The organism is Cellulosimicrobium sp. NPDC030954, from assembly GCF_055571305.1.
The window spans coordinates 400,001-457,671 of sequence record NZ_JBVIFN010000003.1 but is presented as its reverse complement, the minus strand read 5'-3'; the positions used below and the strand labels follow the sequence as shown (position 1 = coordinate 457,671).

The 57,671-nt window shown below is 74.5% G+C and carries 41 protein-coding genes, 2 pseudogenes and 1 riboswitch (1 of these 44 cut by a window edge); of the genes and pseudogenes, 23 read left to right on the top strand and 20 right to left on the bottom strand.

Going from position 1 to position 57,671, the window contains the following annotated elements:
- Positions 1 to 65: 65 nt before the first annotated feature.
- Positions 66 to 1,211, bottom strand: a complete 1,146-nt coding sequence (locus ACZ402_RS09685; RefSeq protein ID WP_375823150.1) for an aquaporin — start codon at positions 1,209 to 1,211, stop codon at positions 66 to 68.
- Between the two features lie 373 nt (positions 1,212 to 1,584).
- On the opposite strand from ACZ402_RS09685, the gene ACZ402_RS09680 reads away from it, so the two are divergent.
- The 8 genes from ACZ402_RS09680 (at position 1,585) to ACZ402_RS09645 (ending at position 19,345) form a co-directional block, all read left to right on the top strand.
- A complete protein-coding gene (locus ACZ402_RS09680) occupies positions 1,585 to 2,802 on the top strand; it encodes an NADP-dependent isocitrate dehydrogenase (RefSeq protein ID WP_375823149.1) in 1,218 nt (405 codons plus the stop codon).
- 151 nt (positions 2,803 to 2,953) lie between these two features.
- On the top strand, positions 2,954 to 3,940 hold the full coding sequence (locus ACZ402_RS09675) for a malate dehydrogenase (protein ID WP_375823148.1): 987 nt from the start codon (positions 2,954 to 2,956) through the stop codon (positions 3,938 to 3,940).
- A gap of 149 nt (positions 3,941 to 4,089) precedes the next feature.
- Positions 4,090 to 7,731 (top strand): ATP-binding cassette domain-containing protein, encoded by a 3,642-nt coding sequence (locus tag ACZ402_RS09670; protein ID WP_375823147.1) that lies wholly within the window; start codon positions 4,090 to 4,092, stop codon positions 7,729 to 7,731.
- 286 nt (positions 7,732 to 8,017) lie between these two features.
- Positions 8,018 to 14,209: a pullulanase-type alpha-1,6-glucosidase gene (pulA, locus tag ACZ402_RS09665; RefSeq protein WP_375823146.1), complete on the top strand. Its 6,192-nt coding sequence runs from the start codon at positions 8,018 to 8,020 to the stop codon at positions 14,207 to 14,209.
- A gap of 136 nt (positions 14,210 to 14,345) precedes the next feature.
- Positions 14,346 to 14,837: a GNAT family N-acetyltransferase gene (locus tag ACZ402_RS09660; protein ID WP_375823145.1), complete on the top strand. Its 492-nt coding sequence runs from the start codon at positions 14,346 to 14,348 to the stop codon at positions 14,835 to 14,837.
- Between the two features lie 413 nt (positions 14,838 to 15,250).
- Positions 15,251 to 16,810 (top strand): multiple monosaccharide ABC transporter ATP-binding protein, encoded by a 1,560-nt coding sequence (gene mmsA / locus ACZ402_RS09655; RefSeq protein ID WP_375823144.1) that lies wholly within the window; start codon positions 15,251 to 15,253, stop codon positions 16,808 to 16,810.
- 50 nt (positions 16,811 to 16,860) lie between these two features.
- On the top strand, positions 16,861 to 18,150 hold the full coding sequence (gene mmsB, locus ACZ402_RS09650) for a multiple monosaccharide ABC transporter permease (RefSeq protein ID WP_375823143.1): 1,290 nt from the start codon (positions 16,861 to 16,863) through the stop codon (positions 18,148 to 18,150).
- An 82-nt stretch (positions 18,151 to 18,232) separates the two neighbouring features.
- Positions 18,233 to 19,345: a substrate-binding domain-containing protein gene (locus ACZ402_RS09645; RefSeq protein WP_375823142.1), complete on the top strand. Its 1,113-nt coding sequence runs from the start codon at positions 18,233 to 18,235 to the stop codon at positions 19,343 to 19,345.
- A 144-nt stretch (positions 19,346 to 19,489) separates the two neighbouring features.
- Here ACZ402_RS09645 and purU read toward each other — a convergent pair whose 3' ends face one another.
- Positions 19,490 to 20,410 (bottom strand): formyltetrahydrofolate deformylase, encoded by a 921-nt coding sequence (gene purU / locus ACZ402_RS09640; protein ID WP_375823141.1) that lies wholly within the window; start codon positions 20,408 to 20,410, stop codon positions 19,490 to 19,492.
- Between the two features lie 104 nt (positions 20,411 to 20,514).
- Here purU and ACZ402_RS09635 point away from each other — a divergent pair, with 104 nt between their 5' ends.
- From ACZ402_RS09635 to ACZ402_RS09610, 6 genes are all read left to right on the top strand, one after another.
- Positions 20,515 to 21,033 (top strand): GNAT family N-acetyltransferase, encoded by a 519-nt coding sequence (locus ACZ402_RS09635; RefSeq protein ID WP_205205356.1) that lies wholly within the window; start codon positions 20,515 to 20,517, stop codon positions 21,031 to 21,033.
- A 49-nt stretch (positions 21,034 to 21,082) separates the two neighbouring features.
- Positions 21,083 to 21,193: riboswitch (ZMP/ZTP riboswitch) on the top strand.
- Between the two features lie 81 nt (positions 21,194 to 21,274).
- Entirely contained in the window at positions 21,275 to 22,564 is a 1,290-nt protein-coding gene (glyA, locus tag ACZ402_RS09630; protein ID WP_375823140.1) for a serine hydroxymethyltransferase, read from the top strand.
- On the top strand, positions 22,561 to 23,442 hold the full coding sequence (locus ACZ402_RS09625; RefSeq protein ID WP_375823139.1) for a bifunctional methylenetetrahydrofolate dehydrogenase/methenyltetrahydrofolate cyclohydrolase: 882 nt from the start codon (positions 22,561 to 22,563) through the stop codon (positions 23,440 to 23,442). Before glyA ends, ACZ402_RS09625 begins: the two co-directional genes overlap by 4 nt.
- Before the next feature lie 83 nt (positions 23,443 to 23,525).
- Positions 23,526 to 24,368 carry an MFS transporter gene (locus tag ACZ402_RS09620; protein ID WP_375823138.1) on the top strand — a complete coding sequence of 281 codons (843 nt, stop codon included), beginning with the start codon at positions 23,526 to 23,528 and terminating at the stop codon, positions 24,366 to 24,368.
- A gap of 39 nt (positions 24,369 to 24,407) precedes the next feature.
- Positions 24,408 to 24,941 carry a hypothetical protein gene (locus tag ACZ402_RS09615; protein WP_375823137.1) on the top strand — a complete coding sequence of 178 codons (534 nt, stop codon included), beginning with the start codon at positions 24,408 to 24,410 and terminating at the stop codon, positions 24,939 to 24,941.
- 102 nt (positions 24,942 to 25,043) lie between these two features.
- Positions 25,044 to 25,847: an exodeoxyribonuclease III gene (locus tag ACZ402_RS09610; RefSeq protein WP_375823136.1), complete on the top strand. Its 804-nt coding sequence runs from the start codon at positions 25,044 to 25,046 to the stop codon at positions 25,845 to 25,847.
- Between the two features lie 94 nt (positions 25,848 to 25,941).
- Here the strand turns inward: ACZ402_RS09610 and galK are convergent.
- The 11 genes and pseudogenes from galK to ACZ402_RS09555 form a co-directional block, all read right to left on the bottom strand.
- Positions 25,942 to 27,114 (bottom strand): annotated as a pseudogene (gene galK / locus ACZ402_RS09605) (galactokinase); the annotation flags it as partial.
- Between the two features lie 144 nt (positions 27,115 to 27,258).
- Positions 27,259 to 28,461: pseudogene (gene galT / locus ACZ402_RS09600) on the bottom strand (galactose-1-phosphate uridylyltransferase); the annotation flags it as partial.
- Positions 28,462 to 28,516: 55 nt separating this feature from the next.
- Complete coding sequence (locus ACZ402_RS09595) at positions 28,517 to 29,290, bottom strand: DeoR/GlpR family DNA-binding transcription regulator (protein WP_375823135.1); 774 nt, start codon at positions 29,288 to 29,290, stop codon at positions 28,517 to 28,519.
- Positions 29,291 to 29,456: 166 nt separating this feature from the next.
- Positions 29,457 to 30,689: an ABC transporter permease gene (locus ACZ402_RS09590; protein WP_375823176.1), complete on the bottom strand. Its 1,233-nt coding sequence runs from the start codon at positions 30,687 to 30,689 to the stop codon at positions 29,457 to 29,459.
- 68 nt (positions 30,690 to 30,757) lie between these two features.
- Positions 30,758 to 31,408, bottom strand: coding sequence for an ABC transporter ATP-binding protein (locus ACZ402_RS09585; protein WP_375823175.1), 651 nt, complete (start codon positions 31,406 to 31,408; stop codon positions 30,758 to 30,760).
- Positions 31,409 to 31,560: 152 nt separating this feature from the next.
- Positions 31,561 to 33,138, bottom strand: a complete 1,578-nt coding sequence (locus tag ACZ402_RS09580) for an efflux RND transporter periplasmic adaptor subunit (RefSeq protein ID WP_375823134.1) — start codon at positions 33,136 to 33,138, stop codon at positions 31,561 to 31,563.
- Positions 33,135 to 34,106: a hypothetical protein gene (locus ACZ402_RS09575; RefSeq protein WP_375823133.1), complete on the bottom strand. Its 972-nt coding sequence runs from the start codon at positions 34,104 to 34,106 to the stop codon at positions 33,135 to 33,137. The genes ACZ402_RS09580 and ACZ402_RS09575 overlap by 4 nt, the downstream gene beginning before the upstream one ends.
- A gap of 76 nt (positions 34,107 to 34,182) precedes the next feature.
- Positions 34,183 to 35,394 carry an ABC transporter permease gene (locus tag ACZ402_RS09570; protein ID WP_375823132.1) on the bottom strand — a complete coding sequence of 404 codons (1,212 nt, stop codon included), beginning with the start codon at positions 35,392 to 35,394 and terminating at the stop codon, positions 34,183 to 34,185.
- Positions 35,391 to 36,278, bottom strand: a complete 888-nt coding sequence (locus ACZ402_RS09565; RefSeq protein WP_375823131.1) for an ABC transporter ATP-binding protein — start codon at positions 36,276 to 36,278, stop codon at positions 35,391 to 35,393. Before ACZ402_RS09565 ends, ACZ402_RS09570 begins: the two co-directional genes overlap by 4 nt.
- Positions 36,275 to 37,294 (bottom strand): permuted SH3 domain-containing protein, encoded by a 1,020-nt coding sequence (locus ACZ402_RS09560; RefSeq protein WP_375823130.1) that lies wholly within the window; start codon positions 37,292 to 37,294, stop codon positions 36,275 to 36,277. The genes ACZ402_RS09565 and ACZ402_RS09560 overlap by 4 nt, the downstream gene beginning before the upstream one ends.
- Before the next feature lie 445 nt (positions 37,295 to 37,739).
- On the bottom strand, positions 37,740 to 38,888 hold the full coding sequence (locus ACZ402_RS09555; protein WP_375823129.1) for an Mrp/NBP35 family ATP-binding protein: 1,149 nt from the start codon (positions 38,886 to 38,888) through the stop codon (positions 37,740 to 37,742).
- Between the two features lie 109 nt (positions 38,889 to 38,997).
- Here ACZ402_RS09555 and ACZ402_RS09550 point away from each other — a divergent pair, with 109 nt between their 5' ends.
- Positions 38,998 to 39,795: a maleylpyruvate isomerase N-terminal domain-containing protein gene (locus ACZ402_RS09550; protein WP_375823128.1), complete on the top strand. Its 798-nt coding sequence runs from the start codon at positions 38,998 to 39,000 to the stop codon at positions 39,793 to 39,795.
- A gap of 76 nt (positions 39,796 to 39,871) precedes the next feature.
- Here the strand turns inward: ACZ402_RS09550 and ACZ402_RS09545 are convergent, their stop codons facing one another.
- The gene (locus ACZ402_RS09545; protein ID WP_253050923.1) at positions 39,872 to 40,381 is read right to left on the bottom strand and encodes a DUF1003 domain-containing protein; all 510 of its coding nucleotides are present in this window, start codon (positions 40,379 to 40,381) and stop codon (positions 39,872 to 39,874) included.
- The gene (locus ACZ402_RS09540; protein WP_375823127.1) at positions 40,374 to 41,714 is read right to left on the bottom strand and encodes a magnesium transporter MgtE N-terminal domain-containing protein; all 1,341 of its coding nucleotides are present in this window, start codon (positions 41,712 to 41,714) and stop codon (positions 40,374 to 40,376) included. The genes ACZ402_RS09545 and ACZ402_RS09540 overlap by 8 nt, the downstream gene beginning before the upstream one ends.
- A gap of 133 nt (positions 41,715 to 41,847) precedes the next feature.
- Between ACZ402_RS09540 and ACZ402_RS09535 the strand changes: the two genes are divergently transcribed.
- On the top strand, positions 41,848 to 42,630 hold the full coding sequence (locus ACZ402_RS09535; protein ID WP_375823126.1) for a general stress protein: 783 nt from the start codon (positions 41,848 to 41,850) through the stop codon (positions 42,628 to 42,630).
- Between the two features lie 19 nt (positions 42,631 to 42,649).
- On the opposite strand, the gene ACZ402_RS09530 is transcribed toward ACZ402_RS09535, so the two are convergent.
- Together ACZ402_RS09530 and ACZ402_RS09525 are read right to left on the bottom strand one after the other, a co-directional pair.
- Positions 42,650 to 44,290, bottom strand: a complete 1,641-nt coding sequence (locus ACZ402_RS09530; protein ID WP_375823125.1) for an aminopeptidase P family protein — start codon at positions 44,288 to 44,290, stop codon at positions 42,650 to 42,652.
- Positions 44,287 to 45,189 (bottom strand): alpha/beta fold hydrolase, encoded by a 903-nt coding sequence (locus tag ACZ402_RS09525; protein WP_375823124.1) that lies wholly within the window; start codon positions 45,187 to 45,189, stop codon positions 44,287 to 44,289. Before ACZ402_RS09525 ends, ACZ402_RS09530 begins: the two co-directional genes overlap by 4 nt.
- 118 nt (positions 45,190 to 45,307) lie before the next feature.
- On the opposite strand from ACZ402_RS09525, the gene ACZ402_RS09520 reads away from it, so the two are divergent.
- From ACZ402_RS09520 to ACZ402_RS09505, 4 genes are all read left to right on the top strand, one after another.
- Positions 45,308 to 46,147, top strand: a complete 840-nt coding sequence (locus ACZ402_RS09520; RefSeq protein WP_375823123.1) for a PHP domain-containing protein — start codon at positions 45,308 to 45,310, stop codon at positions 46,145 to 46,147.
- A 7-nt stretch (positions 46,148 to 46,154) separates the two neighbouring features.
- Positions 46,155 to 46,787 carry a MarC family protein gene (locus ACZ402_RS09515; RefSeq protein WP_336722006.1) on the top strand — a complete coding sequence of 211 codons (633 nt, stop codon included), beginning with the start codon at positions 46,155 to 46,157 and terminating at the stop codon, positions 46,785 to 46,787.
- Between the two features lie 563 nt (positions 46,788 to 47,350).
- The gene (locus tag ACZ402_RS09510; protein WP_375823122.1) at positions 47,351 to 48,061 is read left to right on the top strand and encodes a FadR/GntR family transcriptional regulator; all 711 of its coding nucleotides are present in this window, start codon (positions 47,351 to 47,353) and stop codon (positions 48,059 to 48,061) included.
- Positions 48,058 to 49,242 (top strand): CynX/NimT family MFS transporter, encoded by a 1,185-nt coding sequence (locus ACZ402_RS09505; RefSeq protein WP_375823121.1) that lies wholly within the window; start codon positions 48,058 to 48,060, stop codon positions 49,240 to 49,242. Before ACZ402_RS09510 ends, ACZ402_RS09505 begins: the two co-directional genes overlap by 4 nt.
- 127 nt (positions 49,243 to 49,369) lie before the next feature.
- Here the strand turns inward: ACZ402_RS09505 and ACZ402_RS09500 are convergent, their stop codons facing one another.
- Positions 49,370 to 51,040 (bottom strand): DEAD/DEAH box helicase, encoded by a 1,671-nt coding sequence (locus ACZ402_RS09500; RefSeq protein ID WP_375823120.1) that lies wholly within the window; start codon positions 51,038 to 51,040, stop codon positions 49,370 to 49,372.
- Between the two features lie 241 nt (positions 51,041 to 51,281).
- On the opposite strand from ACZ402_RS09500, the gene ACZ402_RS09495 reads away from it, so the two are divergent.
- The gene (locus ACZ402_RS09495; protein ID WP_375823119.1) at positions 51,282 to 51,995 is read left to right on the top strand and encodes a ferritin-like fold-containing protein; all 714 of its coding nucleotides are present in this window, start codon (positions 51,282 to 51,284) and stop codon (positions 51,993 to 51,995) included.
- A gap of 60 nt (positions 51,996 to 52,055) precedes the next feature.
- Here ACZ402_RS09495 and ACZ402_RS09490 read toward each other — a convergent pair whose 3' ends face one another.
- Both ACZ402_RS09490 and ACZ402_RS09485 read right to left on the bottom strand, forming a co-directional pair.
- The gene (locus ACZ402_RS09490; RefSeq protein WP_205205335.1) at positions 52,056 to 52,280 is read right to left on the bottom strand and encodes a DUF3107 domain-containing protein; all 225 of its coding nucleotides are present in this window, start codon (positions 52,278 to 52,280) and stop codon (positions 52,056 to 52,058) included.
- Between the two features lie 94 nt (positions 52,281 to 52,374).
- Positions 52,375 to 53,166, bottom strand: a complete 792-nt coding sequence (locus ACZ402_RS09485) for a TetR/AcrR family transcriptional regulator (RefSeq protein WP_375823118.1) — start codon at positions 53,164 to 53,166, stop codon at positions 52,375 to 52,377.
- Between the two features lie 66 nt (positions 53,167 to 53,232).
- On the opposite strand from ACZ402_RS09485, the gene ACZ402_RS09480 reads away from it, so the two are divergent.
- Both ACZ402_RS09480 and ACZ402_RS09475 read left to right on the top strand, forming a co-directional pair.
- Positions 53,233 to 54,189, top strand: coding sequence for a DUF3152 domain-containing protein (locus ACZ402_RS09480; RefSeq protein WP_375823117.1), 957 nt, complete (start codon positions 53,233 to 53,235; stop codon positions 54,187 to 54,189).
- Positions 54,190 to 54,247: 58 nt separating this feature from the next.
- A protein-coding gene (locus tag ACZ402_RS09475) for a PD-(D/E)XK nuclease family protein (protein WP_375823116.1) crosses the window boundary here: on the top strand, positions 54,248 to 57,671 show its 5' portion. It continues 50 nt past the right edge of the window; the window shows 3,424 of its 3,474 coding nt (coding positions 1–3,424); the start codon lies at positions 54,248 to 54,250; the stop codon falls past the right edge of the window.

Below are 57,671 nucleotides of genomic sequence, written 5' to 3'. Positions count from 1 at the left end.
GCGTCGGCAGACGACGACGGGCCCGGACCGCGGTCGCGGTCCGGGCCCGTCGGGCGTGCGGGACGTCAGGCCTTGGGGGCCTCGCCCGTGCCGGGGGTGCCGTCCGCCGTCGGGGCCTCGGGCTCGTCCGCCTCGACGACCTCGACGACCTCCTCGACGGCGACGACGTCACCGTTCTCGTCCGTGACGACGACCTCCTCCTCGATCACGGCGGCCGCCGCGCCCACGCCGGCGGCGCCCGCAGCGGCAGCGCCCGCACCCGCGGTCGCGGGGTCGGCGGGCACGGCGCCCGCGGCGGGAGCGTCCGCCAGCGTGACGACCTGGTCCTCGCCGAGGAGGTCGTCCTGCTTCGGGGCGAACGCGAACGCGCGGTAGAACAGGCCCGCGATGGCACCGCCGAGGAGCGGCGCCACCCAGAAGACCCAGAGCTGGCTGAGCGCCCAGTCACCGCCGAAGACGGCCGAGACGGTGGACCGGGCGGGGTTGAGCGACGCGTTGGTGAACGGGGCCGCGACCAGGATCAGGACGCCGAGCGCGAAGCCGATCGCGATCGGGGCGACGGTGCTGCGGGTCCGCGAGTCGGTCACGCCGAGGATCACACCGACGAACACGGCGGTCCCGATCGCCTCGATGAGGAGGGCGCCGAGCAGCGGCAGCGTGACCTCGAGGCCGAGCTGCTGCGCGGCGCCGCCGAAGGTGCCGACGATGGGCGAGTGCGACTCGTAGCCGTTGGCGGTCGCGCGGAAGAGCGCGCCCGTGGTGGCCTCGTCGAGGAGCTGGTTCTGCTGGAGCACGTCGAGCGTGGCGCGCGGGATCGTCGCCAGGAGCACGACGCCGGAGAGCAGCGCGCCGACGAGCTGGGCGAGCCAGTAGGGCAGCACGTCGCGCCACGCAGTGCGTCCGCCGATCGCGGCACCGAGGGTCACCGCCGGGTTGAAGTGCCCGCCGGACACGTGGCCGACCGCCGCGACGGCGGCGACGAGCGAGAGACCGCCGGCCAGGGCGACGGCCAGGACGAGGTTGCCGTTGAAGAACCGCACCCACATCGCCACGCCGACGATCGCGAGCACGAGGAAGAACGTGCCGAAGACCTCGGCGCCGAGACGCGCGAGGAGGCTGGGCTGGACGACGGCGACGGCCTCCGTCGGCGCGGGGCGCGGGGCGTCGACGAGACCCTCCGGCGCGCCGGGAGCGGTGGTGTCCTGGGACATGATGATCCTGTCTGGTTCGGTGGGTACTTCGGGCAGTCCCGGCCCGACCGCCACGGTGCGGCACCGGGAGGCGGTCGGGACGACGGCACGATGCCTGACCGAGTGCCCGGCCATTCCGGCATCTGGGGGCATCTTGCCACCACCACCCGGGAGATGTGTGGAAATCAGCGGTGCTCCACCTGAGAACGGACGGCTCGTCTCACGATGCGGTCGGTCCGCCGGGAACCGCGAAAGTATCTTGACGTCGAGAAGTCGAGTACCCTGGACCGCGGTCAGCAACGCCCCTGTGTGCGACGGACCGGGCCCCACGGGCCGCACGGTCGCCGTCCGGCTCCCGGGGGCACCAGTCCCCGACAGTTGGAGCGATCTGCGCATGGGCAAGATCAAGGTCGTCAACCCGGTCGTCGAGCTCGACGGCGACGAGATGACGCGCATCATCTGGCAGTTCATCAAGGACCGCCTCATCCACCCGTACCTCGACGTGGACCTCAAGTACTACGACCTGTCGATCCAGAACCGCGACGCGACGGACGACCAGGTCACCGTCGACGCCGCGCACGCGATCAAGCAGTACAACGTGGGCGTCAAGTGCGCGACGATCACGCCCGACGAGGCGCGCGTCGAGGAGTTCGGCCTCAAGAAGATGTGGGTCTCGCCCAACGGCACGATCCGCAACATCCTCGGCGGCGTCGTCTTCCGCGAGCCGATCATCATCTCCAACATCCCGCGCCTCGTGCCGGGCTGGAACAAGCCGATCATCATCGGCCGTCACGCCCACGGCGACCAGTACAAGTCGACGAACTTCAAGGTCCCGGGCCCCGGCAAGATCACGATGACGTTCGAGCCGGCCGACGGCTCCGAGCCGCAGAAGTTCGAGGTCGTGACCATGCCCGAGGAGGGCGGCGTCGCGATGGGCATGTACAACTTCAACGAGTCGATCCGCGACTTCGCGCGCGCCTCGTTCGCGTACGGCCTCCAGCGCGAGTACCCCGTGTACCTCTCGACGAAGAACACGATCCTCAAGGCCTACGACGGCGCCTTCAAGGACATCTTCCAGGAGGTGTTCGACGCCGAGTTCGCCGAGGCGTTCGCCGCGAAGGGCCTCACGTACGAGCACCGCCTCATCGACGACATGGTCGCCTCGGCCATGAAGTGGGAGGGCGGCTACGTCTGGGCCTGCAAGAACTACGACGGCGACGTCCAGTCCGACACCGTCGCGCAGGGCTTCGGCTCGCTCGGCCTCATGACGTCGGTCCTCATGACCCCGGACGGCCAGACCGTCGAGGCCGAGGCCGCGCACGGCACCGTGACGCGCCACTACCGCCAGCACCAGCAGGGCAAGCCGACGTCGACCAACCCGATCGCGTCGATCTTCGCCTGGACCCGCGGCCTCATGCACCGCGGCAAGCTGGACGGCACGCCTGAGGTCACCGAGTTCGCGCAGACGCTCGAGGACGTCGTCATCAAGACCGTCGAGGCCGGCCAGATGACGAAGGACCTCGCGCTCCTCGTCGGCCCGGACCAGCAGTGGCTGACGACCGAGGAGTTCCTCGCCGCGCTCGACGAGAACCTCAAGGCGCGCCTGGGCTGATCCCGCCCGTCTCGCACGCCCGACGGCGGCGCCCCCTCGCGGAGGGGGTGCCGCCGTCGTCGTCCCCCGGGAACGCGGGAGCCGACGGCGGCACCTCGCGGGCGTGCCGCCCCGAGCGTCCGGGCGGGTCGCGTTGTGGGAGAGTGAGCGCATGACTTCCCCCGTGAACGTGACGGTGACCGGCGCGGCCGGTCAGATCGGCTACGCACTGCTCTTCCGTATCGCGTCGGGCCAGATGCTCGGCCCCGACACCCCGGTGCGTCTGCGCCTCCTGGAGATCCCGCAGGGCGTCAAGGCCGCCGAGGGCACCGCGATGGAGCTCGACGACTGCGCCTTCCCGCTGCTCGCCGGCATCGACATCTTCGACGACCCGACCCCGGCGTTCGACGGGACGAACGTCGCGCTGCTCGTGGGCGCGCGCCCGCGCGGCCCGGGCATGGAGCGCGGCGACCTGCTGGAGGCCAACGGCGGCATCTTCAAGCCGCAGGGCCAGGCGATCAACGCGGGCGCGGCCGACGACGTGCGGGTCCTGGTCGTCGGCAACCCGGCGAACACGAACGCGCTCATCGCGGCGTCGAACGCGCCGGACGTGCCGAAGGACCGCTTCACCGCGATGACGCGCCTGGACCACAACCGCGCGCTGACGCAGGTGGCCAAGAAGGCGGGCGTGCCGGTGTCGGAGGTGCGCAAGGTGACGATCTGGGGCAACCACTCGGCGACGCAGTACCCGGACATCTTCCAGGCGGACGTCGCGGGGACCCCGGGTGCGCGGCTCGCCGAGGACCGCGAGTGGCTCGAGAGCACGTTCATCCCGACGGTCGCGAAGCGCGGCGCGGCGATCATCGACGCGCGCGGCGCGTCGTCGGCGGCGTCGGCGGCGAACGCGGCGATCGACCACGTGCACGACTGGGTGCTCGGGACGCCGGAGGGCGACTGGACGAGCGCGGGCGTCGTGTCCGACGGGTCGTACGGGGTCCCGACGGGCCTCATCTCGTCGTTCCCGGTGGTGTCCCGCGGTGGGTCGTGGGAGATCGTCCAGGGCGTCGAGCTGTCCGAGTTCTCGCGGGGGCGCGTCGACGCGTCGGTCGCGGAGCTCCAGGAGGAGCGGCAGGCCGTGGAGCAGCTCGGGCTCGTCTGAGCTCGGGCTCCGGTCCCGCGGTCCGGGGACCGCGGGACCGCGGCGGACCGGGACGGGTCGGGGGCGGCGGTGCGGGGCGTTCGGGGGTGGCTGGCGGGTCGAAAAAACGCTGCGTCGGCGGGGGTGGGCCACCGTAGGGTCGACGGGCCATGATCGACGCCACCCTGCCGACCGAGCAGCCCCCGAACCCCCCGACCGTCCCCGACACCACCACGACGGCGGGTGCGTCGCGCGCCCCCGTCGACCCTGCTCGCCGCCTGGACTGGCGGCGCCTGCGCGGGCCGCTGGCCGTCGTCGCGCTCGTCGCGCTCACGCTCGGGGCGGTCGGTGCCGCGCTCGGGACCGTCATCGCGGGCTGGCTCGCGGACGACCCGACGACGGCGACGCTCCAGCTCCTCGCGCTGTGCGTCGTCGGTGCTGCGCTGCTCGACACCGCGGGCCAGGTCGTGTGGGCGGGTGTCGTCGACCGGGCAGAGGGCCGGCTGCGCGGCGACCTGCTCACGGCCGCGCTCCACCAGCCGCTCGCCACGCTCACGGAGCAGGCCGTCGGCGAGGTGCTCGACCGCGTCGACGACGACACGCACGCGGTCGGCACGCTGGTGCGCCGTCAGCTCTGGGGCGCTGGCCGCACCGTCGTCGGCGTGCTGCCGATGTGGGTCGTCGCGGGCCTGACCTGGTGGCCGGCCTGGTTTCTCTTCCCGGTGCTCGGCGCCGTCGCGGCGGTCATCGTGCGTCCCATGCTGGGCGAGATCGCGCGCCGCAAGGTGATCGAGGAGGCCGCGTGGACGGACCACGCCGCGGCGTTCGAGGAGTCGGTCGCGGCGCGGGACGACCTGCGCACGAGCCTCGGCCAGTCGTTCGCGGTGCGGCGCCTCGCCGAGCGCTCGGCCCAGGTGCACCGCAAGTTCCAGGCCGTGCTCGTGATCGAGTCGCGCATGCTGCGGCGTGCCGGGCTGGTCCTCGCGTCGCTGCTCGCGGGCGTGGCCGTCGCGGGTGCCGCGCTCGCCGCGGACGGCGACCTGGGCGTCGACCGCCTCGTCACCCTGTTCCTCGTGACGGCGATGTTCGTCGGGCAGGTGGACAACCTGGTCCACCACCTGCCGGACATCCAGGAGGGCATCGGGGCGCTCACCCGCATCCGGCAGATGCTCGCCGTCGAGCCCGAGCCTGCGGGCGGGAAGGCGCTGCCCGACGGGCCCGTGGGGATCGAGCTGCGCGACCTCCACTTCTCCTACGCCGAGGGCACGTTCGCGCTCGACGGCGTGAGCCTGCGGGTGCCCGCGGGCGAGACGGTCGCGCTCGTGGGGCGGACCGGCTCGGGCAAGTCGACCCTCGCGTCGCTGCTCTCGCGCGCGGTCGAGCCGCCGCGCGGCGCGGTGCTCGTGGGCGGTGTGGACGTCCGCGACCTGGACCTGCAGGCGCTGCGCGCCGCGGTGGGGGTCGTGACGCAGCGCACCGAGATCCTCGCGGGCACGCTCGCGGAGAACGTCGCGCTCTTCGCCGACGTGCCGCGCGCCGACGTCGAGGCCGCGGTGCGCGAGCTGCGCCTCGACGACTGGGTCGCGGGGCTCCCCGACGGCCTCGACACGCTGCTCGGCCCGGGCGGGACGTCGCTCTCGGCGGGGGAGGAGCAGCTCGTCGCGTTCGCGCGGCTGCTCGTCCGCGACGTGCAGGTCGTCGTGCTCGACGAGGCGACCGCGCGCATGGACCCCCTCACGGAGGCGCGCGTCGTCGCGGCCTCGGAGCGGCTGCTCGCCGGGCGCACGGGCGTGCTCGTCGCGCACCGCCTCACGACGATCGAGCGCGCGGGGCTGCTCGCCGTCCTCGACCACGGCCGGGTCGTGCAGCAGGGCGAGCGGGCGGCGCTCGCCCGCGTCGCGGGCCCGTACCGCGACCTCCTCGCGGCGAGCGTCGCCGAGGAGGCCGCGACGGGCGCCGACGGCACGCACCCCGGTGCGGGCGAGCCCCTGCTCGACGGCGACGGCGCGAGCGTCGCGCCCCCGGGGCCGGCTGTGCCGGGCGCACCCGACGACGCGGACGCGGACCGCACGGCGGAGTCCGTCGGAGGTCGTCGACGGCGGGGCGAACCGCCGGTCCTCGCGGACCCGGGCGACGGGCCCAGCCTCGCACGCGGGGTGCTGCACGCGCTGTTCGTGCGCCCCGCGTGGGGCGTCGTGGGTGCGCTGCTGTTCCTGGCGACGAGCCTCGTCTCGGCGCAGGGTGCCGTCACGGGCTTCCTCTGGGGCCGTGCGGTGCAGGACCTGGACGAGGGATTCCCGGCGCAGCTGCTCGTGCCGCTCGCCGTGCTCCTCGTGCTCGCGCCGCTGTGCCTCGCCTGGGCGCTGTACGTCTACCCTCGCTGGTGGATCGAGGTGCTGCTGCGCGTGCGCATGGCCGTCATGGCCGGTCAGACGCGCCAGCACCGGCTCACGGCGACGCCCCCGGGCGAGGTGGTCGCGCGCGCCATGGACGCCGACCGCTTCGTCCGGTACGCGGACCGGTGGGTCGACTTCGTCAACGGTCTCGTCATCGCGGGGGTCACGGCTCTGCTCAGCGGGTCGTGGCTCGCGGGCGCGGTGCTGCTCGCCGTGATGGTCGTGTCGGCGGCGGCGTCCGCGCTCGGGCGCCCGATCGCCGGCCGGTCGGCCACGCGGTCGTCCGCGGCGCGCGCCCGGTTCGGTCGTGCCCTCGTCTCCGCGCTCGACTCGGCGCGCACGGTCAAGCTCGCCGCGCGGACGCCGCAGGTGCACGCGCACCTGCGCGACGTCGACGGGGGACGCGTGCGGGCCGCGATCTTCGAGCACCGGGTGCAGGCCGCGCTCGACGGCGTCCCGCTCGTCATGATCCAGCTCGGCGTCGTGGCGGCGTGGGCCGGGCTGCTCGCGGGCACGTGGGACCTCGCGACGGCGCTCCTGGTCGCCAACGCGGTGACCGGCTTCGGCTGGTTCGGCGTGGTCGCGGGGGCGGTCGTGACGGAGGCGCCCGGCACGCGCTCGTGGCAGCGCGCCACGAGCCGGTTCGCCGCGGGCACGGACCTCATGGACCTGCCACCCGGCGTCGACCTCCTCACGGGCGAGGCCCCCGTGCCCGACCCGGGCCCGCGTCAGCCGCTGGAGCGGCTCGAGCTGGCCGACGTCACCGCGCTGCACGACGACGGCACGATCGGCGTCCAGGGTGTCGACCTCGCGGTGCGTCGCGGTGAGCTGGTCCTCCTGCTCGGGCAGGTCGGGGCGGGCAAGTCGAGCCTGCTCTCGGCGCTGTCGGGCCTCATGGAGCACACGGGGCACATCCGGTGGAACGGGACCGACGTCGTCGACGCCCAGACGTTCCTGCGGCCGGGGCAGGTCGCCCACGTGGCGCAGGTCCCGCGCGTGCTCTCGGGGTCGTTCGCCGACAACGTGCGCCTCGGGCACGAGCGCGACGTGCACGGCCCGGTCGCGGCCGCGCGCCTGGAGCGCGACGTCGTCGAGGCCGGGGGGCACGAGGCGCTGGTCGGGCACCGCGGCGTCCGGCTCTCGGGCGGTCAGGTGCAGCGGCTCGCCCTCGCGCGGGCGCTCGCGACCGACGCCGAGCTCCTGCTCGCGGACGACGTCTCGAGCGCGCTCGACGCGGCGACCGAGATCGAGCTGTGGACCTCGCTCCGGGAGCGCGGGACCACGGTGATCGGCGCGACGTCGAAGCGTGCGGCGCTCGCGCGCGCGGACCGCGTCGTCGTGCTCGACGAGGGCCGCGTCGCGGAGGTCGGGCCGTGGCGCGACCTGGCACCGCGCTGGGGTCACCTGGCGGGCTGACCTCCCCTCCCGCTCCCCGCCGAACCCGGGGTCGCTCCTCACCGGACGTGTTCCGTGAGGAGCGACCCCGGGTTCGGCGTCTCCGGGGGCCGTGCGGCGGAGGTGCGCCGAGCCCCGGTTACCGAACCTTGCTGCAAGTTTCTGCAAGCAGTACAGTTCGGCTCAGCCGTACGCTGAGGAAGCCGCGGTCGACGTCGTCCGCTGCTGGTCCCGTCGCCCGTGGTCTTGTCGGCCCTGCCCGCTCACGCGTGCGGTCCCGCACCAGCCACCGGACGAGGGAGTCCTCATGACCTCCACGCCGCGACGTCGCCGCGTTCCGCGCATCCCGTCGCCCCACCCATCCGACCCGTCGCCCCGCCGCTCGCGCGGGGCCCGTACGACGGCGTCGGTCACCGCCGTCGCGCTCGCCACCTCCGGCCTGGCGGGCGTCACGCTCGCCGCGTTCGCGGTACCCGCCGCGGGGGCCGACGAGCGCACGCTCGCCCTCGTGGGCGACCTCCAGTCCGAGCTCGGCTGCCCCGCCGACTGGGACCCCGCGTGCGCGGCGACCGAGCTCGCGCCCACCGACGCCGCCGGCGTCTGGTCCGCCGACTTCGAGGTGCCCGCCGGCACGTACCAGTACAAGGTCGCGTACGACGACGCCTGGGACGAGGCGTACGGGCGCGACGGCGGACAGGACGACGCGCCCCTCGTGCTCGGCGGCGACGCGACCGTGCGCGTCACGTTCGACGAGTCGACCCACCGCATCGCGCTCACGCCGCTCGGGCTCGCGGGCGGCTACGACGAGGCGCAGGACGCCGACCTCGTGGTGCCTCCCGTGCGACAGCCAGGGTCGGACGAGCGGTTCTACTTCGTCATGACCGACCGGTTCGCGAACGGCGACCCGTCGAACGACACCGCGGGGCTCGGCGACGACCCGCTCGTGTCCGGGTTCGACCCGACGAACAAGGGCTTCTACCAGGGCGGCGACATCGCGGGCCTGCGGCAGAACCTCGACTACGTCGAGGGCCTCGGCACGACGGCGATCTGGCTCACGCCGTCGTTCAAGAACCAGCCGGTCCAGGGGATGGGCGCCGACGCGTCGGCGGGCTACCACGGCTACTGGATCACCGACTTCACGCAGATCGACCCGCACCTCGGCACCAACGCCGAGCTCGAGGCGCTCATCGACGAGGCGCACGACCGCGGCATCAAGGTCTACTTCGACATCATCACGAACCACACGGCCGACGTGATCGACTACGAGGAGAAGCAGTACTCGTACGTCGACCAGGCCACGTCGCCGTACCGCGACGCCGAGGGCACCGTGTTCGACCCGGCGGACCACGCGGGCACCGGCGACTTCCCGGCGCTAGACGCCGCGACGTCGTTCCCGTACACGCCGGTCGTCCCGGCAGGCAAGGAGGACCTCAAGGTCCCGGCCTGGCTCAACGACCCGACGCTCTACCACAACCGCGGCAACTCGACGTGGACCGGGGAGTCCGTGACGTACGGGGACTTCGACGGCCTCGACGACCTCATGACGGAGCACCCGACGGTGGTCGACGGGTTCGTCGACGTCTACCAGGACTGGATCGACCTCGGGATCGACGGCTTCCGCATCGACACCGTCAAGCACGTGAACTTCGAGTTCTGGGAGACGTGGACCACCGAGGTCCTCGACTACGCGCACGCGCAGGGCAAGGACGACTTCTTCATGTTCGGCGAGGTGTACGACGCCGACGCGGCGAAGCTCTCGCCCTACGTGCGCAAGACCGACATGAGCTCGACGCTCGACTTCACGTTCCAGTCGGCCGCGACGAGCTTCGCGAGCGGCAACAGCGCCAAGGGCCTCGCCTCGCTCTTCGCGAGCGACGACATGTACACGACGCCCACGACGAACGCGCAGGCGCTGCCGACGTTCCTCGGCAACCACGACATGGGGCGCGTCGGGTACATGCTCGCGAGCACCGACGACCCGCTCGCGCGCGACGAGCTCGCGCACGACCTCATGTACCTGACCCGCGGGCAGCCGGTCGTGTACTACGGCGACGAGCAGGGCTTCGCGGGGACGGGCGGCGACAAGGACGCCCGCCAGACCCTGTTCGCGACGCAGGTCGACGAGTATGCCGACCAGCCTCTCGTCACCGGCGAGCAGGCGGGCAGCGTCGACCGCTTCGGCACCGACGCGCCGCTCTACGCGCACATCGCCGAGCTCGCCGCGCTGCGCGAGGCGCACCCGGCGCTGGCCGACGGCGCCCAGGTCGAGCGCTACGTCGAGAACGGCGCGGGCGTATACGCCTTCAGCCGGGTGGACCGCGCGGAGAAGGTCGAGCACCTCGTCGCGCTGAACAACGCGGCGGAGGACCGGACGGCGACGTTCACGACCCTCACGCCCGGCGCCTCGTACGAGGTGCTCTACGGTGAGTCGGCCCAGCCCGTCACCGCCGACGTCGACGGCGTCGTCACCCTGACCGTCCCGGCGACGGGCACCGTCGTGCTGCGGGCCGACCGCGAGGTCGGCGCGGACTCGTCGGGCGAGATCGCGGTCACCGTGCCGCGCGCCGGGGGAGCGGTCACCGGGGTCGCGCCCGTGACGGCCACGGTCGACGCCGATGCGTGGGCCGAGACGTCATTCGCGTGGCGCGAGGTCGGGAGCGCCGAGTGGCAGCCCCTCGGCACCGCCGAGGACACGGCGCCGCGCGTCTTCCACGACGTCGCGGGCCTGGCCGAGGGCACCCTGGTCGAGTACCGCGCCGTGACGACCGACGCCGACGGCGACCGCGCCGCCGCGTCGACGTTCGCGAGCGTCGGGGTCGACGTGAGCGGGGTCGTGGGCGAGGAGCCCGAGCCCGAGATCGACCTCGTGACCGTGCCCGGGAGCCACAACGCGGCCATGGGCTGCGCGGGCGACTGGGCCCCGGCGTGCGAGGCGGCCAAGCTCACGAAGCGCGCCGACGGCGTCTACGCGGGCACGTTCGACGTCCCGGCCGGGACGTACGAGTACAAGGTCGCGCTCAACGGGTCGTGGACCGTGAACTACGGCGTCGGTGGTGTACAGGACGGCGGCAACGCGACGTACACGACGACGGGCGGCCCCGTGACGTTCTACTGGGACCCGGTGAGCAAGGACTTCTCGAGCACCGCGCAGGGGCCGATCGTCACGCTCGCGGGCTCCTTCCAGGACCAGGTGGGCTGCGCCGGCTCGTGGGCGCCCGACTGCCTCGCGTCCTGGCTCAAGGACCCGGACGGCGACGGCACCTACACCTGGTCGACCGACCGCCTCGCGGCCGGCGCGTACGAGGGCAAGGTCGCGCACGGCCTGAGCTGGGCCGAGAACTACGGGGTGGGCGGTGCGCCCGACGGGGCGAACTACCAGTTCTCCGTGGGCGACGGCGAGAACGTCACGTTCTCCTACGACCTCGCGACCCACGTCCTGACGATCGACGTCGCGAACCCGCCGCTCCCCGGCACCGGCCAGCAGGCCGCGCACTGGGTGCGCGAGGGCGTCGTCGCGTGGCCGGGCGACCTCGGCACGGGCGACGAGTGGACCCTGTGGGCCGCTCCCGAGGGCGGGCTCTCGGTCACCCCGGGCGCCGCCGACGGTGAGGTGCAGGCCCCGGAGGGCACGGCGTCGTACACGCTCCAGGTCGACCCGTCGGGCCTGCCCGACGACGTCGCGGCGGAGTTCCCGGCGCTCGCCGGGCACACCGCGCTGCGCGTGCTCGACGACGGCGAGCCGCTGGACCGCTCGGCGGTCGAGGAGGCTCTCACGGGCCAGCTCCTCGTGACCCGCTCCGACGGCGGCGCGCTCACGGCCGCGACCGGCGTCCAGGTGCCGGGCGTCGTCGACGACCTGTTCGCGCAGGACGCGGCCGAGCGCGAGCTCGGCGTCTCGTGGCACGCCAACGGCAAGTGGGCGTCGTTCGCGCTGTGGGCGCCGACGGCGAAGTCCGTCTCGGTGCTCGCGTGGCCCGCGGGGGCGTCGCTCGACGACGACCCGCGCCGGTTCGAGGCCGCGCGCCAGCCCGACGGCACGTGGACGCTCGACGGCAAGGCGGCCGACAAGAAGCTCGGCGGCGCGGCCGTCGGCTGGAAGGGCGCGCGCTACCTCTACGAGGTGCAGGTCTACGTCCCGAGCACGGGGAAGGTCGAGACGAACGTCGTCACCGACCCGTACTCGGTGGGCCTGACGCTCGACTCCACGCACTCGGTCGCCGTCGACCTCGACGACCCCGCGTTCCGCCCGAGCGTCTGGGAGGGCACGCCCGCCCCGGTCGTCGAGCGGGCGGTGGACCAGACGATCTACGAGCTCCACGTCCGGGACTTCTCGATCTCCGACGAGACGGTCCCGGCCGAGCGGCGCGGCACCTACCTCGCGTTCGCGGAGAAGGACTCGGCCGGGATGACGCACCTGCGGGAGCTCGCGGACGCGGGCCTCACCACGGTGCACCTGCTCCCGACGTTCGACATCGCCTCGATCCCCGAGGACCGTGCCGCCCAGGCCACGACCGGCGACCTCACCGGGTTCGCGCCCGACTCGCCCGAGCAGCAGGCCGCCGTCGCGGCGGTGCAGGGCCAGGACGGCTTCAACTGGGGCTACGACCCGTGGCACTTCACCGCGCCGGAGGGGTCGTACGCGGTGGACGCGGACGGCGGCGCGCGCGTGGCCGAGTTCCGCACCATGGTCGGGTCGCTGCACGACGCCGGGCTGCAGGTCGTGCTCGACCAGGTGTTCAACCACACCGCCGCGAGCGGGCAGGACGCGAAGTCCGTCCTCGACAAGGTCGTGCCGGGCTACTACCACCGGCAGAACCCGACCACCGGCTCCGTCGAGACGAGCACGTGCTGCCAGAACGTCGCGACCGAGCACGCGATGGCGGGCAAGCTCATGGTCGACTCCGTCGTCACGTGGGCGAAGGACTACCGCGTCGACGGGTTCCGCTTCGACCTCATGGGCCACCACTCGAAGCAGAACATGCTCGACGTCCGGGCCGCGCTCGACGAGCTCACGCTCGCCGAGGACGGCGTCGACGGGAAGTCCGTCTACCTGTACGGCGAGGGCTGGGACTTCGGCGAGGTCGCGGGCAACGCGCTGTTCGAGCAGGCCACGCAGGGCCAGCTCGGCGGCACGGGCATCGGGACCTTCTCCGACCGGCTGCGCGACGCCGTGCACGGCGGCTCGCCCGTCGACGGCGCGTCGACGTTCACGCAGGGCTTCGGCACGGGCCTCGCGACCGACCCGAACGGGCAGCCCGCCCGGGCGGGGGAGCCGGGGACCGTCAACGACGGGTCCGCGGACGAGCTCACCGACCTCGGTCACCAGACCGACCTCGTGCGCCTCGGCCTCGCGGGCAACCTGCGCGACTACACGCTCGTCACGTCGACGGGCGAGGAGAAGCGCGGCGACGAGATCGACTACCGCGGGGTGCCGGCCGGCTACGCCGACTCGCCCGAGGAGGTCGTGACCTACGTCGACGCGCACGACAACGAGACGCTGTTCGACCTGCTCACGCTCAAGCTCCCGGCGGACACGCCGATGGACGAGCGCGTGCGCATGAACACGGTCTCGCTCGCGACCGCCGCGCTCTCCCAGACGCCGTCGTTCTGGCACGCGGGCACGGACCTGCTGCGGTCCAAGTCGCTCGACCGCAACAGCTACGACTCGGGCGACTGGTTCAACGCGATCGACTGGACCGGGCAGGACAACGGCTTCGGCAAGGGCCTGCCGATGGCGGCCGACAACGAGGACAAGTGGCCTCTCATGGCCCCGCTCCTCGCGGACCCGGCGCTCACGCCGTCGCCCGACGACATCGCCACCGCGTCGGCGCAGGCGCAGGACCTCCTGCGGCTGCGGCACTCGACCGAGCTCTTCCGGCTCGGCGACGCGGACCTCATCCGGGAGAAGGTCACCTTCCCGGGCGCCGGGGCGGACCAGGTCCCGGGCGTCGTCGCGATGTCGGTCGACGACACCGTCGGTGCCGACGTCGACCCCGCGCTCGACGGGCTGCTCGCGGTGTTCAACGCGTCGCCCGACGAGGTCGAGGTCCCGCTCGCGGCGCTCGCGGGCCGCGAGTACGTGCTCTCGCCGGTCCAGGCCACCGGGAGCGATGCCGTCGTGCAGGGCACCACCTGGGACGCGGCCACGGGGACCGTGACCGTCCCGGGGCGCACCGTCGCGGTGCTCGTCCAGCCGCAGGCGCGCGGCGAGCTGCCCGTCTCGGTCGAGGTCCAGCCGCGCTGCCTCGCGGGCAAGGCGTACGTCGCGGTCCGCGCGACCAACGACGGCGCCGTGCCGGTGGACCTGACGCTCTCCACGCCGTTCGGCGAGAAGGGGTTCTCGAAGGTCGCGGCCGGGAAGAACGCCTACCAGTCGTTCGCGACGCGGGCGAAGACCGCCGCGGCGGGGGAGGCCGTCGTCACGGCCACCGCGGTGGTCGACGGCGAGGAGGTCACCTCGACCTTCACCGTCGCCCACGAGGAGCTCACCTGCTCCTGACCCGACCGCCGAGGTAGAGCCCTGGTTCGCCGAGGTAGAGCCCTGGTCATCACCAGGGCTCTACCTCGGCAGACCCGGCTCTACCTCGGCTGACCATGGCTCTACCTCGGCAGGCGAGGTGCTACGGTCGCTGGCCGTGACCACCTCGTCCCCGCCCGCCGTCGGGCCGACGCCGGGCCTCGCGTTCCGCACGGCCGTCGCCGCGGACCTGCCGCGCGTGGTCGCGCTCATCGCGGACGACGCCATCGCCCGGGCCCGGACGGGGGAGGTCGGCCCCGCGCACGAGGCGGCGTTCGCCGCGATCGACGCCGACCCGAACAACGAGCTGGTCGTGGTCGAGCTCGACGGCGAGGTCGTCGGCACGATGCAGCTCACCGTGGTCCCGGGGATCTCGCGACGCGGAGCGTCGCGGCTCCTCGTCGAGGCGGTCCGGGTCGACCGGCGGCTGCGGGGGCAGGGAGTCGGTCGCACCATGATGGCGTGGGCGCACGCGTGGGGCGTCGCGCGCGGCTGCGCGCTCGCCCAGCTCACGTCCGACAAGCAGCGGACCGACGCGCACCGGTTCTACCGCGCGCTCGGGTACGAGCAGTCGCACGAGGGCTTCAAGCTCTCCCTCCCGCCGCGGTAGGCCCGCGGCCGTCTCGCTCCACCCGACCGCCACCACCACCGCGCTCGCCACCACGGCCGCGACCGCCACCGCGACAGCGGTCGCCACTGCGACTGCGATCGCCTCTGCCACCGCGACCGCCGGCTGCCGTCCCGCGGGGAAACCCTCCCTGTCGCATAGAGCGCTCTCACGTCTTCAGTTCCTGACCGCGTGGGAGCGTTCTCCCTCTGTTTACGCTCACATCAACGGCCGTTCTGCCGGTCGCCGTGGGACCAAGGTCGCTGTTTGGTCACAGTTCTCCGGATCCTTGCGTTCAGGAGTTGACGCCAAGAACGTGACCGGCATAACGTCAGGCCCGCTCGGACGGCGCTGAGGGTGTCCGGGTCCGCGGGGCACAGGTGCCCGGCGAGCTGTCCTCGGCAGGAGGAGGTCCGATGACGGACGAGCGCGTGATCCTCGAGATGCGAGGCATCACCAAGGAGTTCCCGGGCGTGCGCGCCCTCGACGACGTGAACCTGCGGGTGCGGGCCGGAGAGATCCACGCGATCTGCGGCGAGAACGGCGCCGGCAAGTCGACGCTCATGAAGGTGCTGTCGGGCGTGTACCCGCACGGGACGTACTCGGGCGACATCTACTACGACGGTATGGAGGTCCAGTTCAAGGACATCCGGTCGAGCGAGCACGCGGGGATCGTCATCATCCACCAGGAGCTCGCGCTGATCCCCGAGCTCTCGATCACCGAGAACATCTTCCTCGGGAACGAGGTCAAGGGTGCGTTCGGCATCGACTGGGGCGCGGCCCGTCGGCGCGCCGAGGAGCTCATGGCGCGCGTCGGCCTCCAGGAGTCGCCCGACGCCCAGATCAAGAGCATCGGCGTCGGCAAGCAGCAGCTCGTCGAGATCGCCCGCGCGCTCGCCAAGGACGTGCGCCTGCTCATCCTCGACGAGCCCACGTCGGCGCTCAACGAGGAGGACTCCGAGCACCTGCTCGACCTGCTCCGCGGCCTGCGGTCCAAGGGCCTGACGAGCATCATGATCTCCCACAAGCTCAACGAGATCGAGGAGATCGCCGACTCGATCACGATCATCCGCGACGGCCGCTCGATCGAGACCCTCGACGTCCAGGGCGACGAGGTCGACGAGGACCGGATCATCCGCGGGATGGTCGGCCGCTCGCTCGAGTCGCGCTTCCCTGAGCACACGCCCTCCATCGGCGAGACGTTCTTCGAGGTCGAGGGCTGGACCGTCGAGCACCCCGAGGTGCCGGGCCGCTACGTGTGCAAGGGCTCGACGTTCCACGTCCGCCGCGGCGAGATCGTCGGCTTCGCCGGGATCATGGGCGCCGGCCGCACCGAGCTCGCGCGGTCCCTCTTCGGGCGGTCGTACGGGCGCTACAAGTCCGGCGTCGTGCGCATCGACGGCCGCGAGGTGTCCCTGCCCACGGTGCTCTCGGCGATCGAGAACCGGATCGCCTACGTCCCCGAGGACCGCAAGGCGCTGGGGCTGAACCTGCTCGACACGATCCTCGGCACCATCCAGGCGGCCAACCTGCCGCGCATCGCGAAGGCGGGCGTCATCGACCGGGACGCGGCGTTCGTCGCGGCCGAGTCGTACCGCAAGGCGTTCTCCATCAAGGCGCCGAGCGTGCACGAGGGCGTCTCCAAGCTGTCGGGCGGCAACCAGCAGAAGGTCCTGCTCGCCAAGTGGATGTATACCGAGCCGGAGCTCCTCATCCTCGACGAGCCGACGCGCGGCATCGACGTGGGCGCCAAGTACGAGATCTACGGCCTCGTCCAGAAGCTCGCCGACGCGGGCCGCGGCGTGGTGGTCATCTCGTCCGAGCTGCCCGAGCTCCTCGGTCTGTGCGACCGCATCTACACCGTCTTCGAGGGGCGGATCACGGGCGAGGTCCCCGGGTCGGAGGCGACCCAGGAGGGGCTCATGCGCCTCATGACCGGCACGCCCGGCGACGCACCCTCCGACGCCGCCGCCTGAGCGCGCCCCCACCCAGCCACCGCATCGCAACCGAGAAGGAACCACCGACGATGTCGTCCATCAAGCAGCTGCTGAGCGGGGGAGCGCGCCAGTTCGGCATGCTCTTCGCGCTCCTCGCCCTGATCATCTTCTTCCAGGTCGCCACGGGCGGGCGGGTCCTCACGCCGAGCAACGCGCAGAACCTGCTCAACGGCAACTCCTACATCCTCATCCTCGCCATCGGCATGGTCCTCGTGATCATCGCGGGCCACATCGACCTGTCCGTCGGGTCGGTGGCCGCGGTGACCGGCATCATCGTGGCCCTCGCGATCCGCGACTGGGGCATCCCCTGGTGGCTCGGCATCCTGCTCGGACTGAGCGTCGGGGCGGTCATCGGCGCGTGGCAGGGCTTCTGGGTCGCCTACGTCGGCATCCCCGGGTTCATCACGACCCTCGCCGGCATGATGCTCTTCCGCGGCCTCAACCAGTTCATCGGTGACTCGAACACCGTCCCCGTCCCGCAGGAGCTCCAGACGCTCGGCGGCGGCTACCTGCCCGAGTGGGGTCCGAACACGGGCCTCAACAACTCGACGCTGCTGCTCGGGATCGTCGCGATCGCGTTCGTCGTGTGGTCCGAGCTCCGCCGCCGCGCGAGCGCCCGCAAGCTCGGCGCCGAGCCGGTCCCGACCTCGGTCGCCGTGACGCGCGTCGTCCTCTTCAGCGCCGTCATCGCCTACCTCACGTACCTCTACGGGTCGGGCCGTGTCGGCACGTCGTTCCCGGTGCCCGCGCTCGTCCTGGTGCTCCTCGTCGTCGTCTACCAGTTCGTGGCGTCGCGGACCATCACCGGTCGCCACGTCTACGCGGTGGGCGGCAACCGCGCCGCGGCGGCGCTGTCCGGCGTGAACATCAAGCGCACCAACTTCTTCGTCATGATGAACATGTCGATCCTCGCGTCGCTGGCCGGGATGATCTTCATCGGCCGCTCGACGGCGTCGGGCCCCTTCGACGGCAACATGTGGGAGCTCGACGCGATCGCGGCCGTCTTCATCGGCGGCGCCGCCGTCTCCGGCGGTGTCGGCACGGTCGTCGGGTCCGTGATCGGTGGTCTGGTCATGGCCGTCCTCAACAACGGCCTCCAGCTCATGGGCGTCGGTTCCGACCTGACCCAAATCATCAAGGGCCTCGTGCTCCTCGCCGCCGTGGCGTTCGACGTCTACAACAAGGTGCAGGGTCGCCCGTCGATCATCGCGCTGATCTTCCCGTCGCGGCGCGACAAGGGCACGGGCGCCGTCACGGGCGCCGACGACCTCCAGGCCGAGGTCCCCGTCGAGGCCGGGGCCACCGCCGCCAAGGGCTGACCCGAGCACCTCTCACGTCCCACCCACCGCACGACACCCTGACCGCATCCGACGACGGATGCCCGACAAGAAAGTGGTACCCATGAAGAAGCTCACCACGACGCTCCTGGCGCTCACCGCCGCGAGCGCGCTCGTGCTCAGCGGCTGCTCCTCCGACCGCGGGGGCGAGTCGGGTGGCGGAGAGACGTCCGGTGGCGGCGAGTCCGCGGCGGCCGGCTTCGAGGAGGGCGCGACCATCGGCGTGGCGCTCCCGCAGAAGACGTCGGAGAACTGGGTGCTCGCCGAGCAGCTGTTCAACGACGGCCTGACCGAGGCCGGCTTCAAGCCGATCGTCCAGTTCGCCAACGGCGGCGTCTCGGAGCAGCAGAGCCAGATCGACGCCATGGTCGAGCAGGGCGCGAAGGTCATCATCGTCGGCGCCGTCGACGGGTCGCAGCTCGGCAGCCAGCTCAAGAACGCCAAGGACAACGGCGCGACCGTGATCGCCTACGACCGTCTCGTGAAGAACACGGACGCCGTCGACGAGTACATCGCGTTCGACAACTTCCAGGTCGGCGTCCTCCAGGGCGAGGCGCTGCTCCAGGGCCTGGCCGAGCGCAAGGGCGAGGGCCCGTACAACATCGAGCTCATCGCCGGCTCGTCCGACGACGCGAACTCGACGCCGTTCTTCGAGGGCGCCATGAGCGTGCTCGACCCGAAGATCGAGGACGGCACGCTCGTCATCCCGTCCGGCCAGACCTCGTTCGAGCAGGTCTCGACGCAGGGCTGGAAGGCCGAGAACGCGCAGAAGCGCATGGACACCGTGCTCTCGGGCAGCTACTCCGACAAGGAGCTCGACGGCGTCCTGTCGCCGAACGACACCCTCGCTCGCGCGGCGCTCACGTCGGCCAAGCAGGCCGGCAAGGAGACCCCGGTCATCACCGGTCAGGACTCCGAGGTCGAGTCGGTCAAGTCGATCGTCGCGGGCGAGCAGTACTCGACGATCTACAAGGACACGCGCAAGCTCGTCGAGGAGTCGATCAACGCGGTGAAGGCGCTCCAGGCGGGCGAGGAGCCGGAGATCAACGACACCGAGTCCTACGACAACGGCGTCAAGGTCGTCCCGGCCTTCCTCCTCGAGCCGATCATCGTCACGCAGGAGAACGCGGCCGAGGTCTACGCGGGTGACCCCACCCTCGAGGAGCTCACCAAGTGACCCGTTCGCTCTGAGCGACCGGGAGACGGCGGCGTACCGGCACGCCGCCGCGCGACGGCCCCCGTCACGTCCTCGGACGTGGCAGGGGCCGCCGTCGTGCAGGGGAGCGGTGCCGGTCGCCGGGGAGCCCGGGGCGGCGACGGCTCAGCGGAAGACGACGGTGCGGTGCCCGTCCAGGAGCACGCGGTGCTCCGCGTGCCAGCGCACCGCGCGCGCCAGCGTCTGGCGCTCGACGTCCTCGCCGATCGCGACGAGGTCCTCGACCCGGCGCGAGTGGTCGACGCGCTCGACGTCCTGCTCGATGATCGGGCCCTCGTCGAGGTCGCCCGTCACGTAGTGCGACGTCGCACCGATGAGCTTGACGCCCCGGTCGTGCGCCTGCGCGTACGGGCGGGCGCCCTTGAAGCTCGGCAGGAACGAGTGGTGGATGTTGATGATGCGCCCCGGCATCTCGCGGCACAGCTCGTCCGAGAGGATCTGCATGTAGCGCGCGAGGACGACGAGCTCGACGTCGAGCTCCGTCACGAGCCCGCGCAGGCGCGCCTCGGCGTCGGCCTTGGTGTCCCGGGTCACGGGGACGTGGTGGAACGGCTTGCCGTAGAACGTCGCGATGTCCTCGAGGTCGCGGTGGTTGCCGACGACGCCGACGACCTCGATGGGCATGCCCTGCGAGCGCTCGCGGTAGAGCAGGTCGACGAGGCAGTGCGGCGCCTTGGAGACCATGAGCAGCGTGCGGACGCGACGCCCGACGGCGTCGAGCTGCCACGTCATCGCAAACCGCGCCGCGACCTCCTCGACCGCGCGCTCGATCTCGGCGCGCTCCGCGGCGGCCTCGACCTGCACGCGCATGAAGAACAGCCCCGAGAGCGGGTCGCCGAACTGCTGCGACTCCGTGATGTTGCCCCCGAGCCGGGCGAGCGCGCCGGCGACGGCGTGGACGATCCCCGGCCCGTCCGGGCACGAGAGCGTGAGGACCCAGTGCGTGGGGTCGCCGGTCGGGGGCTGCGCGGTGCGGAGCGCCGAGGTGTCGGGGACGTCGGCGCCACGGGGATCTGTCGTGGACACCCCTCAGAGGGTAGCCGCGTCTCGGCGGCGAGGAGGCCGCCGTTCGGCCGGACATCATCCGGGCACGCGCGGTCGCGCCGTGCGATGTCTGACACCATGTCCCCATGAACGACGCGCAGATCACGACCCGCCTCGTCGACGACGCGGAGGCCGGTGAGCTCCTGACCCTGCGGCGGGCGGCGTTCGTCACCGAGGCGCAGCTCTACCAGGACCCCAACATCCCCCCGCTGACCCAGACCCTCCACGAGCTGCGCGAGGACCTCGCGCGCGAGGACGTCGTGACGATCGGGGCGTGGCTCGGCCCGCGCCTGGTCGGCTCGGTCCGCGTCGAGATCGAGGACAGCAAGGCGACGCTCGGGCGGCTCGCGGTCGCGCCGGACATGCAGGGCCGCGGCATCGGTACGCAGATGCTCTTCGAGGTGCTGCCGTACCTCCCGGAGCAGACCACGGAGATCTGGGTCTTCACGGGCAAGGACTCCAAGCAGAACCTCGCGATGTACACCAAGCACGGGTACGAGGAGCAGTACGACAAGGCCGCCGGCGACCTCACCTACACCTACCTGCGCCGCATCCTCGGCGAGGCCGAGGCGCGCAACGAGTCCGACGCCGTCGGGCAGGAGTAGCGGGCGACGGGCGAGAGCCCGGGGCTCGCCCGCGGGCCGTGCGCTAGGATCGACGCGTCGCGACTGGCGCCGCCCGGTGGATCTCCGCCCGGGCAGGGTGGATCACCACCGGGGAGCGACACGCTGTGCAGACGACGGGTCGTTCGCCTGGGCCCCGGGTCACCCCCTGGTGGGGCGTACCCGGCGAGCCGGGAACGTGACCACCGACGACACACTGCCAAGCACCCGCGGAGGAGACGCCATGAGCGCCCAGCCAGCCGACAACGTCCTCGACACCCCGCTCGCCGAGCTCGACCCCGAGATCGCGGCCGTCCTCGACGGGGAGCTCGCGCGCCAGCGCGACACCCTCGAGATGATCGCGTCCGAGAACTTCGTGCCCCGCGCCGTCCTGCAGGCGCAGGGCTCCGTGCTCACCAACAAGTACGCCGAGGGCTACCCGGGCCGCCGCTACTACGGCGGCTGCGAGCAGGTCGACATCGCGGAGAACCTCGCGATCGCGCGCGCCAAGGAGCTGTTCGGCGCCGAGCACGCCAACGTCCAGCCGCACTCGGGCGCCACGGCCAACGCAGCCGTCCTCCACGCGCTCATCAACAAGGGCGACAAGATCCTCGGCCTCGAGCTGGCGCACGGCGGCCACCTCACGCACGGCATGAAGATCAACTTCTCCGGCAAGCTCTACGACGTCGCGGCGTACGGCGTGGACCCGCAGTCGTACCGCATCGAGATGGACGAGGTGCGCAAGCAGGCCCTCGAGACGCGTCCCGACGTCATCATCGGCGGCTGGTCCGCGTACCCCCGTCACCTCGACTTCGCGGCGTTCCGCGAGATCGCCGACGAGGTCGGCGCGAAGCTCTGGGTGGACATGGCGCACTTCGCGGGCCTCGTGGCCGCGGGCCTGCACCCGTCCCCGGTGCCGTACGCCGACGTCGTCTCCTCCACGGTCCACAAGACGATCGGCGGCCCGCGCTCCGGCTTCATCCTGAGCAAGGAGGAGTACGCCAAGAAGATCGACTCCGCCGTGTTCCCGGGCCAGCAGGGCGGCCCGCTCATGCACGTCGTCGCCGCCAAGGCCGTGTCGTTCAAGATCGCGGGCTCGGACGACTTCCGCGACCGCCAGGAGCGCACGCTGCGCGGCGCGAGCATCATCGCCGACCGCCTCGCCCAGGCCGACGTGGCCCAGGCCGGCGTCTCCGTCCTCACGGGCGGCACCGACGTGCACCTCGTGCTCGTCGACCTGCGCCACTCCGCGCTCGACGGCCAGCAGGCCGAGGACCTCCTGCACGAGGTCGGCATCACCGTGAACCGCAACGCCGTGCCGTTCGACCCGCGCCCCCCGCGCGTCACGTCCGGCCTGCGCATCGGCACGCCCGCGCTCGCGACCCGCGGCTTCGGCGACGCCGAGTTCACCGAGGTCGCCGACATCATCGCGATCGCCCTGCGCGAGGGTGCCGCGGCCGACGCCGACACGCTGCGCGCCCGCGTGCAGAAGCTCACGGCCGACTTCCCGCTGTACCCGGGCCTCCACCAGTGACCGCGCAGATCCTCGACGGCAAGGCGACCGCCGCCACCATCAAGGCCGAGCTCAAGGACCGCCTCGCGGTCCTCGCCGGGAAGGGCGTCGTGCCCGGCCTGGGCACGCTCCTGGTCGGTGACGACCCGGGCTCGCAGTGGTACGTCGCGGGCAAGCACCGTGACTGCGCCGAGGTCGGCCTGTCCTCGATCCGCGAGGACCTGCCCGGCGACGCGACGCAGGAGGAGATCGAGGCCGCGGTCCGCCGCCTCAACGAGGACCCGGCCTGCACGGGGTACATCGTGCAGCTCCCGCTCCCGAAGGGCATCGACACCAACCGCGTGCTCGAGCTCATCGACCCGGCCAAGGACGCCGACGGACTGCACCCGACCAACCTCGGGCGCCTCGTCCTGCGCGTCAACGAGGAGGTGACCTCGCCGCTCCCGTGCACGCCGCGCGGGATCATCGAGCTCATCGAGCGGCACGGGATCTCCCTCGCGGGCAAGGAGGTCGTGGTCGTGGGCCGCGGCGTGACGGTCGGCCGCTCGATCGGCCTGCTGCTCACGCGCCGGGCCGTCAACGCGACCGTGACGCTCACGCACACCGGGACGACCGACCTCGCGGAGCTCGTGCGCCGCGCCGACGTCGTCGTCGCGGCGGCGGGCGTCCAGGGCATCATCACGCGCGACATGGTCAAGCCGGGCGCGGTCGTCATCGACGTCGGCGTCTCGCGCGAGGTCGACCCCGAGACGGGCAAGAGCCGGGTCGTCGGGGACGCCGCGCCCGACGTCGCCGAGGTCGCGGGCTGGATCTCGCCGAACCCCGGCGGGGTCGGGCCCATGACGCGCGCGATGCTCCTCGCGAACGTCGTCGACGCGGCGGAGCGCGCCTCCGTCTGACCTCTCCCAGGGCGCGGTCGTGGATCACCACGGCCGCGCCCTGCGGCGTTCCCGGGGCGGCTCGCAGGCGCTAGTCTGCGCGGGTGACGAGGGCGCGCATCGCGACGACGGCGGCGTACGCCGTGCAGGGCTTCGGGTTCGCCGTGGTGCTCACCAGCATCCCCGGGTACAAGGAACGGCTCGGCATGGGCGACGACGTCGTCACGCTCGTCGTGCTGGGCGTCTGCGTCTTCGCCGGGCTGGGCAGCGCGCTGTCCGGCGTCGTGGCGGCGCTGCGCGGCGCGCGCGCCGTGGTCGTGGGCGGCCTGTTGCTCGCGGCGCTCGCGGTGGCGGGCGTCGGGCTCGCGCCGTCGTGGCCGGCGTTCTTCGTGGCGATCGGGCTCTACGGGCTTGCGCTCGGCGCCGTCGACGCCGCGATGAACATGCTCGGGATCGACGTCGAGCGCGCGCACGGGCGCAGCCTGCTCGCGTCGTTCTTCGCCGCGAACGCCGCCGGCGGCGTGCTCGGCGCGCTCGCCGTGTCGGGCAGCGCGCTCGTCGGGCTCGGCCAGCCGGTCGCGCTCCCGCTCGTGGCGCTCCTCGTGGCCGCGGGCGCCGTCTGGCTCGCGCTACGGCTGCCCGACGGCGGCACCACCGTCCCGGGCGCCGTGGCCCCGGGCGGGACTCCGGGCACCGAGCGGCCGACCGAGGCGGGCCCGGTAGCGGTCGGGGTCGCGGACGACGGCCGCGGCGTGGCAGCGCTCGGGACCGTGCCGTGGGTCGCGGCGGGCACGATCGCGCTGCTCGGCGCGGGGATGCTCGCGTTCCCCGTCGCCGACTCGGCCGTGTCGAGCTGGAGCGCGACGTTCCTGCGCGACGTCCTCGCGGCGAGCGCCGCCGCCGCACCCCTGGGGTACGCGGCGTACCAGGCGGCCCTCATCGTGTAGCGGCTCGTCGGCGACGGCCTCGTCGAGCGTCTCGGCCGGGTGCGTGTCGTGCGGCTGGGCGGCACGCTCGGCGCCCTCGGGTTCGTCGCGGTGGCGGCGGCCCCCGCCTGGCCCGTCGCGGTGCTCGGCCTCGCGGCGACCGGGCTCGGGCTCGGCGTCGTCGCGCCCCTCGCCTTCTCGGCGATCGGGGACCGGGCCCGCGAGGCGGTGGCGGCAGGCTCGGTGAGCACCGGGCCCGCGACCTCGGGCGGTCGCGTCGAGGACGCCGTCGGGGTCGACCGGGTCGTCGAGGACGTGCTCGTCGACGTGGACGCGGGCGTGGCTCCGGTCGAACCTTCCGCCGGGATCGTCGCGACGGTCACGGACCGTGCGGTCGCGCGCCTCAACGTCTTCACCTACGCGGGCGCGGTGCTCGGCGGCGTGCTCACGGGCGTCTTCGCGACCGCCCACCACCTCCGGGTCGGGTTCGTCGTCCTCGCCGTGCTCGCCGCGGTGTCGGCGGTGCTCGCCGGCGCGTTCCGGCCCGCCCGCGTCGCCCTCGTGAGCGTGAGCGAGACCACGCCGCCCGCGTGACGAGAGGGAGCCGTCCTGTCGGTGGCGTGTGATGGGATGGCCGGCGTGCCGCGGCCGTCCTGGCAGCCGCGCGCGACCGTCATCGAGGGAGGACGAGCCCACTTGCTCACCATCGCCACCGCCAACGTCAACGGCATCCGTGCCGCCTACCGCCGCGGGATGGACGCCTGGATCGCGTCCCGGACGCCCGACGTCCTCCTGCTCCAGGAGGTCCGCGCCCCCGACTCGATCGTGAACGACTTCCTCGACGGGTGGCACGTCGCGCACCAGGCGTGCGACATCAAGGGCCGGGCCGGCGTCGCCGTCGCGTCCCGGCTGCCCGTCTCGGCGGTGCGCGTCGGGCTGGGCGCCGGCGAGCCGGAGCCGCCCGTCGACACGGGCCGCTGGGTCGAGGCGGACCTCGAGCTGCCCGACGGCGGTCGCCTCACCGTGATCTCCGCGTACATCCACTCCGGCACCGTGAGCCAGCCGGAGACGATGGTCGCGAAGTACGCCTACCTCGAGAAGGTCACTGCGCGCCTGCGCGAGCTCGCGGCCACGGGGGAGAAGGTGGTCCTGGCGGGCGACCTCAACATCGCGCACCACAACGTCGACATCAAGAACTGGCGCGGCAACCTCAAGAGCGCCGGCTTCCTGCCGGAGGAGCGCGCGTACGTCGACACCTGGCTCGGCCAGATCGGCCTCGTCGACCTCGGCCGCGTCCACGGCGGCGAGGGCCCCGGCCCGTTCACGTGGTGGTCGTGGCGCGGGCGCGCGTTCGACAACGACTCGGGCTGGCGCATCGACTACCAGCTCGCCACGCCGTCGCTCGCCGAGCGCGCCGTCAAGGTCGAGGTCGACCGCGCGCCGTCGCACGACGAGCGCTGGAGCGACCACGCCCCGCTCGTCGTCACCTACGACCTCTGAGACGTCCCGGCCCCGCCGAGCACGACACGAGGGTCGTCCTGCGGCACATGGCGACCCTCATGTCGTGCTCGGCGGTGCGTGAGGTCGTGTCGGGTCAGGCGACGCGCTCGGCCGGTGCGGACGGGGTCGCGAGGAGGAAGCCGGGGGCGCCGAGGCCCTCACGCTCGAACGCCGCGCGGACGGCGTCGGCGACGGCCTCGACCTGGTCGGCGCGGACGAGCGCGATCGCGGAGCCGCCGAACCCGCCGCCGGTCATGCGCGCACCGAGGGCGCCGGCGACGCGCGCGGCGTCCACGGCGACGTCGAGCTCGACGCTCGAGACCTCGTAGTCGTCGCGCAGCGACGCGTGCGACGCGTTCATGAGCGGCCCGACGGCGTCGGGGCGGCCGTCGCGCAGGAGCGCGACGAGATCGCGCACGCGGCCGATCTCCGTGACGACGTGACGCACGCGGCGGCGCGCGACGCCGTCGGCCAGCTTCTCCAGGGCGACGGCGAGGGTGCCGGTGGGGTCGTCGCTCGCGGCGACGGCGTCCGCGAGCTCGCGCAGGGAGCCCAGCCCGAGCGTGCGGGCGGCGTCCTCGCACGTCGCGCGCCGCGCCGCGTACTGGCCGTCGACGAGCCGGTGCTCGGCGCGCGTGTCGACGACGAGCAGGGCGAGGCCCGCGGCGTCGAGGTCGAACGGGACCTGCTCGGCGGACTCGACCGGGTCGAGCCCGGGCCGGCAGTCGAGGAGGAGCGCGTGCCCGGCGTGCGCGCGCAGGGACGCGGACTGGTCCATGCCGCCCGTCGGCGCGCCCGCGATCTCGTTCTCGGCGCGGACGCTCGCGGCGGCCAGGGCGGCGCGGCCGGCGTCGGTCGCGGCCAGGCCCAGCCCGGCGACGTCGTCGAGCGCGACCGCGACCGCGCACTCGAGCGCGGCCGACGAGGAGAGCCCGGCGCCGAACGGGACGCTCGAGTCGACCGCCGCGTCGAAGCCCGTGATCGCGCCGGGGTCGGCGCCCTGGGCGACGAGGTGCTCCCGCAGGGCCCAGGCGACGCCCGCGACGTACGAGCCCCAGCCCGCGACCGTGCCCGGCGCGACGTCGTCGAGCGTCGTCGTCCACGTCTCGCCGGGCGCCTGGGCCGACGCGAGCCGGATGACCGAGTCCGTGCGCGGGCGCAGCGCGACGAACGTGCGGTGGGGGAGCGCGATCGGCAGGCACAGGCCCGCGTTGTAGTCGGTGTGCTCGCCGATGAGGTTGACGCGGCCGGGCGCCGCCCAGACGTGGACGTCGTCCTCGTGCTCGCGGGCGGTCTCGGCACGGGGGGCGGCCGCGTCGGCCCCGAACGCGGTGGCGAAGACCGCGCGAGCCCGGGCCGCGCCGTCGTCGTCGGACCACGAGCGGACCCACCCGCGCGCCGCGCTCGACGGGGCGAGCTCCTGGAGCCGCGCCGCGATCCGCTCGGGCGTCGTGTCGCTGATCCACGCGCCCATGCCGGACTCCGAGCCGGCGAGGTACTTGAGCTTGCCCGGCGCGCGCAGGACGGAGAAGACCTGGAGGTGCAGCCGGGCGAGCGTCACGTCGTCCGTGCCCCCGTCCGCGACGGAGCGGCCCTCGTGCGCCGGCGCCTGGTGCCACGCGGCGATGTAGGGGAGCGGGATGGGGTCGCCGTCGGCCGTCTCGAAGAACCGGTCGAGGCGGCGCAGGAGCTCGAGGTAGGCGGTCGCGAGGTCGTCGCGCTCGGCGTCGGTGAGGGCCGGAAGGTCGGGCACGTCGCGTCGCGGGGCGAGGTGGACCTCGACGGGCCAGCGCGCCGCGAACGGCACGTAGGCGACCCAGTGCTCGGTCTCGAGCACGACGCGGCGCCCGTCCGCGAGCTCGGAGTCGAGGACGTCGCGCAGCAGGCTTCGGCCCGTGCTGCGGTGGTGCTCGCGCGCCTCGTCGAGCAGCGCCCGCGTGCGGGGCGTGACGTAGGGGTAGCCGTAGATCTGCCCGTGCGGGTGGTGCAGCGTGACGCCGATCTCCTGGCCCCGGTTCTCGAAGCAGAAGACCTGCTCCACGCCCGGCTCGGCCCCGAGGGCGGCGGTACGGTCGGCCCACGCGTCGATGATCGTGCGCACGCGCTGCGGCGAGAGCGCGCCGAACGACGTGCGGTGGTCGCTCGAGAAACACACGACCTCGCACCGGCCCGCAGCCGGGGCGTGGAGCTGGAGCGGCGCGTCCGCGACGACGGCGTCCTCGACCCCGGGGACCCGCTGCAGCGACGGGAAGCGGTTCTCGAAGACGACGACGTCGTAGTCGGTGTCCGGGACCTCGCCGTCGGAGTACGCGGCGCCGGGGCGCGCGGGGCACAGCGGGCACGAGTCGGCCGCGGGGAGGAACGTGCGGTTCATCCGGTGCGCGGCGAGCGGGACCCAGTCGCCCGTGAGGGGGTCGCGGCGCATCTCGGGGCCGACGTACGGGCGCGGGGTCCCGTCGGGGCCGGGCACCGGGGCGAACCGGTCGGGCAGCGGCCGCGGGTCGTCGAGCCGACGTGAGCGTTCACCCGAGACGTACGCGGGCGAGTCGTCGAAGTAGACGAGCTCGCGGCCGTCGGCGAGGTGGGTCGAGGTGCGGCGCAGGTGCGGGTTCATGCGTGCGGTGTTCCGATCGCGGTGCGGTGGGGGAGGAGGCGGCTGCGGTCCGCCGTCAGGTGACGACGAGCTGCTCGACGAGGTCCTGGACCCGCGCGCGCTGGTCCTCGGCGAGCCCGGCGTCGGTGATGAGGACGTCCACGTCGGCGAACGTCGCGAAGACGCGCAGCCCGGTCGTGTGCCACTTCGTGTGGTCGGCGAGGACGACGGTGCGCCCCGCGGACTCGATGAGCGCGCGGTTGGTCGCGGCCTCGTCCAGGTTCGGGGTCGTGAGCCCGATCTCCGGGTCCACGCCGTGCGCGCCGACGAACGCGAGGTCGACGCGCAGGCCCGCGAGCGCGGACTCGGCGAGCGGGCCGACGAGCGCGTCGGACGGGGTGCGGCTGCCGCCGGTGAGGATCGTCTCCAGGCGCGGGTCGTTCGCCCGGTGCAGGATCTCGGCGACCGGGAGCGAGTTCGTGACCACCGTCAGGGGGCGCAGCGCGGGGTCCGCGGCGATGCGGGCCGCGAGCAGGTGCGTCGTCGTGCCGGCGCTGAGCGCCACCGACGCGTTCGCGGTGATGAGCCGGGCGGCGGCCGTCGCGATGGCCTCCTTCTCCGCGGCCTCGCGCGAGCTCTTGGCGGCGAAGCCCGGCTCGTGCGCGGTCGTGTGCGGGGCGACGGCGCCCCCGTGGACCTTGCGGACGAGGCCCTGGTCGGCGAGCTCGACGAGGTCGCGCCGGATCGTCATGTCCGACACCCCGAGCTCTCGGGTCAGGTCGCCGATGCGGACCGCGCCGTGGTCCCGGATCTCCGCGAGGATGCGCTCCTGGCGCTGTGAGGCGAGCATGCGAACAGTATTGTCCACATCGCCGAGAAATCCAACACGATCAAACACGACCAAACATCGTGTTGCTTGCGCGCAGGCTGACGACGACGGATCGCCCGGCGGGACGCCCGGTCAGGCACTCGTCCCGACCGGGCGACCCGGGCGACCACTCGGGCGACCCGTGCGGTCAGGTCCCGCCGCGGAGCGCCGCGATCGGCTCGATCGCCGCGGCCTTGAGCGCGGGGTAGGTGCCGGCGAGGAGGCCGACCACGCCGCCGAGGAGCGCCGCCCCGACGGCCATGCGGACGTCGAGGATCGGCGTCCACTCCTGCACCACGGAGACGACGACCACCGCGATCACGCCCAGCGCGGCCCCGACGAGGCCGCCCAGCAGCCCGACGACGACCGACTCCACGACGAACTGCGCGCCGATGTCGCGCCGGGTCGCCCCCAGGGCGCGCCGCAGCCCGATCTCGCCGACCCGCTCCATGACGGAGAGCAGCGTGATGTTGGCGATCCCCACCCCGCCGACGAGGAGCGCGATGCCGCCGAGCGCGAGGAAGATCGCGTTGACGTCCGCCTGGACGTTCTCCCGCAGCGCCGAGCCCGACGTGGGCGCCTTGACCACGAAGCCCTCCGGGGCGTTGGGGTCCAGCGCGACGGGCGCCTGCCGGGCCACGACGCTCCCCGCGCCCGTCGCGATCCGCAGCTGCAGCTCCTCCGGGGCGCCGACCCCGAAGTCGGCACGCGCCGTGCCGGCGGGGAGGATCACGGCGTCCAGCAGGTCGGTACGGCGCTGCACGTCGTCGACGATCCCCATCACCGTGTACGACCGCTCGCCCACGAAGACCGACGGCTGGCGGTCCACGCGGTTGATCCCGAGCCGCTCGGCCGCCCGGGCACCGAGGACCGCGACGCGGTCGGCGCGCGCGTCGTGCCCGGCGTCGAAGAACCGACCGGTGACGACCTCGCCCCGCACGGCGCCCAGGAGCCCCGGCGTCGCGGCGACGACGTCCGGGCTCGCCTGGGCGGCGACCGACGGGTCGTTGACGGGCACCGCCGTGACGGAGGCCCCCGCGACGTCCACGGCCGCGACCGCCCCCGCCTCCTCGACGCCCGCGAGGCGCAGCACGCGCTCGGGGCCGTCCCACGGAAGCTGCGCGACGGCGCGCTCCTCGCCCGACATGAGCGTCGTCGTCTTCGGCTCGACGACGACCTGCGTCGCCGCGACCGCGTCGAACTGCTTGCTGATCTGCCCGGCGGCGGTCTGCGCGAGGCCGACCGTCACGACGACGGACGCGATCCCCAGGACGGTCCCGAGCACGGTGAGCAGGAGCCGGCCGGGCCGCGCGGCGATCCCGTGCGCCGCCTCGGAGAACAGGTCGCGCGCGCCGAAGCGGTCGCGCCCGCGCACGCGCAGCCGGACGTCGCGCCCGGGACGCTCCGCGCCCCGTCGACGGGCGTGCCGGACCCGGTCCCACGGCGCCCTCACCGGTCCAGCTCCTCGAGCCGGCCGTCCGCGATCCGCACGCGCCGCTGGGCGCGCGCGGAGACGACCGGGTCGTGCGTGATGACGGCCAGCGTGAGCCCGTCCCCGTGGAGCTCGTCGAACAGGTCCATGACCTCCGCCGAGTTCGTCGAGTCGAGGTTGCCCGTGGGCTCGTCCGCGAGCAGCAGGTGCGGCGCGGCCACGATCGCCCGGGCGACCGCGACCCGCTGGCGCTCGCCGCCGGAGAGGGTGGTCGGGTGGAACGTCGTCCGGTGCGTGAGGTGCACTCGTTCGAGCGCCGTGCGGGCCCGCTCCTCCCGCTCCCCGCGCGGCACGCCGCTGTACAGGGTCGCGAGCAGGACGTTGTCGAGCACGGTGCGCTGCGGCAGCAGGTGGAAGGACTGGAAGACGAAGCCGATCCGACCGCCGCGCAGGCCCGAGCGCACCGACTCCGACGCGCTCCCGGTCGGGACGCCGTCGAGCAGGTACTCGCCCGACGTCGGGCGGTCGAGGAGGCCCAGGATGTTGAGCAGCGTGGACTTGCCCGAGCCCGACGGGCCGATGATCGACACGTACTCGCCGGGGTCCACGCGCAGGCTCACGCCGCGCAGCGCGTCCACCCGGGGCGGGCCCGGGAAGCTGCGCGACACGTCGACGAGGTCGACGACCGCGGCGGGCGCGCTCCCGGCGTCGGCACCGTCCGCGGCCGCGTCCGTCGACCTCGTGCCGTCGGGCGCTCCCGGGGCCACCGCGTCGGGGCCGCCGCCGGGGTCGGTCCCCGGGAGCCCCAGCTCGGTCCAGGTCACTCGCCGACCACCACCAGGTCGCCCTCGTCGAGCTCGCCGTCGGCGGAGACGATCTCGACGAACCCCTGCGCCGCGAGCCCCGTCTCGACGTCCACGAGCTCGGTCGTCGCGTCGTCGCCCGACCCGCGCCGGACCTCGACGCGCGACTCGCCCCCCGGCCCCGCGGTGAGCGCCGCGAGCGGGACGGCGAGCACCTCGCCCCCGGTCGAGCTGACCGGGACGCGGATGCGCACGTTCTGGCCCTGCAGGGCGGTGACCTGCTCGGGCGTGAGGGCGTCGGGCGCCAGCGAGACGGTGAAGCGACCGGCGCCGCCGCTCTTCTCCTCGCCCTCGCCCTCGCCGTCCTTCGCGGCCGACGCGGGCTCGACGGCCGTCACGGTCGCCGTCGCCTCGGAGTCGTCCGGCAGCGTGAGCGTCGCTGCGGCTCCCACCTCGAGCAGCTCGGCGTCGGACGCCGCCGCCGACGCCTCGAGCACGAGCGTCGCCCCGGACACGGACATGACCGGCCCCTCGATCGTGCTGCCCCGCTCGACCTGCACCTCGTCCACGCGGCGGGGCAGACCGGCGAGGAAGAGGACCTCGCTCGCCGGCAGCGCCGTGAGGGTCTGGGTCCGCGCCTCCTCGAGGGCCTCCTGCGCGTCGGCGAGCTGCCGCCGCGCCGACTCGACGCCCGCGCTCTCCGCCGCCGTCTGGCGCGGGCGGTCGAGCTCGGCCCGCTGCGCCTGGGCGAGCCGGAGCTCGTCCTGCGCGCCCGCGACGTCGCCGCCCTCGGCCTGCGCCGCCGCCACCGCGCGCTCCGCGGCACGGACTGCGTTGTCGGCCTGCAGCTTCTCCACGTCGCTCGCCCCGGTCTGCGCCGCCGCGAGCGCGGCGCGCGCCCCCTCGAGCGCGTCCTCCGCCGCGCGCACGCCCTCGCGCGCGCTCGACAGCGCGAGCGCGGCCTCCTCCGCGGCCGACGGCGCCGGGTAGCCGACCTGCGCGTAGAGCTTCTCGACGGCGGTGGCCGTCGCGGCGTCGTACAGGTCGCTGTCGGCGCGCCCCGGGTCGATGCCCACGGCACCGAGCGCCGCCTTGAGCTGGAGTACGTCAGGACCGGAGACCCCCACGCGCAGCGACCGGTACGCCGGGAGCTCGCCCGGGAGCACGATCACGGGGCGCCCCGCGATCTCCAGCGCGACGCCCGCCGCGCCCAGCTCAGCGCCGACCTCGGGGACCTGCCCCGTGACGACCGCGGGACCACCCAGGTCGCCGGTCTCGATCTTCACCGACACCGCGTCGTCGTACGTCGCGTCCGCGCGCAGCGTCACGTCGTTCGCGAGCGTCCGCCGCTCCACGGGCACGGTGATGAGGCCCGCCTCGGGAGGCTCGGCGTCGGCGGCCGCCTGCGCCGGCGAGACGACGAGCCGGCTGAGCACGATGCCGGCCACCAGGCTGAGGACCGCGACGCCCGCGACGAACCACACCAGGCGGTGCCCCGTCAGCGAGAGCCGACGGCGCCCGAGACCGTCCTGCGGGTCCGGATCCGCGGGGTCCTTCGTCGCCGGGTCGAGGAGCCGGGTGTCGTCCACGCTCACCGCTGCGCCTCCGCCATGAGGTCGCGGATCGTCTCCAGCTCCGCCTGGTGCTCCTCGACGAAGGTCGTCTCGAGGTCGACCTGGACGTCCAGGTGCACCTCCTGGTAGCCGACCTCCTTCTGGCAGGCAGCGTCGGCGACGGCGGTGTCCCGCTCGAGGGTCTTGGCCGCCTCGAGGGTCTCCTCGCTCGGTCCCTCCGGGTCGGAACCCTCCCACAGCGCGTTCGAGCGCTCCATCATGTCGTCCATCGCCTCCTGCGGGGAGGCGTAGCCGGTGAAGCCCGCGTCAGCCATGCACCCGGCCCACGCCGTGTCGACCTCCTTGAGGCGCGGATCCGCGGCGATGTCCTCGTAGAGCTGGGTCGTCGCCTCGTTGAACGCCGTCATCTCCTCGCTCTCCCAGAGGGCGTTCTGGTCGCCGTAGACCTCCTCCTGCGCGGCACCCTGGCAGCCGGCCTGGCTCGGGTCGTACTCCGGCATCTCCTCGTCCTCGTCGTACTCCATGCTCGCCATGTCGCCGTAGAGCGCCTCGTAGTAGGCGTTCTGCTCCGACTCGGACATGGCCTCCACGTACTCCTGGTTCGGGTCGACCCAGGCGTCCATCTCCGCCTGCTCCTCCGCGGACGGCTCCTCGTAGAGGGTGAAGCCGTACCCGTACTCCGCCGCGTACTGCTCCGGGTCGCGCTCGGCGTCCTCCTCGGACGTGAAGCTCATCCCGGTCTGGTCGACCGGCTGGTACTCGAACCCCTGCTCGGTCATGCAGCGGGCGGTCGCCTCCTCGATCTCCCGCTGCTCCGCCTGCATCTTCTCCTCGTCCCAGTCCCCGTAGACGTCCTCGAAGAAGGCGTTCAGCGGGCTGTCCGCCTCGGCGGTCGACGGGTCGGCGCCCGACGAGCACGCCCCGAGCAGGAGCGCACCCCCCAGCACCATCGCGGTGGTGGTGGCGCGAGCCGTGAGTCGTCGTGTCATGTCCTGCATCCCCTGTCTGGTGTTCCTGGCTGTGGGCGGAGCGGTCGAGCACGACGGACGTCGTCGTGACGGTCGGTCAGTAGCGGATCGCGTCGATCACCTTGACGCGGACGGCGACGAGCGCCGGGAGGAGGCCCGCGAGCGCGCCGATCCCGACGGCGGCGAGCATCCCGGTCACCGCGGCGGAGAACGGGAAGCCGGGGGCGTCCTGGACGGCCGAGCCCATGAGCGCGTCGAGCGGGAGGTTGTGCAGCGCGACGACCGCGACGGTCACGCCCAGCACTCCCGCGACGGTCGTCGCGACGACGCTCTCCATCATCACGGAGAAGAAGACGCGGCCCGAGCTCGCCCCGAAGCTGCGGCGGATCCCGATCTCGCGGATCCGGTACCGCACGGTGACGAGCGCGATGTTGACGAGGCCGAGGCCGCCGAGCAGGAGCGCGATCACGCTGACGCCGAGCACGACCCAGCGGATCGCGCCGTCGACGACGCCGTAGCTCGCCGAGTCCGACCGGTAGACCTCGGCCTGCGTGCCGCTGAGAGCCCCGGCGACGTCGCGCTGGATCGCCTCGACGAGCCCGTCGGCGAGCTCGTCGGGGACCCACAGCTCGAGCCGTGGCGGGCCGGTCATCTCCAGGGACTCCGGGGTGACCCAGGCCGACTGGGCGTCCACGAGGACGTAGGCCTGCGGTTCGGCCTGCGGCCAGTCGTCGGGGAACGCCCCGACGACGGTCGCGACCACCGGGTTGTCGCCCCCGATCGTGACGGTCGGGTGCTCGGCCACGGTCACACCGCCGAGCGCGTCGAGGAACGCCTGGTTGACGACGAGCGCGGGCGCGAGGCGGTCGGCGTCGGCATCGGTGAACCACCGGCCCGACGTCACCTCGAAGCGGTGCATCGTGGCCCAGTCGGCCTCGACGCCGGTCGTGTACACCTCGCGCGTGCCGTCGGGGAAGCGGACGGGCGCGGGCGCGTCGCGCAGCATCGACGAGTAGCCGATCGCGTAGCGCTCGACGACCTCGTCGAACACCCGCTCGTACTCCTCGGGCGCGGGCATGACGCTCCCGCCCTCGCCGGTCGGCCAGGCCGACACCTGGAGGGTGGCGGCGCGACCGCCCCAGCGGTCGTTCTGCTCGGCGGAGACCTGGCGCAGCATCTCGCCGGCCGCGGAGATCGCCGTGATCGCGCAGACCGCGACCGCGACGCCGACGAGCGCGAGCAGGACGCGGACCTTGTGGACCCGCAGCTCGTCCCACGCCTCGAGGACGGCGCCGACGACCCCGGTCACGCCGCGTCCCCTGCCCGCGGGACGGAGCCGCGCGAGGCGACCAGCGGGCGGGCGACGTGCTCCGCCTGGTCGTCGCCGGCCTCCAGCGCGGGCGCGGCGACGCCGTCCGCCCCGGGCCCGTAGGGGCCTGCGGCGTCCTCGGTCCCGGGGCGCGCGCCCGGGGCGTCGAGCGCCGCGAGCGACCCGGCGCTGCGCGCGCTGATGGCGATCGGGGTGAGCACGCCGTCGGCGAGCCGGAACTGGCGGGCTGCGCGCGACGCGACCGCGAGGTCGTGCGTGATGGCGATGAGGGCCGACCCGTTCTCGCGCGCGATCGTGTCGAGCAGGTCCATCACCTCGCTGCCCGTGTCGACGTCGAGCGCGCCCGTGGGCTCGTCGGCGAGGATCACGCGGGGCACGCGCACGAGCGCGCGGGCGATGGCGACGCGCTGCTGCTCGCCGCCCGAGAGCTTCTCCGGGCGGGTGTCGAGGCGGTCGCCGAGGCCGACGCGGTCGAGCATCTCCGCGGCCAGCGTCCTGCGCTGCCAGAACTGCCGGCCGCGCGCGTACAGCAGCGGGGCGACGACGTTCTCGAGCGCCGTGCGGCCCTGGAGGAGGTTGAACTGCTGGAAGACGAACCCGAAGTCCGTCCCGCGGCGACGCGCCCGGGCGCGTCCGGAGAGCCGGCCGATGGGGACGCCGTCGAGCAGGTACTCGCCGCCGGTCGGGGTGTCGAGGAGCCCGAGGATGTTGAGCAGGGTGGACTTGCCGGTGCCCGACCGCCCGACGATCGAGACGTGCTCGCCGGCGTCGACGGTCAGGTCGATGCCGCGCAGGATCTCCAGCTCGCGGTCGTCGGGGAGGAGGACGGAGCGGGCGACCCCGCGCAGCTCCAGGAGGCTCATCCCCCGATCACCTCGCCGGTCATCGGGTCGAGGACCGGCACGACGTCCTGGCCGGGCACGAACTCCAGGACCTCGTCGCCCTCGGCGAGGCCCTCGGTGACCTGGACGACGCTGCCGTCGGTGATGCCGAGCGTGACCGCGCGCTCCTCGGGCTCGCCGTCGGTGCCGACGACCCACACCTTGCCCTGCTCGACCCGGCCGAGCACCGCCGTCACGGGCACGACGAGGGCGCCCTCGACCGAGCCGGCGGTGATCTCGAGCTCGGCGGCGAGCCCGGCGAAGACGGTGACGTCGCCCGGGACGGCGCACGTGACGCTCGCCGAGGTCGTACCCGCGGCGGGGTCGCTCGCGCCCTCCTCGGGCGTCCCGGCGGGAGCCGCGGCGGTGCCCATGCGCAGGTTCGTGCAGGTGAACGGCGCGGGCCCCCCGGTGACGGTGACCGTCGCCTCGGTCGGGATCTGGAGCAGGCGGAACTGCTGCTCGGCGACCATGCTGCCCGTGACGGAGAGCGTCCCGGGGGAGACCGACGCGAAGTCCTCACCGACGGCGACCTCCTGGTCCTTCAGGGCCGTGAACGTGGCGACCGTGCCGGCGGTGGTGGCCGTCACGGTCTCCTTCGTCACCTTCGGCCGACGCTCGGTGACCGTGACCTCGCCGGTCTCGGGGTCGGTCTTCGTCACCGGCTCCTGCGGCTCCGTGAGTGTCACCTCGAGCAGGGGCGCACCGGCCTCGACGACGTCGCCGGGCTTGGCGTGCACCGCCGTCACGACGCCGCGCTGCGTGACCTTCTGCGGCGCGGCCGGGTCGGCGACGATCTGCCCGGTCAGGGTGACGGTGTTGGTGACGTCGCCCGTGGTCACGGCGACGCGCGGCTCGACGAGCTCCGCGGAGGGCGCGGCCGGGTCGGCGGGTGGCTCGGGCGCCGACCGGAAGGCGATCACGGCGAGCGCGGCGGCGATGACCCCCCAGACGACGATGCGGAGGGCGGGGAAGACGATCCGGCGGGTGATACCCACGTGCGGGCTCCTGGGCGACGGTGGCGGGACGACGGTGACGGTCGGCGAGCGGGTGCTGCTGGCGGCGGGCGGCGTGGACGCCCGGCCCGAGGCTAGGGCGTGCGGAACGGGGGTGTCGTCATCCCTGGGGAGGAGTTCCGTCGCGATCTCTCCACCCGGAGGTCACCGCCCGGTAACGGGCGAAGCGTGCCCTGAGAGGGCGACCGGGAGTGCACGAGGGCGTGTCGAGGCGTATGAGGGCAGGGCAGAGCGGCGACGACGCCACGGAATGATCCCCCTCACCGGCCCGACGGCCGTCCCCCTGACGAGATGCGGGCGAGACTATACCGTGGCGCGGAGAAAAGACAGGGGTCCTGCGGGAGGACGTGGCGGGTGCCCGGCACGGCCCCGGGCGCCCCGGTCGGACGCCCCGGCACGCGGCGCCCGGGGCCCCGGCTGGGAGGCGTCAGACGACCGTGACCCCGAGCGAGCGTCCCGCGAGGCCGCGCGGCCTCCGCGCGAGCCCGAGCGCGACGTCGTGCAGCGCGACGGCCGCGGGCGAACCGGGGTCGGCGAGGACCACGGGGGTGCCGCCGTCGCCCGCCTCGCGCAGCGACACGTCGAGCGGGACCTGGCCCAGGAGCGGGACGTCGGTCCCCGTGGCGCGGGACAGGTTCGCCGCGACGCGCTCGCCCCCGCCGGAGCCGAAGACCTCCAGGCGCGACCCGTCGGGCTGCTCGAGCCACGACATGTTCTCGACGACGCCGACCACGCCCTGCTGCGTCTGCGTGGCGACCGACCCCGCGCGCTCCGCGACCTCGGCGGCCGCGACCTGCGGCGTCGTGACCACGACGATCTCGCTGCCCGGCAGGAGCTGCGCCACGGAGATCGCGATGTCGCCCGTCCCGGGCGGCAGGTCGAGCAGCAGCACGTCGAGGTCGCCCCAGAAGACGTCCGCGAGGAACTGCTGGAGCGCGCGGTGCAGCATGGGTCCCCGCCACACGACCGGCTGGCCGGGCGGGACGAACATGCCGATCGAGACGACCTTCACGCCGTGCGCGATCGGCGGCAGGAGCATGTTGTCGACCCGCGTGGGCTGCCGGTCGACGCCCAGCATGCGCGGGATCGAGAACCCGTAGATGTCCGCGTCGACGACGCCGACCTCCAGGCCCTGCGCCGCGAGCGCGACCGCGAGGTTCGCCGTGACGGACGATTTGCCCACGCCGCCCTTGCCGGACGCGATCGCGTAGACCTTGGTCAGCGACCCCGGCTTCGCGAAGGGGATCTCGGGCTCGCCCACGCCGCCGCGCAGCATCGTGCGCAGCTCCGCGCGCTGCTCCGCGCTCATGACGCCCAGGTCCACGTGCACGTCCGCGACGCCGTCGACCGCGCGGACCGCGGCGGCGACGTCGCGCGAGAGGGTGTCGCGCATGGGGCACGTCGCGACCGTGAGGTCCACGCCCACCGTCACGACCGCGCCCGGCGCACCGGGCGCGACCGCGACCGAGCGGATCATGCCGAGGTCCGTGACGGGGCGGCGGATCTCCGGGTCGAGGACCGTGGTGAGGGCCTGCCGGACGGCGTGCTCGAGCGGGTCTGCAACAGGGTCGGGCATGGACCCATCGTAGGCGCGCCCGCGGCGCGGTCCGCCGGGACCTAGGTCCCGGCACGGGCGTGAGGCGCATCGCACGCCGTGGTGCGTCGAACGGGTCTACGGTGCACGGATGGACGCCCTGGCCTCCCTCGCACGGGACAGCGAGCTGTTCGGCGACGCCGTGCGCAGCGCGCCCCCGGACGCGCGCGTGCCGTCGTGCCCCGAGTGGACCGGCGCGGACCTGCTCTACCACCTCGCGGAGGTGCAGGACTTCTGGGCGCGCGTCGTCGGGCCGTCCCCCGGGCACGGCCTCGACGGCGACGACGTCACCCCGCTCGCGCGGCCGTCGTCGGACGCGGAGCTGCCCGCGCTGCTGCAGCGCTCGACGAGCCGGCTCGTCGCCGCCCTCACGGGTCGCGACCCCGACGAGCCGTGCTGGTCGTGGCACGACGACGGGCGGCACGTCGGCTGGGTCGTGCGCAGGCAGGCGCACGAGGCGCTGATCCACCGGGCCGACGCCGAGCTCACGGCCGGACGCGACGTGACCCCCGCCGACCCGGACGTCGCGGTGGACGGCGTGGACGAGGTGCTGTCGGTCATGGTCGACGGCGTGCCCGGCTGGGGCGTGTTCACGCCCGACGGCGCGACGGTGTCGGTCGTCGTGGACGGGTTCGGGGAGCGGCCCCGGAGCTGGGAGCTCGCCTTCGGTCGCTTCACCGGGACGGGACCGGAGTCCGGCACCGCGTACGACCTCGACGTCGCCCAGCTCGTCGACCTGCCGGGCTCGACCACGACGCAGGTCTCCGGCCCCGCGTGGGCGCTCGACCTGTGGCTGTGGGGCCGCGGCCCGGCCGACGGCCTGACCGTCGAGGGCGACCCGGCGCTCGCCGAGCGACTGCGCCGCATCGCGGCCGAGGGCACGCAGTAACGGCTCCGAGATCGACCCGAGCGGCCGAGATCGACCCTCGGGAGGTCGATCTGGCGACGGGCGGGTCGATCTCGCGTCAGCGGTCGGAGGGTTCGTCGTCGGGCTGGCGCGCCGACTTCTCCTCCAGCTCCTCCAGCAGGTTGCGGATCTCCGAGCGGACGAAGTCGCGCGTCGCCACCTCGCTCAGCGCGATGCGCAGGGCGGCCATCTCGCGCGCGAGGTACTCGGTGTCGGCGAGGTTGCGCTCCGCGCGCTGCCGGTCCTGCTCGGCGGTGACGCGGTCGCGGTCGTCCTGGCGGTTCTGCGCGAGCAGGATGAGCGGCGCGGCGTACGACGCCTGGAGCGAGAGCATGAGGGTGAGCGCGGTGAACCCGAACTCCGCGGAGTCGAACCGCAGGCCCTCCGGGCCCCACGAGTTCCAGATGATCCACACCGCGCAGAACACGGTGAGGTAGACGAGGAACCGGGGCGTGCCGAGGAACCGGGCGATGCCCTCGGTCGCGCGCCCGACCGCGTCCTGGTCGACCTTGACCCGCGGGATGAGGGAGCGGCGCGCGCTCTTCGGCGTGTCGAGGCGGTCAGCCACGGGTCACCCCCGTCGCGCCGCCACGGGCCGCGGGGCGCGGCAGAGACCCGGGCGCGAGCGCGGCGCGCGCGTGCTCCGTGTCCACGTCGTCGTCGCTCTCGCGCCAGTCGTCCGGCAGCATGTGGTCGAGCACGTCGTCGACGCTGATCGCGCCGAGCAGGCGCTTCTCCGCGTCGAGCACGGGGACGCACAGGAGGTCGTAGGTCGCGAGGATGCGCGTGACGCGCCCGAGCGGGGCGTCGGGCGCGACGCCCTCGACGTCGGAGTCGAGCACCGAGCCGACGGCGGCGTGCGGGGGCTCGCGCAGCAGCCGCTGGAAGTGCGCGACCCCGAGGAACCGGCCCGTCGGCGTCTCGAGCGGGGGGCGTGCGACGAACACCATCGACGCGAGCGCGGGGGCGAGGTCCTTGCGCCGGATCTGCGCGAGCGCGGTGGCGATGGTCGTCTCCGGGCCGAGCACGACCGGCTCGGAGGTCATGAGGCCGCCCGCCGTGTCCTCCGCGTAGGCGAGGAGGCGTCGCACGTCGCGAGCCTCCTCCGGCTCCATGAGCTCGAGGAGCTGGGCCGCCTGCGCCTCGGGGAGCTCGTGCAGCAGGTCGGCCGCGTCGTCGGGCTGCATCGCCTCCAGGACGTCGGCGGCGCGGTCGGTGTCGAGGCCGGAGAGGATCGCGACCTGGTCGTCCTCGGGCAGCTCCTCCAGGACGTCGGCGAGGCGCTCGTTGTCGAGCGCGCCCGCGACCTCGAGCCGGCGCGTGTCGCCCAGGTCGTGGATGACGTCCGCGAGGTCGGCGGGCTTGAGGTCGTCGTAGGCGGCCAGGAGCATGGCCGCGCCCTGCGCCTCCGTGCTGCCCGCCAGGCCGGTGACCGCCCCCACGTCCACGACGATCGCGTCGCCCCGCCGGCGCAGGCCGAGCGTGCCCTTGTGCTGCGCGCGGCGCCGCACGTACAGCTTGGTGACGAGCCAGTCGCCGGTGCGCTGCCGCTCGATCGCGAGGTCCTCGATCGTCGCCGAGCCCGACCCGTCGACGAGCTCGACCGTGCGCTCCAGGAGCTCGCCGACGGCGAGCGTCTCCATCGCGCGCTGCTCGAACCGCCGCATGTTCACCAGGCCCGTCGAGATGACCTGGCCCGCGTCGATGCTCGTGACGCGCGTGAGAGGGAGGAAGACCCGGCGCCTGCCGGGGACCTCGACGACGAGGCCCACGGCGCGGGGTGCGCCCTTGGGGCGGATGAGCACGACGACGTCCCGCACCCGTCCGACCTGGTCGCCGATGGGGTCGAACACGCTGGTCCCGGCCAGGCGCGCGACGAAGACGGTGGTGGCTGCGCTCACGCGGCCAGCCTACGCACGCGCCCCGGTCGCCGCGCGTTCCTTCCGACCTGTGGCGTCGCCCGGCGGCACGGAACGGCGGACGCGCGGGGACGCGGCCCTCGCGCGGTCCGCACGAGTAGGACAGACTGGGCGAATGAGCATGTCACGCCCGGGTGCCGTCCCCCGTGTCCCCACCCCGCCCCGTGGTGAGGAGATCGCGTCGTACGCGACCTACCTCGAGGCGCAGAAGGCGGTCGACTTCCTCTCCGACAACAAGTTCGCGGTCGAGCTCGTGACGATCGTCGGCACGGACCTCAAGATGGTCGAGCGCGTGACGGGCCGGCTCACGTACGGGCGCGTCGCGATCGCGGGAGCGGCGTCCGGCGCGTGGTTCGGGCTCTTCGTCGGCCTGCTGCTGTTCATGTTCTCCGGGCAGGGCGGCTTCGTCCTCACGGCCATCGCGATCGGCGCCGGGTTCGGCCTGCTCTTCTCCGTGCTGTCGTACGCGCTCACCCAGGGCAAGCGGGACTTCACGTCGCAGAGCCAGATCGTCGCCTCGTCGTACGGGATCCTCTGCGCGCCCGAGCGCGCGGGCGACGCGCGCCAGCTCCTGGCGCGGATGCCGGAGGGCGCGGGCGGGGTCCGCGCGCCGGCCGCCCCGGCGAACCCGACGTGGGGCACGCCCGGGGCGACCCCGCCCCCCGCCGCTCCCACGCCGACCGCCCCGGCGCCCGAGCCGCCGTCGGGCGCCGCCCCCGCGCCCACGCCCCCGGTCGCGCCGCCCGCCCGGACGCCCGACCCCCGCTGGACCACGCCGACGGGGGAGCCGCGCTACGGCGCCATGCGCCCGACGTCGGACCAGCCGGCCGACGCGCAGCCCGACGCGCAGCCCGCCCCCGGCGCGCAGCAGCCGGACCAGCCCGAGCGTCCCGCCTGACGGCGAGGGCGGCCGCGACTCAGCCGCGCAGTCGCGCCATCCAGGCCTCGACGTCCTCGGGGCGGCGGGGGAGCGCGGCCGAGAGGTTCTCGTTGCCGTCGGCGGTCACGAGCACGTCGTCCTCGATGCGGACGCCGATCCCGCGGTACTCCTCCGGGACCGCCAGGTCGTCCGCCTTGAAGTACAGGCCGGGCTCGATCGTGAAGACCATGCCGGGCTCCAGGATCCCGTCCAGGTAGAGCTCGCGGCGCGCCTGCGCGCAGTCGTGCACGTCCAGGCCGAGGTGGTGGCTCGTGCCGTGCACCATCCAGCGGCGGTGCTGCTGGCCCTCGGGCGAGAGCGACTCGGCCGCGCTCACGGGGAGCAGCCCCCACTCCTCCAGGCGCGCGGCGACGACCTCCATGGCGGCGGCGTGCACGTCGCGGAAGCGCGCGCCCGGCACGGCGACGGCAAACGCGGCGTCCGCGGCGTCGAGCACCGCCTGGTAGACGCGACGCTGGACGTCGGTGTACTCGCCGTCCACGGGCAGCGTGCGCGTGACGTCCGCCGTGTAGAGCGAGTCGACCTCGACGCCCGCGTCGAGCAGCACGAGCTCGCCGGTGCGCACGACGCCGTCGTTGCGGATCCAGTGCAGCGTCGTCGCGTGCTCGCCCGCCGCGGCGATCGTCTCGTAGCCGACAGTGTTGCCCTCGAGGCGCGCGTGCGCGTCGAACGTGGTCTCGATGACGCGCTCGCCGCGGCGGTGCTCGACCGCGCGCGGAAGGTTCCGCACGACCTCCTCGAAGCCCGCGATCGTCGCCGCGACGGCCTCGCGCATCTGCTCGACCTCGTGCGCGTCCTTGACGAGCCGCAGCTCGGAGACGGCCTCGACGAGCGCGGCGTCCGTGCGCCGGTAGGCGGCCTCCGCGCGGGCGAGCCACTCGGCCTCCGAGAGCTGCTGGTCGGCAGCGGCCGCCTCGACGTCGTCGACCCCGGCCTCGGCGCGGATCGCCTCCACGAGCGCCTCCACCGCCTCGTCGGCGCCCGCGACGACGAGCAGCGTCACCCCGCCCGGGCCGACGTCCTTGGCGAGCGCGTCGCGCAGCTCGTCGACGTGCCGTGCCTCGACGCCCGTCGCGGTGGCGACGTCGTCGAGCGACGGGCGCGCGCCCACCCAGAACTCGCCGTAGCGCGAGTCGGCGTAGAACTCCTCCGTGTCGCGCGCGGCGAGCGGGCGCACGTACAGCACCGCGTGATGGCCGGAGCCGCCGTCGCCGGTGCCGGGCTCGACCGGGTGCAGGACGAGGACGGCGTCGGGCTCCTGGTCGGTGCCGTAGCCCGTCAGGTGCGCGAACGCCGAGTGCGGGCGGAACCGGTAGTCGGTGTCGTTCGAGCGCGTCTTCAGCGGACCGGCGGGCACCACGAGGCGCACGCCCGGGAACCGGGAGGACAGCGCGGCGCGGCGCGCGACGGTGAAGGGAGCGGCGGGCAGGGGCTCGACGTCGAGCTCCGCGCGCGGCGCCCAGCCGCTCGTGATGAAGGCCTTGAACGCGTCGGAGTCGGGGCGCTGGGAGCGGTTGCTGCCGCGCGCGGCCAGGTCCTGGCCGTCGCCGGCGTTCTCGGGGGTCTGGTCGGGCGTCTCGGACGTGGGCTCGGGCGTGACGGGGGTGGCGTCGGTCATGCCCCCAGTCTCGCACCGCGCACGCGGCCGAAGTCCGCGAGCGCGCGCCCGAGCACGCGGTTGAAGGCCTCGGGGGCCTCGCTGTTGACGTCGTGGCCGGCGCGCGGCACGACGACGAGCGCGGCGTCCGCGGCGGCCGCGAGGTAGCGCTGCTCGTCGAGGCGCATGTGGTCGCGGGCGCCGTTGACGAGCCAGACCGGCACGTCGACGTCGCGCACGTGGGCGAGCCACGAGCGGCCCGCGAGCTGGGTCAGCGCGTCGGTGACGACGTGCCAGCCCGGCGCGGCCGGGGGCCGCGTGCCCGCGTCGGCCGGGCCGGCGAGCGCGTACGACGACGCCGCGCCGCCCGGGAGCGAGCGCCCGCCCCGGGCGATCGTGCCCCATGCGCTCGCGCTCGTGCGCGCCGCCCAGCGGGCTCCGCGCCCGACGGCGCCCCCGCCCGCCACGACGAGGCGCGCGACGTCGCGGTAGAGCGCGACGGGCTTGCCCTTGGGGTCGGACGTGCACGCCGCGGCGACCACCCCCGCGAGGTTCGCCGGGCGGCGGGCCGCCCAGGCGAGCGACGTGTAGCCGCCGAGCGAGAGCCCGACCAGGACGACCCGGCGGCCGGGGCCGAACGCGGCGGCGGCCTCGTCGATCACCTCGAAGGACCGGTCGAGCGTGAACCGCTCGTGCGCGCGGACGCCGTGCGCGGGCAGGTCCACGGCGACGGCGTCGTGCCCCAGCGCGCGCACGTGCGCCACCTGGCGGTCCCAGATCGCGCCGGACGTGCGCATGCCGTGCACGAAGACGACGGCGGGCTGGCGCTCCGAGCCGTCGGCGGACGCGTCGGTGCGGTGGCCGGGCGGGGTGCGGAGGGCGACGGGGGAGGGGGCGGGGGCGTGCGTCGTGGGGGTCATCGCTCCCGACTGTGGCACCCCAGCCTGGGACGGCCGTGGGGAGGGGCGGCGCCCCGTGTGGACATCGTGTGCGGGTCCCGTGCCGCCGACCGGGTGTCCCGTCACTATCCTGGGTCCCGTGCGCATCGACCTCCACACCCACTCGACCGCGTCGGACGGCACGGACGCGCCGGGAGAGGTCGTCGAGGCCGCGGCCGCGGCCGGGCTCGACGTCGTCGCGCTCACGGACCACGACACGACCGCCGGCTGGGCGCAGGCGACGGACGCCGCGCTGCGCCACGGCGTCGTGCTCGTGCGCGGCGCGGAGATCTCGGCCCGCTCGGGCGGCATCAGCGTGCACCTGCTCTCCTACCTGCACGACCCGGCGCACGCGGCGCTCCTCGCGGAGCTCGACCGCACGCGCGACGCGCGCACGAGCCGGGCGCGGAGGATGGTCGACCTGATCGCCGAGGACTACCCGATCACGTGGGATGATGTGCTCGCGCAGACCGTCGAGGGCACGACGATCGGGCGGCCGCACATCGCGGACGCGCTCGTCGCCGCAGGGCTCTCGCCCGACCGCTCGGCGGCGTTCGCGACGATCCTCGCCACCGACACCCCGTACTACGTGCCCCACTACGCGCCCGACGCCGTCGCGGCCGTGCGGGGGATCCGTGCCGCGGGGGGTGTGCCCGTCTTCGCCCACCCGGGCGCGGACGGCCGAGGCCGCGTCGTGTCCGACGCGGTGATCGAGGAGATGACCGCGGCGGGGCTCGCCGGGCTCGAGGTGTTCCACCGCGACCACGACGAGCGTCAGCGCGCACGGCTCGAGGACCTGGCCCGCACCCTGGGCCTGTTCGTCACCGGGTCGAGCGACTACCACGGGGCCGGCAAACCGAACCGGCTCGGGGAGAACACGACAGCACCGACCGTGCTGGAGCAGATCGAGGAGCTGGGACAGTTGGACGTGATCCGATGATCGGACGATGAGCGAGGTCTTCGACGTCCGGCTCTTCACGGAGGTCTTCGTCACCCTGTTCGTCATCATGGACCCGCCCGGCACCGTGCCGGTGTTCCTGGGCCTGACGAGCGCGATGGGTGCCAAGCAGCGCAACCAGGCGGCGCGCACCGCGATCCTCGTCGCGTTCGGCGTGATCGTCGCGTTCGCGGCGTTCGGCCAGCAGATCCTCAGCTACATGCACATCTCGCTGCCCGCGCTGCAGACCGCGGGCGGCCTGCTGCTGCTCCTCGTCGCGATGGAGCTGCTCACGGGCAAGATGGAGGAACCGCAGCCGTCGGGCAACAAGGGTGTCAACGTCGCGCTCGTGCCCCTCGGCACGCCGCTCCTCGCCGGCCCCGGCGCGATCGTCGCGACCATGGTCTTCGTGCAGCGCGCGGGGGAGCGCGGGGGCGGCGTCGCGGAGTGGGTCGCGATCGTCGCGGGCGTCGTCGCGGTGCACGTGTGCCTCTGGCTCTCCATGCGCTTCGCGAACGTCATCAACCGCGTGCTCGGCGACTCCGGGACCATCCTCGTGACGCGCATCGCCGGTCTGCTGCTCGCCGCCATCGCGGTCCAGCTCGTGGCCGACGCCGTCACGCAGTTCGTCCAGGCCGCCTGAGGCCGCGCCGGCCCGCGAGCCCTGCCGCGGCGCGCGAGGTGCTCCCCGGGCTGGCGCCGCGCTGTCGAGAGGCTTCGCGGTCGCCGTCGGCGGCGCGCTAGGGTCGGCAGCGGCGTGGACGAGGCCGTTCGCGCGACGAGTTCGGCAGGGGTCCTCATGAATCCACGGGCAGGCACGGCCGGACGCTCGGCGCGGCGCAGGATCGCTGCCGTCATCCTGGTCGCGGCGGGTGGATGTGCGAGCCTCGCCGGCTGCACCTCCCCGCCCGCCACGACGGCCACCGTCCAGAACCTCGGGCTCGTCCCCCTCCCGGCGTCGGTCGAGGTCTCGGACGCCGCGCCCTTCGTGCTCGACGACGAGACCCGAGGCGACGAGCGCGAGCAGCCTGCTCAGCCGTCGGCGTCGTGGGGTGGTGGGGGCCATGGTGGGTCTCGCTTTCGTCGTCGAGGAGCGGTCTCGCGCAAGGTCCTCCCAGCGGCGCGTGCTGGTCAATCCCCGTACGAGAGACCCCGTACCGCGCGACTCCGTCGCCGCGTCCAAACAGGGGATGTTAGGTTCTTTCGGTGAACCGGCCGATCGTCCCTCCCCGCAAGGTGTCCGAGCTCGTCGTCGAGCGGCTCAGCGAGCGCGTCGCGCGCGGCGAGTGGCCCGTCGGCACCCGCATCCCGCCCGAGCCCGAGCTCGTGGCCGAGCTCGGCGTCGGGCGCAACACCGTGCGCGAGGCCGTGCGGGCCCTCGAGCACGCCGGGATCCTCGAGCCCCGGCGCGGCGACGGCACCTACGTCCGCGCGGCCGACGGCCTCGACGCGGCCCTGGCCCGCCGGGCGCGGACCACCGACGCCTTCCACGTGCTCGACGTGCGCGGGATCCTCGAGCGCGGAGCCGCGCGCGCGGCGGCCGTCCGGCACGACGCGGACGCGCTCGCCCGGCTCGACGCCGCGCTCGCGGCTCAGACCGCGGCCCGCGGTGCCGACGAGGACACGTTCCAGGCCGCCGACGTCGCGTTCCACGCCGAGGTCGTGCGCGCCGCCCGCAACCCGCTGCTCGCGGACCTCTACGACGGCCTCGACCACGCGCTCGTCCGGACCTTCCCCTCGGGGGACCGGCGAGTGCACCACCGCGACGTCCCCGGCCACGAGGAGGTCGTGGCCGCGATCCGGGCCGGCGACGCCGACGCGGCCGAGGACGCGGTGGCCGCGACGATCGACGTCGTGCGCGCGCACCTCGTCGAGGCCGCCGCCGAGCACGCCGGGGCGACGGAGGCCGACGCGTGAGCGGGCTGCGCCGACCGCTGGGGGTGGGGGCGGTCGTCGCGATCGTCCTCGCGTCGCTGAACCTGCGCCCCGCCGTCGTCTCGATCTCGCCGGTGCTCGGCGAGATCCGCGCCGACCTGGGGCTCAGCGCGACGGCGGCCGGCGTGCTCACGACGCTCCCCGTCCTGTGCTTCGGCCTCCTCGCGCCGCTCGCGCCCGTGCTCGCGCGGCGGTGGGGCCTCGAGCGCGCGCTCTTCGTGAGCCTCGTCGCGCTGTGCGTCGGCTTCGCGCTCCGGCTGGTCCCCGAGACCTGGGGCCTGTTCGCCGGGACCGTCGTCGCCGGGTGCGCGATCGGCCTCGGGAACGTCCTGCTCCCCGCGCTCATCAAGCGCGACTTCGCCGACCGCATCGGCCTCATGACGGGGCTGTACTCCATGGCGCTGTCGGGCGGCGCCGCGCTCGCCGCGGGCCTGACGATCCCGGTCGCGACCGCGGCCGGTCTCGACTGGCGCGGCGCGCTCGCGACGTGGGGCGTGCTCGCCGTCCTCGGCGTGCTCGTGTGGGTCCCGCGCGCGCTGCGGCCCGACCCGGCCGGAGCGACGGCGTTCGGCGCGGGGGCCGGGGTCGCGCGCTCCACGGTGTGGCGGAGCCCGCTCGCCTGGGCGGTCACGGTCGTCATGGGCATGCAGTCGCTGTCCTTCTACGCCGTCAACGCGTGGCTCCCGGAGATCATGGTCGCGCTCGGCCGGACGCCGGAGGCGGGCGGCTGGCTCCTCGCGCTGTGCAACCTCGCGGGCATCCTCGGGTCGTTCGTGACCCCGGTCCTCGCCGGGCGCATGCGCCGGCAGCGCGGCATCGGGGTCGTCCTCGTCGCGCTCGTCGGGTCCGGGCTGCTCGGGCTCGCGCTCGCGCCCGGCGCCGCCGCGCTCTGGGTCGTGCTGGTGGGTCTCGGCCAGGGCGGCGGCATCAGCCTCGCGCTCACTCTCATGGCGCTCCGGGCGCGCGACGCCGCCCACACGTCCGAGCTCTCCGGCATGGCGCAGAGCGCCGGGTACCTGCTCGCGGCGACCGGACCGCTCGGTCTCGGGCTCGCGCACGACGCCACGGGCGCGTGGACGCTGCCGCTCTTCCTGCTCGTCGCGGCGGCCGCCGTCCAGGGCGTCGCGGTGTGGTTCGCAGGCCGCGACGCGCACGTGCACTGACCGGCGCCGACCTGCACCGACTCGACGCGACGAACCCCGGGCCGCTCCCCACGGCGTGGTGACCGTGGGGAGCGACCCGGGGTTCGTCGTCGGGCCCTGAGACGGGGCGCCGCGGGTGCCCGGTGGGCTACTCGGCGGGCTGGGTCGCCTCGGCGCCGCCCTGCTCGACGGGGCGGCCGCCGCGCGTGCGGCGACGGTTGCGGGACCGACGACGGCGCTCGCCGCCCTCGGACGGCGCGTTCTCGGACGGCGCGCCCGCGGCGTCGGTCTGCTCGCCCTCGGGACGACCGCCCGCGCGCTCGCCCTCCGCGCGACGCCCGCCGGAACGGCCCCGGCCGCCCGAGCGACCGCGGTCACCCTGCTCGCCCCGGCTGCGACCGCCGTCCGACCGGCCGCCCTGGCGACCCCGCGACCCGCCGGCCGGCGTGTGCCGCTTGCCGGTCTCGCCGAGGTCCTCGATCTCCTCCGCGTCGAGCCCGGCGAGCGTGCGCCGGTCCTTGGGGAGGCGGCCCTTGGTGCCCTCGGGGATGTGCAGGTCGGTGTACAGGTGCGGCGAGCTCGAGTACGTCTCGACCGGCTCGGGGATGCCGAGGCCGAGCGCCTTGTCGATGAGCGACCAGCGCGGGATGTCGTCCCAGTCGACGAACGTCACCGCGGTGCCCTTGTTGCCCGCGCGGCCCGTGCGGCCCGTGCGGTGCAGGTACGTCTTCTCGTCCTCGGGGCACTGGTAGTTCACGACGTGCGTGACGTCCTCGACGTCGATGCCGCGCGCCGCGACGTCCGTCGCGACGAGCACGTCGATCTTGCCGTTGCGGAACGCGCGCAGCGCCTGCTCGCGCGCGCCCTGGCCGAGGTCGCCGTGGATCGAGCCGGCGGCGAAGCCGCGGTCGACGAGCTCGTCGGCGACCTTCGCCGCGGTGCGCTTGGTGCGGGCGAACACGATCGTGCGGCCGCGGCCGTCGGCCTGGAGGATGCGCGCGAGCATCTCGACCTTGTCCAGCGCGTGCGCGCGGTAGACGACCTGCTCGATGTTCTTGACCGTCTGGCCGCCGTCGTCGGGGTCGTTCGCGCGGATGTGCGTCGGCTGCTTCATGTAGCGGCGCGCCATCGACACGACGGCACCCGGCATGGTCGCCGAGAACAGCATCGTGTGGCGCTGCGCGGGCGTGCGGGCCAGGATCTTCTCGACGTCGGGCAGGAAGCCCAGGTCGAGCATCTCGTCCGCCTCGTCGAGGACCACGATCGCGGCCCGCGTGAGGTTGAGGTGGCCCTGGTTCATCAGGTCGATCATGCGGCCCGGGGTGCCGACGACGACCTCGACGCCGCGCGTCAGCGCCTCGACCTGCGGCTCGTACGCGCGGCCGCCGTAGAGCTGCACGATGCGCACGGAACGACGCTTCGAGGCGGTGCCGAGGTCGTTCGCGACCTGCACCGCGAGCTCGCGCGTCGGCACGACCACGAGGGCCTGGGGCTTGCCGGGCGACGGCAGCTCGTCGAACCCGGGCTCGCCCGGGGCGACCACGCGGTGCAGCAGCGGCACGCCGAAGCCGAACGTCTTGCCGGTACCGGTCTTGGCCTGGCCGATGATGTCGTGCCCGGACATGGCGACGGGCAGCGTCATCGCCTGGATGGGGAAGGGCTGGACGATCCCCGCGTCGGAGAGCGCGTCGACGATCTCCTGGCGCACGCCGAAGTCGGCGAAGGTGGTGTTGTCCGCGTGGACGCTCGCGGCGACGGTCGTCGCGTCGGCGCTCACGTCCGGGGTCGCGTCGGTGCTGGTGGCGTCTGTGGTGGTCACTGGTGCCTCTGTCTCGTTCGGGCACGCGCGACCGTCGGCGGGCCCGACGGGGCCCGGTCCCGGGAGGCTCCCGGTCGCGGTCGTACGCACCTCGTGGCCGGCAGCCGATCGTGGGATGTCGTGGCCCGGCCCGCGCTGCGGACCGTGCCGTGCCGTCGTCGTTCGCGTGACGAGCGTGAGGTCTGGACGACCGGGCAACCGATGTACGTCGGCCATGATATCGGAGAACTATCCTGGCCCGATGAGCGACGCCGAGCACGCGAGCCCCCTGACCCTGCCCACGGCGGACCACGCGGACGCGGTCGAGCTGCTCGGCCTCGTCGCCTACACCGAGCTCGCGAGCTTCGGCCGGCTCGCGGGCGACGCCGCGCACGCGCCCACGCTGCGCCAGCGCCAGGCCCTGTCCCGGCTCGCGGCGGCGATGCTCGACCGGCAGGAGCGCGTCCTCGTCCGCGTGGACGAGCTGGGCGGGGACCCGGCCGACTGCATGACGGCGTTCGACGGCCTCTTCGACGACTTCGACGCCCGCACCCGCCCGAGCACCTGGTGGGAGGGGATCCTCAAGGGGTACGTGGGGCAGGGCGTCGCGGACGACTTCTGCCTGCTCGCGGCCCAGGGCCTCGACGAGCGCTCGCGCGCGGTCGTCGTCGACGCCCTCACGCAGGACACGCCGTCGCAGCGCTACGCCCCCGTCATCGCGGACGCCGCCGCGGCGGACCCGGTGCTCGCGTCCCGCCTCGCGCTGTGGGGTCGACGCCTTGTCGGCGAGGCGCTGGGCGTCGTCGGCGTCGTCCTGTCCGAGCGGCCCGCCCTCGCCCGGCTCGTCGCGGCGGGCGTGGACGCGACGGCCGACGCCGCGGCGGGCGGCCCGGCGCCCGCGACGCAGTCGTGGGTCTTCTCGCGCCTGACGGCGGAGCACTCCCGGCGCATGGACCGCCTGGGCCTGGCGGCATGACGAAGCCGCCGCCGCGCCCGGGGGCGCGACGGCGGCGTCGTGACGGTCAGGTCGTGGCGGTCAGAGCGAGCCGAAGCCGACCTTGCGCTGCTCCTCGGTGCCGATCTCGACGTAGCCGAGCGACGCCGTCGGGACGATCACGCGGCGACCGCGCGAGTCGGTGAGCTCGAGGGCGGGGGCACCGCCGAGGGCGTCGGCGACGGCGGTCGCCACGGCGTCGGCGGACAGGTCGGTGTCGACGACGAGCTCACGGGCCAGGTTCTGCACACCGATCGTGACTTCCACGTACATCTCCTCACAGCGGCTGCGCCAGGCGCAGCGACGACGGGTCTCGGGTCGCCCGTGGGCGTCCCACCGGCGACAACGCGTTCGATAGTAGTCAGATTCCCGCGGTCGACCCGTCGAGCGCCGCGTCCGCGTCCGGTCCGAGGACGACGTCGGCCGACGCCGTCCCCGCCGCGCCCGGGGTCCCGGCCCGCGGACGGCGCAGCATCCCGTGCACGCCGCGCCAGACGAGGCGCGGGACGAGCCGGGTGACGTCGTCGGCCGAGGCGGTCCCGTCCGGCCGCACGGCCTCGGTCGCCGCCGCCCGGCCCACGGCCGTGCACGTCCGCGAGACGACGAGCGCCTCGTCCGCGTCGAGGTCGGTGATCCGGACGAGCACGTCGGCGAACGCCCCCGCGATGCGGGCGTCAGGGGCGAGCACGCGCGCCCGCACCACCGGGTCGCGCATCACGTCCGACTCGAAGAGCAGGGCCGCGGACCGACCGGCGGTGCGCGCGTAGGCGACGTACGCCCGGACGATGCCCTCGATGACGGCGAGCCCGTCGACCGCGAGCGCGTCGACGTCGCCCGCGGAGATCCCGGGGGCCGGCTCGCGGAACGGGTCGAGCGTGACGTGGACGGAGCGGACGAGGCGGTCGCCCTGGTCGTCGATGAGCGCGAGGTAGAGGTCCAGCTTCGAGGGGAAGTGCCGGTAGAGCACGGGCTTGCCGACCCCGGCGCGGTCCGCGATGTCGTCCATCGAGATGTGGTGGTAGCCGTGGGAGGCGAAGAGCTCCTCGGCGATCGTCAGGAGCTGCGTGCGCCGCTCGTCCCGGGGCATCCGGGTGCGCGCGGCGACGGGCGGCCCGGCCGTGCCGCGCGTGCGTCCCTCGCTGGCTCCGGTCATGGGGGGAGGATACGGAAACGGAGGCCGCTGTCGACCGGGCGTCGCGAGGAGTGGGACGATGGGCGGGTGCCCGACAGACATACCCCCCCGAACCGCCCGTCGACAGCTCGCGCGAAGCGCTCCTCGCGGGGTCTGCGGCACGGGGCGGCGGTCGCCGCCTGCCTCGTCGTCGGCTTCGGCGGCGGCGCCGCGACGGCGGAGGTGTGGGACGTCGCGGGCATGACCGTCCCGGTCACGGCGGACCGCGAGGACCCGCCCGCTCCGGTCCGCGACGAGCCCGACGCGGCGAGCCGGTCCGGCGCGGAGCGCGCGGGCGACGTCGTGCGGGCCCCGGAGCTGCGCGAGCTCGTCGCACCGCGCCCGGACGTGGTCGCGCCGCTCGCTCCCGCGGACGCGCCGACGGCTCCGGCCGCGGACCCCGTGCCGGAGCCCACGCCGCCGCCCGCGGTCCCGGTCGCCGAGCCCGGCTCGGGGCTCGTGGGCGACGTCGTCGTCGCGCCCGACCTCGGGGGTGCGCTCGACGTCGTCCCGGGGGAGGCCCCGGCGCCGGGGGCGGGCACCGTCCGGTCGGTGCGGGTCGAGGTCGAGCAGGGCCTTCCCGTGGACGGCGAGGTCCTCGCGACGGCCGTGCTCGCGACGCTCAACGACCCGCGCGGGTGGTCCGGCCCCGACGGGGTGACGTTCTCCCGGACGGCGTCCGACGACGCGTCGATCCGCGTCGTGCTCGCGAGCCCCGCGACGACCGACCGGATGTGCGCACCCCTCGCGACCGAGGGGAAGTACTCGTGCGGCAACTCCGTGTCCGGCGTCGCGGTGCTCAACTTCGAGCGCTGGGTGCTCGGCGCCCCCGACTTCGGCGACGACGTCGCGACGTACCGCCAGTACCTCGTGAACCACGAGGTGGGTCACGTCCTCGGGCACGGCCACGAGGACTGCCCGGCCCCGGGCGCCGTCGCGCCGGTGATGGTGCAGCAGTCGATCTCGGCCCAGGGCTGCCTGACCAACGGGTGGCCGGTGCCGTAGTCGCGCCGCGCCGTTGGCGATGCCGACGGTGTGGGTGGCGCGTGATGGGATCGGGTCCGTGCCCCGGACGACCGCCCCTCGCCTCGTCGCGCGGCCTCGCGACCACGAGGCCGACGTCACGCTCGACGACTCCCAGCGCGCCGCGCTCGCCGCGGCGGCCGGGCCGGGCGCGACGCTCGTCGTCGGGGCGCCGGGCACGGGGAAGACCCTCGTCGCGCAGGAGGTCGTGCTCGCGGCGCTCGCCGACGGCCTCGCCCCCGAGCGCGTCCTGCTCCTCGCCGCGTCGCGCCGTGCGGCCGCGTCGCTCCGCGACCGTCTGTCGGCCCGCGCCCGCCGCACCGTCGGGGCGCCGATGGTGCGCACCGCGGCCTCGGCGGCCTTCGCGGTCCTGCGCGAGCGCGCGGCCGCGCTGGGGGAGCCCGTCCCGACGCTCATCTCCGGCCCGGAGCAGGACCTCGTGCTCTCCGAGCTGCTGGAGGGCCACCTGGAGGGCGACCTCGCGCACCTGGGCTCGCCCCTGGTCCTGCCGCCCGGCCTGCCCGAGGAGGCGCTCGGGCTCCGGGGCCTGCGCCAGGAGCTCCGCGACCTCCTCATGCGCGCGGCCGAGCGCGGCCTGACGCCCGCCGACCTGGCCGCGCTGGGCGACCGCTACGAGCGGCCGGAGTGGTCGCTGGGCGCCCAGCTCTTCGCGGAGTACCTCGACGTGACCGCGCTGCGCTCGGGGACGCCGGACGCGGGCGCCCGGTTCGACCCGGCGATCGTGGTCGACGAGGCGGCCGAGGCGCTGCTCGCGTGGGACGACGAGGTGCCCGACGCCGCCCGGCCGCGCTGGGACCTCGTCGTCGTCGACGACTACCAGGAGGCGACGGTCGCGACCGCGCGTCTCCTGCACGTGCTGCACGACGACGGCGCACGGCTCGTGCTGCTCGGCGACCCCGACGCGGCGGTGCAGACCTTCCGCGGGGCGAGCCCGGGCCTCGTCGGCCGTGCCTCGGCGCCCGTCCGCCGGGACGGTGCCCGGCGCGGCGAGCTCGGGGCGCGCGTGGCCGTGCTCGGCACGGCGTGGCGGCAGGACGCCGCGCTGCGGGACGTGACGCGCCGGGTCGCGGCGCAGGTCGGCACCGTCGCGGGCGCGGTGCACCGCGGTGCAGCGCCCCGGGGCGTACCGGTCGACGCGGGCGCGCAGGACGCGCCCGGTCCGGTGGACGCGCCCCGGGGGAGCGGCTCGGGCGGCGAGCCCGGGGCCGCCGCGCCCGTCCAGGTCGTCGTGCTCTCCGCGGTCGCGCAGGAGGCCGCGTTCGTGGCCCGCGAGCTGCGGGCCGAGCACCTGCTGCACGGCACCCCCTGGCACCGGATGGCGGTCGTCGCCCGTACCGGGACACGCCTCGCGGCGCTGCGCCGCGAGCTCGTCGCCGCCTCGGTGCCGGTCACGCTGCTCGGCTCCGACGTCCCGCTGCGCGACGAGCCGGCCGTCGCGCCGCTGCTCGCCGCGGTCCGCGTGTGCGTCGCGGACCCGGACGACGCCGAGGCGCTGGACCCGTTCACCGCGGCGGCCCTGCTCACCTCGCCCGTCGGCGCGCTCGACGTCGTCGCGCTCCGGCGGCTGCGGCGCGCGCTGCGGGCCGAGGAGCTCGAGGGCGGGGGCGGGCGCTCGTCCGACGCGCTGCTCGTCGAGCTGCTCCAGGACCCGGCGCGCGCGGCGACGCTGCCCCCGACCGTCCGCCGGGGGCCGGTCGCGGTCGCGCGGGCGCTCGCGGCGGGGCGGGCGGCAGCGGCCGAGCCCGGTGCGACGGCGCAGACCGTGCTGTGGGCGGTGTGGGCGGCGACCGGGCTCGCGGAGCGGTGGCGGTCGGCGGCGCTCGACGGCGGCCCGGCCGGGGCGCGTGCGGACCGTGACCTCGACGCGGTGCTCGCCCTGTTCCGCGCGGCGGAGACGTTCGTCGACCGCATGCCCGGGGCGCCGGCCGAGGCGTTCGTCGAGTACCTCGCGTCGCAGGACCTGCCGGCCGACTCGCTCGCGGCGAGCGCGAGCGGCGCCGACGCCGTGGCGGCCCTGACGCCCGCGGGTGCCGCGGGGCGCGAGTGGGACGTCGTCGTGGTCGCGGGCGTGCAGGACGGCGTCTGGCCCGACCTGCGCCTGCGCGACTCGCTGCTCGGGTCGCAGGCGCTCGTCGAGCTCCTCGCGGGCCGCGCGCACGACGCGCACGGCGTGGGCTCCCAGGCGCGGGCCCAGGTGCTCGCGGACGAGCTGCGCGCGTTCGTCGTCGCGACGTCGCGCGCGACCCGGCGGCTCGTGGTGACGGCGGTCCAGGACGCGGAGGAGGCGCCGTCGGTGTTCTGCGACCTCGTCGTCCCGCCGGCCGGTCCGGACGGTCCGGACGAGGGCCCGGACGGCCACGGGCCGGACGACGGGTCGCCGGGCCCCGCCGCGGCGGGCGGACCGTCCCCGGGCCCGGGCGCCGACCCGGAGGGGCGGCGGCACGTGCGCGTCGGGGCCCCGCTCGACCTGCGCGGGCTCGTCGCCGCCGCCCGTGGCGTCCTCGTCGAGGCGGCGGCGCGCGAGGCGCGCCCGCCCGCAGGTGACCCGTGGACCGCTCCGCGGCAGGACGGCCACGGCCACGAGCCGGACGACGGCCACGGGGCGGCGCCGGACGCGAGGGCGGTCGCCGCGGCGACGCTCCTGGCCGACCTGGGCGAGCTCGGCGTCGCGGAGGCGCGGCCCGAGACCTGGTACGGGGTCGCCGGGGTGTCGAGCACCGCATCCCTGCGGGGCGCGGAGGAGATGGTGACGGTGTCGCCGTCGAAGGTCGAGACCGTCTCGACCTGCCCGCTGCGCTGGTCGCTCGAGGCCGCGGGCGGCACCGCGCCGGACGCGACGCACCAGAGCCTCGGCACGCTCGTGCACTCGATCGCGGAGTCCCACCCGTCGGGGTCGCTCGCCGAGCTGCGCGCGGAGCTCGACCGCCGCTGGGCCGAGCTCGCGCTGCCCGAGGGCTGGCCGACGCGCCAGCTCCGCCGTCGTGCGGACCGCATGATGGAGAAGCTCGCGGCCTACGTGGCGCAGGCGGGCGAGCCGCTGCTCGTCGAGCCGACGTTCGACGTCACCGTCGGGCGGGCGCGCCTGCGCGGGACGATCGACCGGGTCGAGGACGCGGGCGAGGGCAAGGTCCGCGTCGTCGACCTCAAGACCGGACGGCGCACCGCGACCAAGGCCGAGGGTGCCGAGCACCCGCAGCTCGGCGCGTACCAGCTCGCGGTCGAGGCAGGTGCGCTCGACGTGCCCGAGGGGACCCGGAGCGCGGGGGCGCAGCTCGTCTACGTGGGCAGCACGCACGTCGGCCCCGCCGTCGTCCCGCAGCCCGCGCTCGACCCGGCGCCGGACGGCTCGAGCTGGGCGCGCGACCTCGTGGAGGAGGCTGCCGGCACGATGTCGGCGGCGACGTTCACGGCCCGCCAGAACGGGCTGTGCGAGATGTGCCCGG

Excerpts from the sequence above, each read along its gene's own strand:
- ACZ402_RS09645 (WP_375823142.1), top strand. The coding sequence starts at position 18,233 with ATGAAGAAGCTCACCACGACGCTCCTGGCGCTCACCGCCGCGAGCGCG.
- ACZ402_RS09485 (WP_375823118.1), bottom strand. The coding sequence starts at position 53,166 with ATGACCGGAGCCAGCGAGGGACGCACGCGCGGCACGGCCGGGCCGCCC.
- ACZ402_RS09635 (WP_205205356.1), top strand. The coding sequence starts at position 20,515 with ATGAACGACGCGCAGATCACGACCCGCCTCGTCGACGACGCGGAGGCC.
- ACZ402_RS09595 (WP_375823135.1), bottom strand. The coding sequence starts at position 29,290 with ATGCTCGCCTCACAGCGCCAGGAGCGCATCCTCGCGGAGATCCGGGAC.
- ACZ402_RS09680 (WP_375823149.1), top strand. The coding sequence starts at position 1,585 with ATGGGCAAGATCAAGGTCGTCAACCCGGTCGTCGAGCTCGACGGCGAC.
- glyA (WP_375823140.1), top strand. The coding sequence starts at position 21,275 with ATGAGCGCCCAGCCAGCCGACAACGTCCTCGACACCCCGCTCGCCGAG.
- ACZ402_RS09495 (WP_375823119.1), top strand. The coding sequence starts at position 51,282 with ATGAGCGACGCCGAGCACGCGAGCCCCCTGACCCTGCCCACGGCGGAC.
- ACZ402_RS09555 (WP_375823129.1), bottom strand. The coding sequence starts at position 38,888 with ATGCCCGACCCTGTTGCAGACCCGCTCGAGCACGCCGTCCGGCAGGCC.
- pulA (WP_375823146.1), top strand. The coding sequence starts at position 8,018 with ATGACCTCCACGCCGCGACGTCGCCGCGTTCCGCGCATCCCGTCGCCC.
- ACZ402_RS09670 (WP_375823147.1), top strand. The coding sequence starts at position 4,090 with ATGATCGACGCCACCCTGCCGACCGAGCAGCCCCCGAACCCCCCGACC.
- ACZ402_RS09575 (WP_375823133.1), bottom strand. The coding sequence starts at position 34,106 with ATGACACGACGACTCACGGCTCGCGCCACCACCACCGCGATGGTGCTG.
- ACZ402_RS09515 (WP_336722006.1), top strand. The coding sequence starts at position 46,155 with ATGAGCGAGGTCTTCGACGTCCGGCTCTTCACGGAGGTCTTCGTCACC.
- ACZ402_RS09675 (WP_375823148.1), top strand. The coding sequence starts at position 2,954 with ATGACTTCCCCCGTGAACGTGACGGTGACCGGCGCGGCCGGTCAGATC.
- ACZ402_RS09530 (WP_375823125.1), bottom strand. The coding sequence starts at position 44,290 with ATGACCGACGCCACCCCCGTCACGCCCGAGCCCACGTCCGAGACGCCC.
- mmsA (WP_375823144.1), top strand. The coding sequence starts at position 15,251 with ATGACGGACGAGCGCGTGATCCTCGAGATGCGAGGCATCACCAAGGAG.
- mmsB (WP_375823143.1), top strand. The coding sequence starts at position 16,861 with ATGTCGTCCATCAAGCAGCTGCTGAGCGGGGGAGCGCGCCAGTTCGGC.
- ACZ402_RS09525 (WP_375823124.1), bottom strand. The coding sequence starts at position 45,189 with ATGACCCCCACGACGCACGCCCCCGCCCCCTCCCCCGTCGCCCTCCGC.
- ACZ402_RS09550 (WP_375823128.1), top strand. The coding sequence starts at position 38,998 with ATGGACGCCCTGGCCTCCCTCGCACGGGACAGCGAGCTGTTCGGCGAC.
- ACZ402_RS09565 (WP_375823131.1), bottom strand. The coding sequence starts at position 36,278 with ATGAGCCTCCTGGAGCTGCGCGGGGTCGCCCGCTCCGTCCTCCTCCCC.
- ACZ402_RS09535 (WP_375823126.1), top strand. The coding sequence starts at position 41,848 with ATGAGCATGTCACGCCCGGGTGCCGTCCCCCGTGTCCCCACCCCGCCC.
- ACZ402_RS09685 (WP_375823150.1), bottom strand. The coding sequence starts at position 1,211 with ATGTCCCAGGACACCACCGCTCCCGGCGCGCCGGAGGGTCTCGTCGAC.